Here is a 48,999-nt window from a genome sequence, read left to right on the forward strand (position 1 = left end):
GCGAAACGGGAGGCATGAAGAAAAATCAACCGACATTACTAACTGAAGGTTGTATCTAATACTGGGGGCAGGTCAGTTGTACTAAATAACTCATAGTGAGATTTGTATAACCTAACATATTCATTCGCATCAAAACTACACTTTGAACTGCTCCCGTTGATTGACACAGAGCAGAATGTTAACAACTTCCGCTGTTGGCACAAAGCGGGCCGTTTACTCTTCGGGTTTAAGGGGCAACCTTTTAAGAGCCTGTTCAATTTTCTCTGCGTCCTGCTCCACTATGGCTCTCTCATCAGGTGTGAGCGGCACTTCCTCAAGGTAACGTCTGACAGAGACTTTGCTTTCCAGTACCAGTCCGCGCGCGCTCTGTTTCAGCAAATTAAAATCGCAACCGATACAGGCCATCCGGTGCTGACAGCTGCTCCAAAAGGGGTTGGTGCAGTAGGAATCGCCCAAATCATAGTACGTCGCGGCGCCGGTCAGGCTGGCGGCTTCCGGATCGTGGTCGATCAGCACGCTGATCATGTGAGCAACCCTGTCAGCTTTTACGAACGAGGCAGCCAGCTGAGTCGGGCGGATGCGAAGATAGTGCATGGTGGACTGGGGCGTTGAGTGCCCGGTCCACTGCATCAGTTCGTACAGCGACATCCCCTGCGGAACGCTCGCCAGCGCGGTTACTGCTGAGGCCCGCCCCCGGTGACTGGTTATTGTGCCACCGCTGTCCTCGACGGGGACGCCGGCTCTTGCACACAGCATCGGTATCAGCGTGCGGTTTATGATAGCGCTGCAGGAGGGTTTCCCCCGGTATTGAAACAGAAACCGGACTTTCTCACTGGTCCGCTCATCGGCCAGCATGGCCTGTTCTGTCGGTCGTTCGGCCAGCCAGATATCGACATATTTTTTCACCACGGCCGCCACGGGTTTAACATAGGCTTTTGAAGTCTTCCCTGCGGGGATACGCAGGTAGCACAGGGTCCCGGGAGGTATGACGCTGCCGTCATCTTTCACAATTTCATCTGCCTGCGGCGTAATACAGCCTGTTGTGAGACGCAGTAGCTCGTTTTTCCTCAGCCCGGCATGGGTCCAGATAACGGCCATCGCCTGCAGCATGGCCAGCGGATAATGGATTTCAGTCAGCAGGTCTTCCTGACGCAGATTCAGGCTGGCCCAGATGAGCTTCAGCCAGACCGGGTCGTCGATAACCCATGGATTGACCCCGCGGCGGAACAGGGCAGTGTCGGGTGTCGAAAGGTGACGGGCAGGGCTGAAGTGAAGTCTTCCCCAGCCCCAGTTTTCATAATCAATCATAAAACGACGAAGAGCGTAAATGATTCCTGCGCGGGAGTGGGGCATCATAGGTTCGCCGGAACGCACCGACTTCCTGACACCTCTTTCCGTACCCAGCTGAAGCTCATCCACGTTCAACCGGCCTACTGCAGCGATGAAGCTGGCGCAGATTTCCAACGTCCAGTCTGCCGGTTCCCGCACCAGCGGATGCTCCCTTGCCAGCCAGAGGCCGCAGCGCAGAATAAAACTGTACTGGTTTTCACGGCTACGCGGTCTGAGTACAGATGTTTCCCGCCAGCGTCGACACCAGTGCACCCAGGCGGGATCTATTCCTTCGACTGGCTTTTCATACCACTTCGTATAGTTTCGCATCCTCATCGGAGCGCTGATAATGCCCAGCGCAGCGAGCCCGTGTGACACCCGGCCGACGTAACGGGATGTAGCGTTATCGATGCTGTTCTGTGCCTTCCAGAGCAGTTCAGGCTTAAACGTCTCAAGCCGTGGATCCCTGTTCATGATCATCAGTGTTGCCAGTAAGCCTGACAAGTGCTCCTTCTGGCTGCCCGAAGCATAACCCAGCGACGTCAGGGTATCGGTCAGCCTGTGCAGTTCCTGATAGTAAAAGGTCTGGCCGAAGATGGCGCAGGCATAGAGGGCGGGTTTACGGATATCAGGAAGGCTGAGCGGCTCATGCAGACCTCCCATATGCCAGGCAAAGTCGGTCATCAAGGGACGGCCTATACTGACTTCCAGACAAAGCGTCTGCCATCGTTCCTGCGACCAGCACCAGCAGGGCTGGCCGGATAAATGCATCTCACGCAGCAACCCTGCCATAACCAGACCGACGATTTTTTTGCTGCACCCGCTTGCGGCGGCAATATCTGTAAGCGGCCTGATTAGATCTGGAGCAGGATCCATCCTGAGGATTTTGGACCGGCGGTGAGAGCTGGCAAGCGCCGCCCGTTCAGCCGTGTTCAGTGAATTCCCAAGCCGGTACTTAGCGGGGTTGAAGGGACACCAGCTGTTCCCGATAGGTGTAATTTGTCCCATGCTATTTCTCCGGGCTGAAGATGAGGTTCGCCATTCTGATATCTGCCGTTTCTATCGCACCCGCCATCCTGGCGGCCAGGTCTTTTCCTGAAAGGTGGATATAAATCTGGGTAGTTCCTGGATCGCGGTGTCCCGCATAGCTAGCCAGCTCGTGCAGCTTCCAGCCCGCGCGGGCCAGATGTGTGAGACGCAGGTGCCGAAAGGTATGCGTTGATATGTCCGGTAGCCCTGACATCAGTGCCCAGTTCCGTACCGTTTTGCTCCAGGTCCAGAATGAAAGCGGCGCGCCCTGATTGCGGTCGGACTCAGAACGGAACAGGGCACCTCTGGCGATCCCTTCCCGTTTCATCTGCAAAAGATGGGCCGCCAGCACGGGCGCCACGGCCGGGCTGTAGCAGACGATGCGTTCACGCCGGCTCTTGGTGGTTTCTGCCCGGATACGGATAAGCCGGTGAGCAAAGTCGAGGTCGTCGACACGCAATGAGGTAATTTCAGATCGCCGCAGCGCACCGTAGTAGGTTAATGCCAGCATCAGGCGGTCACGAAGCGGGGATGAGGCAGCATGAAAAAGAAAAGCATGCCACTGCGCATCGTCAGGGATCCGTGGCAGTTTCACGACGCGGGGAACCAGCCCTCTGCCAGAACTCAGCATGCCAGGCGTACCGGAGCGGGGCAGCGGATTCACCAGACAGAGATCCTGGTACATCAGAAAGTCATACCAGAGACGGATCGCCGACAGGCGCAGCTGGAGTGTGGCGCTGGCCACGGGAAAGGGCATACCGGGTAACTGAGGGCTGATGTAGGCGGCCAGATCTTCAAACCGGGCCTTTTCAGGTTCAATTCTGTTCTGACTACAGAACGCAAAATAATGGCTGAGGGCATTGCGGTAGGCGGTGAGCGTGGCCTGCGCCCGGCCCAGATCGGATAACAGTTTAAGCCAGCGTTCAGCCAGCAACAGGCTGTGTTCATTCGGTGAAATCAGCATTGTGTTTACCTCTGACAGCAGTTCTGCTGATCAAAGTTTACTCAATCAATGTTGCATTCCACTTAACTTACTACAGGGCATAATTTGAACTAAACACATGAATTTGGACGGGATATCCTTCATTTTTTATCTGAAACCAGGGCGCGCCCATTTTTATTCCCAGCGCCTTAGCATCTGCGGAGCGTGCGATAACGCAGCCATCATTGTTACTGAGCACCACAACGGGTTTACCGCGCAGATCGGGTCGAAACAGCGATTCGCAGCTTGCGTAAAAGGAATTAACGTCTGCCAGGCCAAACATGGGCATGGTTACCTCCGGCGGGCACGCGTGCTGTTGAAGAACCAGGTTACGACGCCAAGCAGCTGCAGCTCTTCCGGATAAATAATTGAGTAGGCCGGATTCATGGGCAGCAGGGCGAGACGAGGATGCAGCTGCAGGCGTTTAACCGTGAATTCGCCGTTAACCTCAGCAATGACGATATCCCCGTGGGAAGCCTCCTCAGCCCGATCCACAACCATGACGTCACCGTCATAAAGGCCCAGCTCCTGCATGCTGCTGCCGCTGGCACGAACGAAAAATGTTGAGGCGCGCCGACGTATGCATAATTCATTCAGATCAAGCTCGGACTCAACGTAATCCTGAGCAGGGGAGGGGAAACCCGCCGCGCAGGTGTCCGCAAACAGCGGCACGCGAACGCGAGGCGTAAATATAGGTGGCCAGAGGAGTGTCAGGCCAGAGCTGTAGGTTGCGGGTTTCACGACAGCAGCTCTTTAAACGATGCCGTCTCAGCGGCAGAAAAAAACAAGGTACAACACATAAATCGCCCTCCAATAACACTGTTTATATGTACAGTATTAATGAGGCGTAATTCAATGACAAGTCTGTATCCATGTTGAATCGTCTCACTCTCGACAATGCCCCTGAAGAATAATGAGTTATTTTCAATATTCAGCTGGATAAAACGCTCAGCGCCAGAGACTGGCTGATTGGTTGCTAAGCGAACAGTTGCTCCTGCCACCTTGCTCCCCTGTCGTGCGTCAAACTGTCCACAGGGTTTGCGGATAGCTGTACACCCAAATTGTGGATAACCCCCCGCGTAGAGTGCAAGATGCAAAAATAGCAGCGGCAGCGGAGCCGTATGTCTCCTCAATGTTGGGCGCAATAAGGTCCAGTTCCTTTTCACTACATGATACTGACATCTGGCGTCGCCCTTCGGGCCGCGCTGCCATGCTTCGCACCAAGCCTAACGTCTCCTGTCCCAAGTCTTTCAGACCATCGGGTGGCTAATGCTGACGCAGAAAATTATGGCAACAGATTCAGGCTAAAAGCTTAATTTGCAATCGGTAACTGATCGTGAGGAGAGTGGGGTGTTTCCGGTTCATCTGCGCCTGACGCACTTGAAAAATCGCCGCGTCACGCTCGATATTCTCAGCCCGGGTGGCAAATTGCCTTTCTGTCACGGGCTTATCCCTGCAACGCTCGATCACACCGGTCTGTACATTCTGAATACCGAACGCTTCAAGCCGAAGGCCATTGGCCATCTGCTCACGCAGTAAGAAAAAATGGTATTTGCGGGTATCACGCCTCCGGAAATTGTGGCTGTAATGTGCAAAAGGGGAGGGCGATCATGAACACAACATCGTTGAAGACTTCAATAGCGCCAGGCATCTACCCGCAGTGGCAAAAGGTATGCAGCCTGTAAAATGTGACGCAAAGTTCTGTACATCCAATTGACGCAGCTGGCTTGAAATGAAATATGACAGCGCTTCTGTACCGACTACAGCATTACTGACTCTGCCAGACATTGTTTTGCAGTTTGGAACCGCAGCGCTGGAATTTTCCGTGAAGGCGATGCTGCACTGGGCAGAGGCGCAGGAAAAGCATATCTGCGAAGCAGAAAAAACGGCAGCTGTTAAAAAGCAGCGTACAGTACTAACAGCAATCTGTGAGATCAATGGGGAACAGGTCATCTCAGTATCGCTTTCATATTCATAAATCTCCAATTTAGCGGCTAAGCTCATAATTTTTTATAAATTTGACTAGCTCCATCTTTAATATATTTTCAGGTGTTATCCAGAGGTTGTTGGATTAAATTATTGTTATAGGGTTCAAGGGAAATATTTGGGCGGTAATTATTAAGAGTGGAGTGGGTTTTAGTACCCACCCACTAAGGGATTTTTAATTTTCTAGATTTATTATGATGTTGTTATAATGATTGAAGCTACCCAGTATAGGGTATTTTATTAGACATAGTGCATACAGAAAGATCATAAACAAGGATATTAATCCTGTTGCTAATGCCATTGGTAATTGCTCTCTTGATTCTGAGAATGAAAATGCTGCTTGAGAAAATATGATTGATAAGGTTATATATAAGGAAACTTGTAAGGCACCTTTGTTTCTTTTTTTACAGAATCTAGGTCGGCTAAGAGATAGAGTTGTTTTTGTAATTGAAGAGTTTATAACTGTCACTTCTTGATCTAAACAGTCAACTACTGTTCTGACAGAAGTTTCTTTTTTAATGTCTATGTCAGAGTTCTTCTTCAGGATATGTAGCATTAAAGAAGCAAGCTTGGTATCTCTCAATTTTGTCAATTCAAAAAGCACTTGTGACTTGAGTTTCTGCTTTGCAACTTCTTTAGTATCTGAAAATTGTCCATTGCTATCCTCTAGTGAGGATATTTCCTTGTAGACAGATATTCTTTCATTCGAAAATTTTTTTAACCTTCCATGAATTCCAAAGAAAAAGTTAACTGCTGCTATAAATATGGTGACAGTTAAAGTCAGAAAGGTGGCATTGCTTATGTTGTCCATTTTTTTCTCCTTTAAATTATTAACATGAATCCGGATTTCAACGTAAATATTAGATCTGTTTTGACATCGGTGCTGTAGTATTGATATCGTTCAAATGCACTACGTCGCCAACTGGCGACCCACCAATGGTCCAATAGCTTGAGAGGACCGCCTTCGGGCAGCTGCTTAAAACACTCCTGTAGCCTGAAAGGGAGAACACACCAGTGTGGTACATCTGCTCGCTCCTGGAAGCAGATATCGTCAATAATGCGCACCTACGACGCGACGATGGGGGTTTCTTAAACATACCAACGCAGGGCTTCTTTACGCCTCTTGCCCTCAGATAAAGCATCCACAACGATGCTTTACTTCACTTCCGTTATAAATTTTTCAGGGATACGCCCTGAGCTGCATACGACTTTTGCAATGACGCATAAGCCCATTTGGAACATTTGGGCGCTTGCGGAAGATGCATTAGGAGCATGAAGCTGCGCGGCGTCACTTTGGTTCGAGTGAAACGAGAACAAAGTGACGCGCGCAGCGCATAACGACCAAACCCACGCACAGTGCGGTTTTCAGCAGGCCGGTACAATCTGACGTGCACGTATTGCGTGTTTTCAGGTGCTCAACTGGCTATTTATCAACCATGACGCGACGTTAACGAACAACCCGTTAAGGGCGTTTTATTAGAAGGAGAATGATCGACTCGGTATCGATGGCGACATCAGGAAACTGGTGTACGGAGGCAGACTGACTAACGTCAGCACGGCGTAAGCCGCAAACAGGTCAGAGACCTGGGGAGCCTCGCAAGAACTCAACATTTCGCCGCCCCGATGCACAGATACCAGTCGAGACGCAGGAAGCGCAAAAGCAACCGTGTCATCGGGGAAGAGATGTACAGAGTCAGAGTCATACAGCTGTTGGTTTTGTGGGCCAACACCTGTGGATTCTGAAGGAGGTATACAGTGGCTGGAAAATTAAGTAAGCAGCTCGTGACGCTCGCACGTCAGGGCGGAGGAAGTTTTAAAACAGTTTCTGATCGTTCAAAGATTGCCAGCCGCTTTTCGGAGCGACTGGCAATCCTTAATATTCAGATTCGGGACGTAAGCCATATTAAGACCAAACATATCGAAAACTATATCCGAAGCCGTCAGGTTGAAAATATATCCTCCAGAACGTTGCAAAATGAAATGGCCGCATTACGTTCAATCCTTTTTCAGGGGGGACGTAACGTTCTGGCTAATCCTGCACATGAAAAACTGAGCAATCAGGCTCTGAATATTTCTGGTGCCAGCAGGGAAGGGACTAAAGTCGCCATTTCTGATGAACGTTTTAAAGAAATTATATCGACCGTATCAGAAAAAGATCGTGGGATCGCTTTAGGCATTCAGCTGGCAAGATATATCGGTCTCAGGGCAGAAGAAACTGTTCAGTCAGCAAAGTCACTCAATACGTGGCGAAAAAGTTTGCTTGCCGGTGAAAGTAATGTTCGCGTGGTATTCGGCTCTAAAGGAGGACGTCCCCGTGATGCAACGATATTTGAAAGAGACAGGGTTATCGCTTTATTAAATGAGGCCGTTCGTTATGTGTATGATAATAATGGTAAGTTAATCGACAAGCCAACGCTTCACCAGGCGCTTGACCGCTATCATAATGTATTACGTGAAAGTGGAATGACGGAAATACATGCGCCGCACAGTCTCAGGTACGCTTATTCTCAGGACGCCGTAAATCATTACCTTGAAAATGGAATGAGCCGAAAAGAGGCGGAGGCTTTAGTGTCGATGGATCTTGGACACGGTGACGGGCGCGGAGATTATGTTGCGCGTGTTTATAACCGCGTTGACGAAACCGGTTAATAAGGGGGGCTTGTAATTCTCTTCAAAGCGGCGCTATTATTAAAATGCTTCTTACGTTGTCTTCGGACAACCACTAATGGTCAGTGGCTTGAGATGACCGCCTTCGGGTAGCTGCATTAACACTCCTGTAGCCTGAAAGGGAGAACACATTAGTGTGGTACATCTGCTCGCCTTTGGAAGCAGATATCGTCAAACACGGCTCCTACTGCCTGGCGATGAAGGTTCATTCAACTATCCGGCTTCGGCCTTCGCTCTTCGGGGAAACATTCCCGACAGGGTAAATGTTTCTCTGTTCTTCAGGAGAAAATATGTCAATAACTCACTCGTTCCTGACTGAGCTGCGTATGCCTTTCGATATGGTTATTTCAGCTGCAACCCGAGTTGCGTCTGAATACCCTCATATCACGGCAGCACTCAGGAGAACATCGTGGCTGTCTTCACCTTCAGGTCATTATGAGTTCTGTTCCCGCGTCTGGTTCGACGATCATCGTTATCACGCCATTGTTATGGCAAGAACGGTGATTAACGGTCAGCCGGGTGATGAATTCATTTTCAGCCGGCACGGTAAGCACTTCACTTACAATGCTGCTGCGAAATCCGCTCAGCTTGCCGCGTCTGACTCTGCGACCTTCCGGGTATTCACTGCTCAGAAGTAACGGCACAGTCGCCTCAGCCATACATTCGCTTTGCGAATGCCCACCGGGAAACATCTTCCCGACTGGGCAGGTGTTTCCCCCACTAACCGGAGAAACACCATGCAAACCCTTTTATTACCATCTTCCTTTTCCATAAAAGGCCTTTTTTCTGCGGCTTCCGCTGCGGCTATATCCCTGTGGGATCGTGTCGCAGACGGCAACAGTAAAGATGAATGGATAACGAACCGCGCCGGCTCACTGAGCTTTAAGGTGCAAGTCCATCAGTTACCCTCAGGAAAATGGACGTCCGGCATACTTACCCGTTCCGGCACCTTTTACGGTAATCACCGTTTTGGTTCCCTGAAGCAACCGGTGGAAGTGTTTCGCTCCCACCGTCAGGCTCGCCGCTTTGCACTGAAGCTGGCGGATCAGATGGCAAGATTGCGTTTCGCATATCAGTGAGGAGAATGAAAGATGACTATTTCATCTAACGTAGCCGACCTGCTGCAGTTAGCGGAATTTGAAAGCGAAATGCTTACGGCCCTGGCTTACCAATCACTTGGTTTAGATGACCTTGATGAGGAGGTGCGGAACAACAATGAGCCACCGTATTATATGGCCGTTCAGTTCGTTGTTATTTATGGCCTCGAATTTGGCAGGGCACAGGGTCGATATCTAACTTCATGTTGTGCTGACATGGTCAGATCAATACGGGCTATGAGTGTCAGACTTGACCCGGATTTGCATAAACGTATTTCTTTCAGTGGTCATCACGACGGCCGTGGCGATCTTGAAATTGCGCGATTAGAGTCTTTCTAATCTGACTTTACCCTGTGGGGATTTATTCCCCATCAGGGGGATAAATCCCGTTTACATGAGGATTTATCATGACACCCATCTCCGTACCGCCTCAGCACGTCACCTATAACGTGAAGCAGATCGGATGGATATCCCCGAGCCAGTGGCACAGTTTTACCCTGGCAGTCACAGAAGCATTCTGGCTGCTGCCGGTACATCTTCGTCCATGTTCGCCCACGAATGGTATGCGTATGCAACGCGCGTCCATGATGTTCCCTTCTCTGGAGATATTTGCTTTCGCCGGAAAAGACGAAGGGAATTACGTATCCAGAGGCGTGATGTTGACTCAGGATTTAAGCGCCGGTTTGCGTATTGATACAGAGGGGCAACCCATCGATTTCTTCACACGAATAGTGCTGATCCTGCTGTATCAACATTGTGAGGGCTGTTACGAAATAACCTCATCAGCCGGCGGCGTCAGCTGGTCTCTACCTGTTCGATGGGCAATACGGCATGAGCTGATTTTAGATCATGCTGCGCCTCAGCCTTTCAGCACGCATGGGTTTATCACCGGCGCGGCTGATGAGTTGCTTATCAGAAGCGTGTCTGGCGGTGAACGATCTTTCACAACGGCAGACTGGGGTCTGGTTTCAGAGCTTGAGTTCACACTTGAGGCACTTAAAACCGACAAACGCTAACACCTCAACTTTAACCCATCGGGGATTTACGTCCCTGCGGGCGGTAAATCCCCTCTGAACTGGAGATTTACCATGACACAGACCTCAATTGATTCACTGGTCATTCCGGGCGTTTACCAGCTGGTCCAGGGGGCGTCCATAAAGGCGGAACAGTGGTCCCGATTTACCGAGGTGGTGAAAGAAGCCTTCTGGCTTCTTCCCGCTCAGCTCCGGCCATATAAGCCGCTGGGTTTTGAGATGAACCGTGCTTCTGAGCTGTTTGATGATGAAGGTTCGGTTACGTTCAACCATAAGGACAGTGCAGGCTACTGCTGCAATCCGTTCTACCTCAGGCAGACGCTTTCGGATAATTTTCAACCGTACCGTAAGGTTGAGAGTCAGCGATGCAGACAGGATTTATTCGTGCGCATCGTGCTGGTTCTTCTGCATAACATATGCCCCGGCGGCTATCACATAACCAGTTCCTGCCCGCAAAGCTGGCGTTTCGCACAGCGATGGCTGGCGTGGAACATGGATATGTTTACCAAAGCACCCGAAGACATTCCGGCATCTTTCGTGATACCTAGCGCGGTTGAACACCTGCTGCTGGTTAAAACGTCCGGACCCGGCAAGCAGGTCACCACTGAAGAGTGGGAAGCGATATCAGGTATTGAGCTCTGGCTTGCCCAACAGCACAACGACTGACGCATTTACCAACCCTCCCGGGATTTGCTCTCCGGAAGGAGGCAGGTCCCGCTGTTTCAGCAGGTGATCCTATGTTTACTTTCGACAGTAACGCGCTCGCGCAGCTGTTTCACGATACATACCATCAGACCATGTCGGTCAGGCTGGTTATCAGTTCGCAGGAAGGTTTGTTTCTGGAGTTTCAGAACGGCTTACCCGGTCAGCTCTTCTACCTTAGAGAGCGGATACATGCGCTTGAATACAGCGGTGGCAGTAGCGATCCGGGCGTGCAGGTCGAACTTAAATTTGGTCACATCTCTGAAGAATACGGGCTCACAGTTGATGACTCTGCCTTTTTCAGCGCGATGCCCGTTATTCCGGATCGCTGGCAGATGACCGTCAAGAAAGACACTGCCGATCAGTTTGGCGTCATCAGAAAACTGCTGAAGCAGGCCAGTGAAGTGGTCATTGCAACCGATGCCGATCGGGAAGGTGAGGTGATTGCACGTGAGTTGATGGAATACTGCCACTACAGCGGTGCCGTGCGCCGGCTGTGGCTTTCCGCGCTTGACGAAGCGAGCATTAAAACAGCGCTGAATGAAATGTTGCCGGGTGAAAAAACCGAAAAACTCTACCAGGCCGGTATCGGTCGTGCGCGGGCTGACTGGCTTATCGGGATGAATCTGACCCGGTTTTATACCGTGAAAGCCGGTGAAGCCGGCGTATCAGAGGTGTATTCCGTTGGACGAGTTCAGACGCCCACGCTCGCCATTGTGGTTAATCGGGATCATGAAATTGCCGGCTTTACGCCACAGCCGTGGTGGAAGGTCAGGGCACAGCTGGAAAAGGACGGAATTGCCTTTGAAGCCGAATGGGTTGCGGCGGGGCAATATTGCGACAGTGAAAATCGCTGCGTGAATCAGCAGGTTGCACAGGCTGTCGGGCAGCTCTGCCAGAAAGCCGGATCCGGCAGCGTGATTTCCGTTGAGAAAAAGCGCGATAAAACCCCGGCACCGCTCTGTTTTTCTCTTGGCGATCTTCAGGAGGCCTGCAACCGCAAATGGGGCTTTGGGGCTAATGAGGTCCTGTCTATCGCCCAGTCACTGTATGAAAAACACAAAACGACGACCTACCCACGTACCGACTGCGGCTATCTCCCGCTTTCGATGCGGGCGGAGACCAGCGCCGTGCTGGATGGGATACAGCGCTCGGACCCGACAATCAGCGCCGAGATTGCGCAACTTGATACTGCATTCAACTCGCGCGTCTGGAACGACAAAAAAATTACGGCGCACCATGCGATTATTCCCACGCGGCAGCCGTTCGAAATAGCAAAACTGAATGCAAAAGAGCTCAAAGTCTATTCGCTTATCCGGCTGCACTATCTGTCACAGTTTATGCCGCTGCAGGAAACCGATGTGACGGATGCCACCTTCAACATCGGCAATCAGCTTTTCCGCACGCGGGGGCGCGTGATGATCCACGCCGGCTGGAAATCACTCTTTACCGCAGAGCAGTTGGAGGAGGCTGACGGTGATAAAGCGTCGTCCGCGCAACTGCCTGCGCTTGAGCAGGGCGCTGCCTGCACGGTTACCGGTGCGGTCGTTAAAGATTATATGACCAAAGCGCCGCCGCACCATACCGAAGGCACGCTGATAGCGGCCATGAAAAACGCGGCAAGCCTGGTCACAGATCCCCAGCTAGGGAAAGTGCTGCGTGAGAATGCCGGGCTGGGGACGGAAGCGACGCGCAGCGGCGTGCTGGAAACGCTGTTTAAGCGGGGCTTCCTGGAGAGAAAGGGGAAGTTCATCCTGTCCACTCAGATGGCGCACGAGCTCATCGCCGCACTGCCTGAAACACTGACCAGCCCCGGCATGACGGCCCTCTGGGAGCAGGCGCTGGATGATATCGCCCAGGGGAAAAGTGAGCTCAGCTATTTTATGCAAAAGCAGTGCCAGTGGACCCGGCATCTTATCGAAAAAGGGCGGGCGACTGCCTTCAACGTCACGGCGCTGACCGGCCCTGTCTGCCCGATTTGCGGTGGCCCGACCCGGCTGTGCAAGAACAAACAGGGCAATTTCTGGGGCTGCATGAAGTATCCGGACTGTAAGGGGATCATTGGTGAGGCAAACCGTAAAAACCGTCGTCAGGCGGCGGGTAAAACCCGGGGGGCAGGCCGGGGTCGAAAAGCGCCGCCTTCCGCGCCGGCAAGTCTCAATCTGACGAGTCAGAAAGGTTGACAGCCGCGATTTTTGGCTTAAAAATGAACGGGCTTACCTGTCGTCTCTGACGACCACCAATGATTCCTGGCCTGAGAGAATCGCCTTCGGGTGGCTGAACATAACACTCCTGTAGCCTGCAAGGGAGAACACATCAGTGTGGTAAATCTGCTCGCCTTTGGAAGCAGATATCGTCAATTACGGCTCCTACTGCCTGGCGATGAAGGTTCATTCAACTATCAAGACAGTCAGAATTTAGCTGATTCTGACTCCCCGACGGGAATTCTTCTCCCGTCCGGGCAGAAGTTTTCTCCGTCGAACCTTTTTTGACCTCCATGGAGAAAACATCATGTCTGTAAACAACACTTCAAATGCCAGCAACACCGGTAAATCAAAAGACTACTTCAACCTGACCATCAACGGACTGGGCTATCTCAGCAACGTGCGGCAGGTCAATGCTCAGTCCGGCACCTTTATCAGCTGCGTGATCAACGCACTGTCAGGTCCGGCCGACAGCCCTTCTTACGTGCGTTTCGACGTCACGGTTGCCGGCAAAGAAGCCAGCAGTCTCATTAACCGCTGTCAGAAGGCGGTGGATGAAGACAAGAAAGTGCTGATTGGCTTTGTACTGAGTAACCCGTCAACCGACATTTTTCAGCTGAAAAATGGTGAGCACGCCGGTGAAAGTCGTGTCAGCCTGAAAGCCCGCCTGATTAAGGTGGACTGGATCAAGATAGGCCAGGACATGGTCTTCAAGACTGAACGCGCTGAACCCCATCCGACGCAGAATGCCGCCTCTCAGCAGCAAGCCTACGCTGAAAACTCATTCTGATTGTTCACCAAAGCCTGCTCTCTTCTGAGCAGGCCTTTCCCTGAAGGAGCATGCTTATGTCCTCTCGCGGCGTAAACAAAGTTATTCTGGTCGGCAATCTCGGACTGGATCCTGAAATCCGCTATATGCCTAACGGCGGCGCGGTCGCTAACCTTTCACTGGCAACGTCAGAGTCATGGCGCGATAAGCAAACCGGTGAAAACCGGGAAGTCACTGAATGGCATCGCGTAGTGCTGTTTGGCAAGCTTGCAGAACTTGCCGGTGAATACCTTCGCAAAGGTTCTCAGGTGTATATCGAGGGACAGCTGCGCACCCGCAAATGGCAGGACCAGAGCGGGCAGGACAAATACTCAACGGAAGTGGTTGTGAACGTGGGCGGCACCCTGCAGATGTTAGGGGGACGTCAACAGAACAGCGATCAACCACAACACAGCGGTGGCTGGGGCCAGCCACAGCAGCCGGCGTCACAGCCTTCCTCCGCTCCGCAGCCGAAAGGCGGCAGGGATCAGCGAAACCAAAAACGGGGATCGCAGCGTCACAGTGCTCCTCAATCCGCTCCGCAGCAGCCTGCGTCACAGTCGCAACCTGCAGGGGACTGGGATGATGACATACCGTTCCTCGGACACGGTTACGGTATCGCAAAACATGCCGCAGGCGCTCTCTGAACCGCTGCTGCCTCTTACTGCTGCAGTTAATTTCACCAAATCCCTTAAAGGTTACTGACGATGCCTGTCATACTTAGGCTGAACGGTTTTCGGTTCTTTTTCTATTCCAACGAAGGCAATCCGCGCGAACCTGCTCACATTCATGTGATAAAGGCCGGCACTGAAGCAAAGTTCTGGCTGGAACCTATTGTGAAACTGGCGCGTAATGACGGATTTGATTCCCGGACAGTAAAAGAACTGCTAATACTGATAAAGCTAAACCAACCCCTGCTTCTGGAGGCCTGGAATGACTATTTCAGCTAAGGAAGTTCGGTTCGATGACCGCATCATGTGGGTCGAACTGTCAGACGAGCGAATAATCGGTGTGCCGCTGTCCTGGTTTCCCCGACTTTGCAACGCGTCTGCCGAACAGCTGAATGACTATGAACTGTCTCCCCGTGGGATCCACTGGGACGCACTGGACGAAGATGTTTCGATTGATGGCCTGTTAAGCGGCCGTGGTGACATCACGCACCCGCCCCATCAGGTTGCCTGAAAGTGCTGATAAAAAACGCTGACTCCGGTCAGCGTTTTTTTTTGAAAACGCAAAAAGAGTTGTTGATAGAAGCCTGTTGAAGAGTTGCGCACAGTGATGCCTGTTCACACTGTACAGGAACTTTCCAGATGAAATTTAATGCCGTCTTTGCCGCTTTACCGCTTGCGCTGCTGACGGGGTGTATTCAGCAGCCCCAGAAGCTGCAGGAACGGGCACCTGCAGAACCGGTTGCCCCGGTCAGCGTCACCCGCAACGTCCAGACATCTGCTGATGATGTTTACGCGCGGACGCCCGAGGTGGTTCGCTACGATCGTTACCTGCTTGTCAGAACGGATCCTCAGGCCGTGCAACGCGACCCCCCTCTCACAGATTATTGATGTGCGTATTCCTTCCTCGGTTCAGCCAACCGTGGCCGATGCCATGCGTTATGCGCTGAAGCAGTCCGGCTACTCACTGTGTCAGACAGGACCGGCCAACGGCGTGCTGTATCGTCAGCCGCTGCCGGCCGTCCAGTTCCAGCTGGGTCCGATGCGTCTTCGCACCGCGCTGCAGGTGCTGGCGGGCCCCGCATGGGAGCTGGAAGTGGATGACGTGCAGCGCGTGGTCTGCCACAGCCTGCGTGCAGGCTATCAGTTGCCTGCTACACAGCTGCCGCCGCGCCCTGCCAGCGCATACGCGCCGGCTGCAGCTACGTCATCCGCCGCCAGTCCCTCTCAGGTCACTGGTCCCCGTCCCATTCAGGCGCAGCCTGCGCGCGGAGGGTGGCTGACAAAATGACGACAGAAACCTCCTTTCCTGATGAGAACGCTGATGACGTTATTCCGTCATCAGGTAGCCGTTTCAGCACCGTAAAGCATCACCTGCCTGCAATAGGACAGTTATCCGACCTGCAGTGAATGGTGGAGCAAGGCGGATACCGGACTGCAGGCCCGCGTCGTCGATCAGGCTGACCCGGGATTATGGACCCGTCTGTCAGCTGCCATGACCATGATCGGCGGCAATACGGCTGACTACAAAGAAGCGATTATCCGTCGTCTGGTCAGCCCGGAGAGTCTGACCGTGTCGCAGGGTGGACACGTTTACGCCGGCTATGGTGGCAATGCTGATTTTACGCTGGATAACTCCGTTGCCCGTGTGGCTGCGATAGGCGGCACCGCATTAGGCAGTCTGGCCGCATTCCCGGCCTTCGATGCCATGCGTCAGGCACTGCCCATGGTCCAGGCTGTGCTGCTCATGGCCATCGTGGTGATTCTGCCGCTTATTCTCGCCTTCTCCGCCTATGAGATTAAGACCGTCATAACGCTCTCGTTTGTGCTGTTTGCGCTGAACTTCCTGACACGCACAGCAGCTTTAACATGGCCGGATTCCAGAACAGTTCGGATGACCTGATCATGAATTTTGTCATGGCGACAATGTTTCTAATATTGCCGGCAGTGTGGATGGGGGCGCTTTCCTGGGCAGGCATCAGAATAGGCGGAACCCTTGATGGTGCGTTTAAAAGTGGTACATCACAGGTGCAAAAGAGTGGGGGAGAGGCAGTAGAAAAGGCGAAAAGTACTGTGAAGATTTAAATAAACCGACGATTAGCTCCATTTGAGTTAATCGTCGTCTTCATCCTTATCTAATCTTGCAGATGTCACAGTGATATCATCGGGTCCACTATAAAAACCATCCCCATTATTTCCACTTCTGAACTGGCCACCTGTTGAAGTGGAGTTGTTGGATGATGCTGATCTCATATCTTCTGAAGCATTTAATTGAATGTAACGGACCATATACACGAACGCAGCTGCTGCGATAATCACGGCACTAACTGCAAACCCAGCGATCAGAACTATGGCCAGAAGTAGTAGTGAAGAGAAGGGAACTAATGGTTTACCGATCACCACCGGAATCCCTTTACTCTCTGCCCATGCAGTAAAGCGAGAATCGGCATCACTATAGACGCTTGTCAGACGCTTCCAGACCGAAGCCGCTTTGATTCCGTGGTCGTAAGCTGATGAGCTCATATACACCTCAATCATTATTCATCTAAAGACCATACTAAATGTTCAAAAGAAATGCACATTAAGGCACAACAAGGACGGAATTAGTTACAGCATACATTATCTTCTCACTCAGGAGTGTAGCGAACCTCACCACCCAGCCCCCTCCATACGTACCTTCACTGCGGCCTTTGACATCTGAACTTCGCATCAATTAAAAACGCGCCCATATCCCCGCAGCAGCCCCGATTTCCCCCTGTAAAAGCCGCCGCCGCCCGGCCCGGAGGGCCGGTAAGTCGTTTAAGGCTTCGATATGAATGCTGTAACTACTTGGTTCTTCGTTGCTGGTAGTTTTAGCTGCGGGTTCTTTCTTTCGTCTGCGACCGTCTGACTTCAGTGCGCCTGAAAGGCCGCTGCTTAAACAGCGGTCAGACAGGGAGACGTCAGGACAGGAGTTGAATCACGTTCTGAATCATCCGAGGCTGGCTGAAGGCGGCGTATTCATTCTGCATCAAATAACATTCAGATGAGGCGCCTCTGCTCCATTGAGTGAAAGAGTCAAATGGATGGCCGCATTTCTTTCCGGGCCGACGACGTGGCGGGAATAAGATAAACACTCCGACTCTGAGAGAAAAGTTTACCGGCAAGGTAAACAACCCGGATTATCAGTGACCCAGCCAGTTCCGGGCTGTATGTATAGCGCCATTAGCCTTGTTCGCCTTTTCTGACATTGAAAAAAATCATAAGTGAACCAGGATTAAGTCATCAACAGAGGAGTCTGTACATGCCCTATAAATCCCGAAGTGCTCTTCCCGACAGTGTTACGCATGTCCTTCCTGCCCATGCGCAGGATATTTACCTGGCGGCTTTTAACAGTGCATGGGATGAGTATGAAAATAAGAACGACCGCAAGGGGGACAGTACCCGGGAGGAGGTTGCACATAAGGTTGCCTGGGCCGCGGTTAAGCATGGTTATGAAAAAGGCAGCGACAGCAAATGGCATAAAAAGAAATCCTGATCGCATTGCCTGATTCAGCCCAAAGCGTTGCCACACCTGCTGCGCAGGCGTATTTTCTGGCGTGCTGTGAAGAAAAGTGCCTTCATCGTTTCATGCCTCATAAAATCGTTTAGTCAGCGAGCATTGATTCACCATGATGCTTTTGTGACTGGCAGACCGCCATAAAGGAACATGAGGGCACTTTTACCTTTATTGATGCCATATGGAGCCTTAAGGGCACTGTCCTTCAATAAGCTCTCTCCCATCTTATGCAATTGCCCTGCCTCAATATCTGATGCACGTAGCAGGGAGAACATTCATCTACGTCAGTTTTCACAATCAACTGAATAAGCCAGCACGGTGGAATTCATCACGGGCCCACCTTTCTCGCTGCGCTTATCGCCCCTGTTTTGCATGATCGCTGATTTTCATCTGCATAACGGCACCGTCTGGCTTGTGTTTTAAGCTATCGCAACCAGACTTGATGGGTTAACCAAGCCACAAACGCATAGCGTTTTCACAGCAAGGAGAGACAGATGGGTAAGAAAATAGCGGTCCTTATTACCGATGAATTCGAGGACTCAGAATTCACCTCACCCGCTGATGCCTATGCTAAAGCAGGGCACGAGGTGGTGACCATTGAGATGCAAGCGGGGAAAACGGTTAAAGGTAAGCAAGGTAAAGCGGTAGTCAAAATCGACAGGGATATTGATCACGTCAGCCCTGCAGAGTTTGACGCACTACTTTTACCTGGCGGCCACTCACCTGACTCACTGCGCGGTGACGATCGTTTTGTAAATTTCACCAAAGAGTTTGTCGCCAGCGGGAAACCTGTATTCGCCATTTGTCATGGGCCTCAGTTGCTTATCAGTGCCAACGGCGTGCGCGGACGCAAAATGACCTGCGTGAAAGCGATCGCCATTGATCTGCGTAATGCCGGGGCGGACTTTTATGATAAAGACGTCGTTGTCGATGACGATAAACTGGTCACCAGCCGTACGCCGGAGGACCTGCCTGCGTTTAACCGGGAAGCGCTGCGAATTCTCAATGAGGGATGAGTTTTATGTGTCCTGGACCGACGGCCGCTAGACATGGCGGCTCCTCCTTACCCTGTATAGGGACAATTTCGGTATCTCCCGCGCGTATAAGGCTTATATAGTTTCTCACTTCAGCATTTTTCAAGCACTTAGCCTGTTATGGCACCCTCAATGACTTCATCTTCGGTAAACATGCCCCCAAATGGCTGACCCATTGCCGCCATTTTTCCCATCGCGTCCCTGAGACTTGGGTAGGAAATATCATGCCTCTCCAGGGTCCATTAACGAATATTTTGCTGCTGGAGAGTCTCCTCGATTAGCTCCTCAATGCGGGCATTCTAATAAACGGAACTAATTCCGGGTGGATGCAACCGGCGTTCGGCGTTTCTTCCGCTCACGCCGACCGGATCCGCGTCAGTTCGTTAATGCTATACAATGCCGCTTTCTAGACCACGTCTTCACTGCTTAAAAACCATTTCTGATAAGTGGCGGCTGACGGTCTTCAGCTTTAGCAAAATACCATATGACTGCGGGACTGCTAGACTTTCAACCTGGAAGCAGACAGGGGATTATTCCAATCCCGTAACCGAAAACGTTAAGGATACTATGTCACAGCCCGTTCCGATTCTGACACCCGGCGATCAGGTGGTCATTTACGATGGCGTTTGTAAACTGTGCAATGCTTGGGTCCGTTTTTTACTGTCTCATCGCCTGCCCCCGTTCGTCAGGTTCGCCCCGGTTCAGAGCCGGGAGGGGAGAGTATTGCTGGAGCATATTGGTATGTCAGCAGACAGCATCCATACCATTGTCCTTTTCAATGGGCAGCAATACTGGATACGCTCTGAGGCCATCTTCCGCATTATGCGCTTTCTGCCATGGCCCTGGCGGCTTCTGGCATTACTGCGCTTTCTGCCCCTGGCGGTCACCGACTCGCTCTACAATTCAGTTGCCCGTAACCGTTATCGCATATTTGGTCGTTACGATACCCTGCGTTCCCTGGAGTCTGACCATCCCGACCGCTTTTTAAACCAGTGAACATTTCTGCCGATGCTCCGCCAGCCAGCATCAAGCTGGCGGAGTAGGGCTCAGTGGAGCTCGGGAAGCCCTTCCAGCAGCTTATCCAGCGTAACCGGGTAATCCCGGACACGGACGCCGGTGGCATTATAGATGGCATTGACGATCGCGGCGCTGACCCCACACAGGCCCAGCTCACCCACACCCTTCGCTTTCATGGGTGAGGAAACCGGATCGTCATCATCAAGAAAAATGACCTCCTGCTCCGGTATATCCGCATGCACCGGGACTTCATAACCGGCCATATCGTGGTTAACAAAAAAGCCCTGCTTTTCGTCCACGGCAAGCTCTTCCATCAGTGCGGCCCCCAGTCCCATTGTCATGGCGCCAATCACCTGACTGCGCGCTGTTTTGGGGTTCAGAATGCGCCCGGCCGCACAGACCGCCAGCATCCGCCTTACGCGCACTTCTCCTGTGAAGCTGTCTACCACCACTTCAACAAAATGTCCTGCAAACGTTGACTGCTGGAATCGCTGGTCAAGGTCACCAAATTCAATGCTGTCCTCTGCGGTAAGCGGACCGCCGGCGGCTGCCGCGGCCAGTGCGGCGCGGCGATCTCCCTGTATGACCTGCCCGTCTGAGAACACCACGTTATCGCCTTCAAACCCCAGCCTGTCAGCCACGTCTGCGCGAAGTTTCACACAGGCAGCATAGACACCGGCCGTTGAGGTGTTTGCGCCCCACTGGCCGCCAGATCCTGCGGATTCCGGAAAATCCGAGTCACCCAGCCTGACCGTGACCTGCGCAAGGCTGACACCCATCATCTCTGCTGCCGTCTGAGCAAGGATGGTGTAGCTGCCGGTGCCGATGTCCGTCATGTCAGTCTCAACCGTCACATGCCCGGTTTCATCCAGATGGACGCGCGCTCCGGAGGTCGCCACCATGTTATTACGAAAACCGGTGGCCATCCCCATGCCCACCAGCCACCGGCCCTCACGTACCTGCGCAGGCTGAGGTGTCCTCTTATGCCATCCGAACCGTTCAGCGCCTGTATTCAGGCATTCCACCAGCTGACGGCGGGAAAAGAAGCGCTCCGGGTGAGCCGGGTCAACCTGCGTATCGTTACGTATGCGAAAGGCGACGGGATCCATTCCCGTTTTTTCCGCCATTTCATCTATGGCAATTTCCAGCGCCATCAGTCCGGGAGCCTCTCCCGGGGCGCGCATCGCATTACCTTCAGGTAAATCAAGTTGGGTCAGGCGCAGTCCCGTATGACGGTTGGCACCGGTATAAAGCAGCTCCGACTGCTGGACGGCGGTTTCGGGGGTACCGCCGGGAAGATTGCCTGACCAGCTGTTGTGTGAAATAGCCGTGATCAGTCCGCTGCTGTCAGCACCGATCCGGATGTGCTGAACAGTGGCAGGCCGGTGCGTGGTGTTGTTCGGGATGACGGGTCTGGGCAGCATGACCTTTACCGGTCGGGAGGTCACGCGCGCACCCAGTGCCGCCAGCAGCGCGTCGCTGCGCAGAAAGAGCTTGCCCCCGAATCCGCCGCCGATATAGGGAGACACAATTCGAATCTTCTCAATCGGCATGTTGAGCGTTTCTGCGAGGTCGGTACGACACCAGTCAATCATCTGATTGGAAGTCCACAGCGTGAGCCTGTCATCTTCCCAGACTGCCATGGAGGCATGAGGCTCCATGGCCATATGGCTCTGGTCGGGCGTTGTATACACGGTGTCAATCGTCACGCTTGCCTCAGCGTAAGCCTGGTCAAAGTCGCCAATGTTTTTGTCAGGCTCATCTGGCATCGGTGTATCGACGTTCTCCTTCTCAGCGGCCAGGCTGTAGTGGCCCGGCGCCGCCTGGTAATCCACTTTCACGCTGTAAGCCGCCTCACGTGCCTGTTCAAAGGTTTCCGCGATGACAACGGCGATGGCCTGGTGGTAGTGCTCAATTTTGTCAACCGCCAGCAGCGTTGCCGCATTTCGATCCGCTTTGCCCAGCGCTTCAACATCGCGTCCGGTAATGACGGCAAGTACGCCTGGCGCGTTACGAACCGATTCAATTCTGATGGCGGTTATCGTGCCTTTCGCTGTCGGTGCAGCAACAATAAAACCATAAGCCAGGCCAGGAACGTTTTCATGCCACTCATAGGCGTATGTTGCGCTGCCCGTCGTTTTAAGTGGCCCGTCTACGCGGTCAAGCGGCTGCCCGACATACCGGAGGTTATCTATGGGGTTGGTTCCCGCAGGTGTCTCAAACTTCATGGTTCAGTCCCCTTGCTTCCGCCAGTACCGAAGCCAGCGTGCGTTTCGCCAGCACCAGTTTGAAGCGGTTATCTTCAGTGGGCAGGGCAGCGCTGAAGAGCCGATCGAATACCGGCTGAAAGCCATTTTGTATTTCAGCATCGGCCTCATCGCTGCGCCACGGCTTGTGGGCTACGCCGCCCATTGCCACGCGACCAGACCCGTCTGGCCGGATGATGGCGGCCACCGACACCAGTGCAAACGCGTACGATGCCCGGTCCCGCACTTTGCGGTACAGGTGAACACCATCCACAGGCGGAGGCAGTACCACGCTGACAATCAGCTCCCCCGGCTGCAGCACGGTTTCAATATGCGGCGTGCTGCCGGGGGAGGGATAAAGATCGCTCATCTCGATACGACGTACGTTGCCGTCAGCGCTGACGGTTTCAATTTCCGCCCCGAGCAGCTGCATCGCCACGGCCATATCGCTGGGATGGGTTGCGATACAGTCATCGCTTCCACCCACGACCGCGTGCTGCCTGCTGTAACCCTGAATGGCCGCACAGCCGGTGCCGGGTGCACGTTTATTACAGGGCTGGTTCACGTCATAGAAATAGGGGCAGCGCGTACGCTGGAGAAGGTTTCCGGCCGTTGTCGCCTGATTGCGAAGCTGCCCGGAGGCACCGGCCAGCAGCGCTCTCGACAGAACGGCGTAATCCCTGCGAATACGGATGTCTGCGGCGAGGTCCGTGTTGCGAACCAGCGCCCCGATGCGCAGCCCTCCCTCAGGGAGAGCTTCAATCTGATCGAGCTCCAGAGCGTTCACATCAATCAGATGCCCGGGCGTCTCAATTCCCAGCTTCATCAGATCCAGAAGATTGGTGCCGCCAGCAATAAACCGGCAACCGGGATGCTGCTGCGCGCTCAGCGCGGCTTCCGCAGGCGTGCTGACGCGTTCATAGGTAAAGGCTTTCATGATCCCTTCCTCCCCGCGTACTCCTGAAGAGCAGCAATAATATTGGCGTAGGCCCCGCAGCGGCAGATATTGCCGCTCATCCTTTCACGCAGTTCTGCTTCATTTACCTCAGAGCGGGAGGCCAGATCCTGCGTGACGTGACTTGGCACACCCGCTTCAATTTCACTGAGCATCGCAACCGAGGAACATATCTGGCCCGGCGTGCAGTAGCCGCACTGGTAGCCATCATGCCGGATGAAAGCAGACTGCAGAGGATGAAGATTGTCTGGCGTGCCCAGCCCCTCAATGGTGGTGATCTCTGCTTCCTGCTGCATTACGGCAAGCGTAAGGCAGGCGTTGATGCGTCTGTCGTTTGCAATGACAGTGCAGGCGCCACACTGGCCGTGATCGCATCCTTTCTTGGTACCGGTGAGCTTCAGATGCTCCCGCAGCGCATCAAGTAACGTGGTGCGCATATCGACCTCAAGCTCATGATGTGTGCCATTCACATTCAACGTGATATGAGCGTAGTGCGGAGTCGCTATCTCGTTTTCGTTAATGCTGACGGATTGAGATGAAAGCTCAGTTGGCCGGGAAAGTTGCGTTGGACTGGATTCGTGCGGATTCTGGTCGGGAGGATTGCTCATGACATGTCTCCGGTTAAACGAACGGATGCTCACAAAAAAGATATTCAGTTTGTAAGGTTTTTAATCATGTTTAAGCATAGACGCCCTGTGGCGGAACATATTTGGGTCCTACAGCGCGACGCAAAAGTGGAGGTGCCCAATCTGCATATATGCCGTTCACGTTTTGAAGGTTATTGCCAGGAAATGACCTGCTGTGTTTCTGGGATATGATTTGCTCGCCCGACGGTGGATGTCTTACACCTGCATTTATCTCTCTGACTGAAAAACTGATGAGGTTAGCCATGTCCGTCTGGACTGCAGTGAACATCGGGTTCGGAGATCCGGGGAATTTGCCGGTTACCTGTCTTTATCTGATAAAAATCTCGCAGAGCGGGATGAAAAAGCCCTCACGCAATAATAAACCCAGCAACTGGCTTACCGTCACGGTGATCGCAATCGCTGTGGCATGCATATCATGGCTGAATGTGAACGCGATATCTCATTTGATCCGAGCCATAAAATTTTTGCACTGGTTTACGCCCGTAGCGTGAAATTCAGGGCTGGAGAGGTTACGATCCAGGTCAGGCTGGCTTCAGGTTACCTGCACGTTGAAGGCACGCGGACTGATTAATAATGATATGGCTCCGATTACTGATGAATACCTCAAACCTTTATGTCGATCACCTGGCATGGTGTGGACTGATTGCGCTGAATTTGGCTCGCCATGCCGGAACAGTCAGTTCCGCCGCGCAGGAAAACCTCTTTTTATGCCGGTGGCTGGCAACAGCTGAGAAGAAGCGCCTTTTCCGGCGCGAACTGGCAAATGATATCCGCTGGCTTCTCAAAGAAGGCAGGGAGAAAGGGCTTCGGGCCGACCTCCCGGGAAAACTTGAATATCTCTGGCGGGCGAGCACCGGTGACTTACTGACGCAAAATGACCTGTTCCGTCTTCAGCATATATTGCATGCGATCACCCTCACCGGGATTAATTACGGCATTCTGACCGAAACAGAATGGGAAGGCCGCCACGCGATCAAACTGAACCCGAAAGTTCCTGGGCTGTATGTCAGAAAAAGCGATCTGCAAACCGGTTTCGATGATGAGGGATGTCAGTTAAAACCGATTGCCGTGCGCATCACAGCCGATCTTTCCGGAGTCGATGCTCTGCTATCGCGTGCGGGATGGAAACGTAATGCAGACCTCAAAGATCCCTTACTGCATAACCTTACGAGCAATATTCAGAAAGCCTGAGGTTTACTCAGGCTACCCAATTTTATTTTTAACCCTGACGTTTTTGAAAACTCCGCGTTAAGCCAGTCGCCGCATCGATTCGCATTTTCTGGCAGGAAATCACCATTCAGTATGCCAGGGTCGATGCCGTTTTCACGGTTTATCCGCAATCCCACAAAGTGTATCGAACGCCAAGACTCTTGCGGTACACCACGAGTCTGATACGCACTTCACCGGGTTCGGCCAGCGTGTACCGTGCGTCGGGCAAGCATCAGAAAAAATCTGTAAATGTGAACCCTGACAGGAAATCCTTCCAGAGTTGGCCATACTTCTTAGTATCAAGTTCTGAAAATGGATTGCGCAGCAGCAGCCCGTGAATTAACTGAGGAAACTGACATGAACGAAGATCGTATCAGCGGAAACTGGAAGCAGTTCAAAGGAAAAGTTAAAGAGCAGTGGGGCAAGCTTACCGATGACGACATGGACGTGGCGGAAGGAAAGCGTGACCAGCTGGTTGGCCGTATCCAGGAACGTTACGGTTACGGTAAGGAACAGGCTGAAAAAGAGCTGAAGGACTGGGAAGACTCCAACCACTTTAAGTGGTAGCTCCTTAGGCCAAATCAGAAAACCGGCTCTGTGCCGGTTTTTTTACGAGAAGGGATCGCTGACTCCTTCAGCCAGTGTGTGAAATACGGAAAGGGTCGCGTCGGCCGGTGTAGAAATGGAAAGGAATTCATTCTTTCTGAAATCCCTCTCATCAGCTCTTTTTAACAAGTCTAAATAACCGCTCAGAAGTTCTGTTTTCATACCATCCATTCGACATTAACGCTGACGAGTATGGAACTCTGCGTTCAGCCAGTAGGCAAAGGTCGTGATCCTGCTGGCGAACGCGACTATGTCACCCCGTGGGCGATAACTGATGGCCAGCAAGAAGTCCATCTCTTCAGCCAGTGCCGGATAACGTGCATTAAATTTTTCACAGTGCTCTTCGAGCGAAACGGGCCAGTCCTTATCGCTTTCTTCCCGGAGTATATTTGTAGCCCGAATGGCTTTGCGTGCTGCAGCCCGCTGAAGCGCATGCCTTTCTGATGGCTCGAGAGAGGGCTTCATGCGGGATACATAGCTATTCAGCACTGATAAGAAATCGCCGTTAACGGCAACCGCAATGTCCTTTGAGGGCCTGAAGGATTCAAACCGTTCGCGCAGGTCTTTACCATAGACGCAGACGCAGTGGTGCTTCAGCCAGTAGCCCCAGAGATTCTTATTCGCAGGCAGCAATACCGCATCCAGCGTACCCGGGTCGATATCGATTTTACTGACGACAGTATGGGCCATTTCAAGGCTGGATTTGACCTCCACCAATTTACGGGCGGTTTCACCATCCAGTTCCTGGGTGAAAATCACGGTAAGATCGAGATCTGAGTGGTTTTCTGTTGCCCGGCCTACGGCAACACTGCCATATACGTAAATGCTGTGGACCAGGTCCGGCGCCGCAGCGGTAAGGCGTTTTACGCTGTCAGCAACAAGCTGCGAGAAGGCGGGCTGGACTTCCCTGAACTCAGGCTGGCAGATGAATCCGTTTTTATCGACGGCCATTACATTTTCTTCATGTCGGGCTTGAGGCTGCCGGATATACCCCGTCAGCACTAAGGTAAAACTATTCTACCAGCAGCCCGAACAGACTTCAGGTCAGATGCGCAGCGTTCAATACTCTTGTGACGCTTAGACCTGAAAAAGCGTATCCCATCCAATGTGATAATCAGACACTCTCAGGGCTTAACACTGAGACAGCGATGCGCAGTCGGTGTCAGATGACCACAGACCTCGTCAGGAAACCGGGTCTGATACCGGCGACATGCATTACATTGCGGCCGGGTTCAGCGCCCATATCCACAAATCCAGCGCATGCCCTGAGGGTTCACCTTCAGTAGGCAACAGCGATGCTATCGCAGGCCCTGGAAGACATCACTAACGATCGCGAGGATATCCGCACTACCTGTCATGTTCCCGACAAACTTTGATGAAGACACGCGTATGGGTGACAGCATTCATGAGGCATTATCGATCCTGCTTCTGGAGTTACGTGCTCTGGCGTCTGCCGTAATATGGCAAAGAACGGGGGAAAGGAGCTTCTAACAAAAAGATATTTTTACTGAGCTCTCTGTTATTAAAGCATCCTTTAATAAGCCATGGCATAATTTAAAAGTATTTTAATAACGTTAATGGCAGTGAAAGGATTTTTTATGAAACGTGCATCCGGGCACCTCATTACAACGACCAGCTATGAAGAGACAGTCAGTGCATTTATGCCGGCCCCCTTACCACCCACGGCGCCAGAACTTGATCCTGCGTCTTTCACTGAGCTGAATGAAAAGGCGGAAAAGTCACTGGCCCGGCTTTCTGGCATGTCAGGGCTGGTTTCGTCAAGCGAGTGGCTCGTCTACAGTGCTATTCGCAAGGAAGCTCTGCTGACTTCACAGCTGGAGGGTACTCAGGCAACCCTGACAGATATTTTTGATGAAGAAGCCGGACTGGCCGTCACGAATGTTGACGACGTTGAAGAGGTCACAAACTACCTGCGAGCCTATAAATTCGTTCACGATGAAATGAATTCTCCGTCGGGGCTGCCCGTTTGCGTCCGCCTGCTAAAGAATGCTCATGAGGTGCTCTTATCTGGCGCCCGGGGTGCCGCAAAACAGCCTGGGGAGGTAAGAACGACGCAGAACTGGATCGGCGGCACAAGGCCGGGCAACGCATCTTATGTTCCGCCGCCTCCTGAGAACGTCGGGGACTTACTGTCTGATCTGGAGAAGTTCATCCATGCGCCCGATCATTCTCTTCCGCCTCTTGTCCGGATAGCACTTGTGCACGCTCAGTTTGAAACCATCCACCCGTTTCTGGACGGTAACGGACGTATCGGACGCCTGTTAATCGCGATGTTGCTGGAAGAATGGAAACTGCTTAATGAACCATTGCTGTATGTTTCAGGCTATCTGAAGCAGCATCAGAGGTACTACTATCAGTGCCTTACCGAGATACGTTCCAGCGGTAACTGGGAGCAGTGGATTGCTTTTTTCCTGGAAGCCGTGACTATCTCCGCTGAAGAAGCACAGCAGGGCATCATCAGAATTGCGACCCTCTTTGCGGATGACAGAAAAAAGATCCTGTCTCTAAAATCCACATCGGTACACAGTATACGTTTGTTTGAATTTTTACCGACGATGCCGAAGCTGACTGTTGACCGGGCCGTTGAACTGCTGGAGGTGACGTACCCGACAGCCAATACTGCGGTGAAAAGTCTGGTTGAGGCGGGCGTACTGGTTGAAACGTCCGGCAGGCCACGACACCGGAGTTACGAGTACAGGCGGTATGTCGAACTTTTACGGGAATAACAGGATTAATTGCCCGACATGACCCGCTTTCAGGCGAATTATCCATCGTCTTCCATCAGCGAAACCATAGCTCCCTTATGCGCCTCGACCATGCGGATATACCGCATCACCGTCTGGGTCTGGGTCCAGGTCCCTTCCTGCATGATCTGTGCTATTGAGACGCCTTTTCTGGCCATATCCTGCGCGGCGCCGACGCGTGCACTGTGGCCACTCCAGCTGGCATAGCGCCCTTTGTTGGTTTTAGGCCGCGATTGTTCACCTGCATGATGCCTAGCCCGGCGCCAGATATCTTCCAGACACGGGGCACTCATCGGCTCAGTTGCAATCGCGGTGATCTTATTTGACCGGTGAACAGGGCAGAACAGCACGGCGTCGGGTTCGCCTGCAATGCCCGCTGCATTTATCCACTCCATCAGGCGTTCAGATGAACGTACGCTGAGCGCCTTGACGATGCCACCCGACTGGAGGATGGTTTTCGTCCAGGCCACGTCGAGGATGATGCGCCCGTCGGCCGCGCGTGAGATGTCACGCACCCGCAGGCGGGATAATTCACTCATGCGCAGCAACGTGCCGTAGGCCACGTGCATAAAGGCGAGGTCACGCAGGTGCTGAAGCCTGGGCGAATTGTTCCAGGCTGCATCCAGACGGTTCAGGTCAGGCCGGCAGAAAGGTACCGCCTGGCCGGTGCGCTCTCCAGAGACGATGGCCGTACGGTTTATCTTCTTTCTGGCGCGCACAACGTCGGGTGAAACCGTGGGAGGGATCAGTCCGGCGTTACGGTGTAACATCGCAATCAGCGCGGCGTGCACCGATATGGTTGAGGTCGCCCGGCCAATAGCCTGGAGATGGAAGAGATAGTCCTGCATGTCCTCCGGCGACATGGGCAGGAACGAACGCCGGTTTTCCTGCGACCAGCGCCAGCAGATCCGCATTACGCTCAGCAGCTGCCGCCACGTGTTGGGCGAAAAAGCCTCGCGGTGCCGTACGAACGCGGCCAGCTTCGCGGTAAGATCGTCATCGGCGCCGCCGCTGAGGGCCACACCGGTAAAGCCGGAGAGATCTTTCATAGTTGCTCAGTTTTAGCCCGTTTATCAGACGGCAGCGCTACGTAAATTCTGAGGAAAGAGCAGGGGAGATGCCCGTCAGATTTTACGTAGCGCTGCCGGCGTTTTAACCACCTGCGCTCAGGTCCCCGGTCAGCAGTACGGCGTCTAGGTCTCGCCGTTGCGTATAAATGGCCGGAAAGGTCAGGATCCGGCCCGGATCCGCATGATACAGGGGTTTTGTGCGTTTGTCTGGCCTTATATAACTTTTATTATATAAGGTTAGAAACTTTAAGAGGGTAGTTCGAGTTAATCATATTACCGGTTAGCAACTTAAAAGAGGTCAGGAGGATAGGCTAAGAAAAGAGGGGTCCAAAACATTACAAGCATAACGTTTTAGGAAAATTCTTATTAAAAAAGTTGACCATTAAATGTTCAAGACGTAAAAATATGATTTTCTGAAGGAAAGGAACATCTCATGAAAATCTCCGATTTAATCGAACAAATGCCCTCTAAACGTAGAACTTTAAAAGATTTAGCTACTTATATTAAAACAAAATCTGGTAACAGTCCTAATTACTCTATGTTTTTAGGTGCAGGAGCATCGGTAACATCAGGTATAAGCTCTGGAACTCAATTAGTTGAAGAATGGAGAAAGGAGATTTATGAATTATCGTCTTCATGCACTTTCACTGATGTAAGAACTGCTAGGCAATATCTAATCGAAAAAGAGTCATCATGGTATGATCCAACAAATGAGTACTCCTCATTATTTCAGAAAAAATTTGACCTCCCTTCTCAGAGACGAAGATTTGTAGAGAAACAAGTAGACTCAAAACTACCATCAATAGGGTATTCATATTTAGTCAGTTTATTTCAAAGTGCATATCTAGATACTGTTTTTACAACAAACTTTGATGATCTAATCAATGAGGCTTTTTATCAATTTTCACGCGAACGTCCTACATTATGCGCCCATGACTCTTCTATAAAAGGGGTCTCAGTCAACTCTTCGCGCCCCAAAATAATAAAAGTTCATGGCGATTATTTATTCGACAGTATTAAAAGCACTTTAAATGAGACCGAATCACTCGAAATAAACACTCGTGAGAAATTAATTGAATTCACGAAAAAGTATGGCATGATATTCATTGGTTACGCTGGAAACGATAGATCTATCATTGATGTAATAAACTACTTGTTACGACAGGATGAGTTTTTAGGAAATGGAATATATTGGTGCATAAGAAAAGATGATGAAATAAACCCTGATCTCCATAAAATTTTAAAAAGAGAAAGAGTCTACTACGTTGAAATTGACGGATTTGACGAAGCATTAGCGGAACTACATTACTGTATTATAGGCGAGGGTTTATCATTAGAATCAAATTTCAAATCAACAAAACGTGAGAGTATGCTTGCTAACTTTATAGAAGACTCTTATAAACTTTCACAAAACACTTACATTTGCCAAGACATTGACAAGCTTAAAAATCATACTAATAGATTGGACATTTCTAATCTTATAAATGAGCTATCTAGTGAAAACTATGTAAATAGCACTGGTTTTACCGAGGTGGATTTCCGAAATCTTCTTTCACTAGATATGTTGTTGAAGAATAAAAAGTTTGATGAAGCTGAAAAAGAAGCAATTAAATCGCTATCGTTATGCAGTTCTGATGATTTGAAAAACTCATATTTATCGAGATTAATAGCAATTTATCACCAACAAGAGAAGTTTGATCTGGCATTAGAGCAAGCCGAAATCATTATTGAAATGGATGAGTATAGTGTAAAAAATAATTTGAGGAAGCTTTCACTTTTACGTGATTCTATTAAAAAGATGGAATTCATTACCATTCTATTAGATAAATTCAAATATAGCTGTGACATTAAAAATCAATTTGTAATCGAAAGTTTGAATCATAGATCTTCTAAGAACTTCAAAAGCGATGTCAATCTTGACAATCTAATGAAGAAGTTGGAAATGAGCTTGAATATAAACCCAAGCTTGGAAAACATGGCGTGGGAGTTAACACAAAGGACTTTGGAGGCAATAAAGCACACTAATGATAATAGCAAAGAATATAAAGATGAACTTTGTAAGTTAATTGATAGAATGGGGCAAAAGAATCCGCACCACATTAATACTCTTGAAATGAGGATGAAAGCCTGTATTAATGATGCAGACATAGACAAGGCTATCGAACTACTCAAAGAACTTGATGATATATATAAGATTTCTTCGAATAAGAAAAGAGAAAGCTTATTCGAACTAATGATTAGCATAAATAGAAAGTTGCCGTCATTCAGAAATAGAGATAAAGCCTTAGAATGTAGTAAAGATCTCTTAGAAAAATACAATGATAAATTTGAAAAAACTGAAAGTGCTCTACCTCATTTATTTAGAGCTGAATATTATGTAACATATGATCGTGATCTGAGAATGGCTAAAGAGTCAATCATTAAAGCGATGGAACACGATGACGTTTGCAATTGGGCACAGTCTTGTTTAGATATTTTGATGTATGAGACCCCTGACCTAAACAATGGCGAAAAGTTGCTTGAAAAATGCAAGCCTGATATAAAAGATTCAAGCTACTATCTTATGAAGTCTCAGATACACATTGAGATGAAAGACTTTGAAGAAGCAAACAAACTCATTGAAAAGTCATTATCATCTGGGCTTAATTATGATGATTATTTAATTAATAAATCATATATTTATCTTCATGAAGACGCCAACCAAAAGGTATTAAATCTACTTTCTAATGAAATCTCTGAATTAGCTCCGGGGTCTGGCAAGGAGGCCCTAATTGTGAATAAAGAACTCGCAAACAAAAGGATTACTGGAAAGATAAACAAAATAGATGTGCAAAATGTAGTGGGTCGTGACAAAAAAGGGCCAGCTAGTGTCGCAGCGCACATATTACTCGATGAAGAGATTCCTGCAAGACGACTTCTCGATGAAATAATAAACAACGACTTCTCTTATTATTATACATTTATGAGATGGCCTGTCATTCCTAATAAATATTTAGATAAATATTCATCAAGTTGTTTCGTGTCAGACAAAATGACAGCTTAAAGGTAGTTATTCCTGAACAAAGCCCTACTAATGGGGCTTTGTTATTTAGGCTGATACCGCTGTTGCATCATAAGTAATGTGACATCATGACGATAGGGCAGCATAACTGTGCGATTAAATGTTTCAGGCTCTGCTTAATTTAACATAATTATGATGTTGTGTATTTTTATGCGTTATGTGCCTTGCGAGCATGTTATTCCTTAACGGATAGTAGCGTGTACGTCCCCAATCAATTTCTGCAGCCAGTTTCAAGCCCCTCAAGTTGATAGCAATTTATTGCCTCAAGAGGGATGTTCAGACGCTGATTTATGAAAAGATCGTTTATCACCGTGCGCAATTTAATTAAGAGGATTTAAAGATTTCTCCCTTATTGATTCAAGTTAACCTTTGCAATCATTAAAATAAATTTTCATTTAGAAACACCTCAATACATTATTATCCCTTCAAATGACACATTACGCCACTAATCATTGCCTTTCCAGGCAACAGCGCGAAAATAACTCAAATTAGAAGTTTTAAATTTTTTTCTAAGCTACATGGGAACCTTCTGATTGATTAGATGTTATTCTTCATCCCGCTTGCTTACACAAAATTTACAATCAGTTTAATTAACGAATCTTACGACAATGCCTAATACATGGATGTGGGTGGCGCTGAGTGCCGCACTTATTTCTGCCAGTACTCTTGCTGCGCCATTAACGCCGGGCGACCGCGATTATATTGAGAATCAGCAGCAACAGCGCCTGCAGCAGGACCAGAACCAGCGCGACGCGCTTTGGAACGCAGCCAGCCCCCAGACCGCTCCGGTCGCGGGTTCAGGCGCATCCGGCCCGTGCTTCCCCGTCCATCATATCGTTATCCGCAATGCGTCTTTACTCTCACAGAGCCAGCAGCAGAATATCACTGCGTCCTATATTGACCGCTGCCTGAACTTAACGGAAATTAATTCTCTGGCCCACGCCATTTCAGGCTGGTATATGCAGCGCGGCTATATTACCAGCCGCGCGTTTTTAACCGAACAGGATTTATCTTCCGGCGAACTGGTTATTCCGGTGCTGGAAGGGAAGCTCGACGAAATACGCCTCGACGGTCAGCACCCGCGCGCGCTGTTAATGGCGTTTCCCGGCCTGGAAGGGAAGATACTTAACCTGCGCGATATTGAGCAAGGCATGGAGCAGATTAACCGCGTGCGCTCGACGCCGGTGCAGATTGAAATTCTGCCATCTCCCAAAGCCGGTTATTCCGTAGTGAACCTTAAGGCAAAACCGCAGTTTCCGCTCAGCGCCTCGCTGGGCTTTGATAACAGTGGACAGAAGAGTACCGGCACCGGCCAGCTGAACGCCTCGCTCACCGGCAACAACCTGCTGGGCCTCGCCGACCGCTGGTTTATCAGCGGCGCGCGCAGCAGCGCCTTCAGCCAGTGGCGCGACGCGCAGAGCCTGCAGGCGGGCGTCAGCGTGCCGTACGGCTACGGCCTGCTCGACTACAGCTACAGCTGGAGCAGCTACCACAGCAGCTTCATCAACAATGATTTCACCTGGCTCAGTAACGGTGACAACGTCGCGCACCGCCTGAACGGATCCTGGGTGCTGTTCCGCAACGGGGACATCAAAACCGGCGTGCAGCTCGGCCTGAACCACTACACCAGCCACAACTTCCTCAATAACACGCTGCTCACCAGCAGCAGCCGCAAAATCACCAGCCTGCAGTTTGGCCTCAACCACACGCAGAAAATCTTCGGCGGCGTGGCCACGCTCAACCCGGCCTTCAGCCGCGGCATGCCGTGGTTTGATGCCGAAAGCGACGCGGACAAAACCGGCGACCTGCCGAAAGCGCAGTTCCGCAAGTGGAGCCTTAGCGGCAGCTTCCAGCGTCCGCTGACGAATAACCTGTGGTGGCTGAGCAGCGTGTACGCCCAGTGGTCGCCGGACCGGCTGTACGGCAGCGAGCGCCTGACGCTCGGCGGCGAAAGCTCGGTGCGCGGTTTCAAGGAGCAGTACCTCTCCGGTGACGCCGGGGGCTACCTGCGCAACGAGCTGGACTACAGCCTGTTCACGCTGCCGGTCATTGGCGAGGTCAGCGCGCTGGCCGCCGTCGACGGCGGCTGGCTGAAGAGCGACGCGCAGAACCGCGAGTCCACCGGCACGCTGTGGGGCAGCGCGGTGGGTATCAGCACCCGCAGCCGCTATTTCTACACCCAGTACACCGTCGGCATTCCGCTCAGCTATCCCGGCCACCTTCAGCCGGATCACGTCAGCATTTACGCCCGCGTCGGGCTGGTTTTCTAAGAGGCAAAGATTATGGACGATCGTCAACCCGTTTCCCTCGCCCGTCGCGCGCTGAGCTACCTCATCTGTTACCTAGTGGCGGTGCAGCCCATGCTGCCGGTCGTCGCCGCACAAATCACACCGGTGACGCCCGGCACGAAGCTGGATGCGGCGGGCAACGGCGTGCCGGTGGTCAACATCGCCACGCCGAACGCAGCCGGCGTCTCGCACAACCAGTACCAGCAATACAACGTCGGCCAGGAAGGGCTGATCCTCAACAATGCCACCGGCCAGCTCAATCAAACACAGCTCGGCGGCCTGATCCAGAACAATCCCAACCTTAAAGCCGGGCACGAAGCGCAGGCGATCATTAACGAAGTGACGGGCGCGAACCGCTCGCAGCTGCAGGGCTATACCGAGGTGGCCGGCAAAGCGGCCAACGTGATGGTGGCAAACCCTTACGGCATCACCTGTAACGGCTGCGGCTTTATCAACACGCCGAACGTCACGCTGACCACCGGGAAGCCGCAGCTGGATGCAAACGGCAACCTCTCTTCGCTGGAAGTCACGAAGGGCTCGGTCACCGTTGAAGGTAAGGGGCTGGATGGCAGCAGCGCCGACGCGGTGTCGATCGTCGCGCGCGCCACCGAGATCAACGCCGGGATCCATGCGAAAGATCTGTCCGTCACCGTGGGGGCCAACCGCGTGGGCGCGGACGGTTCAGTCACACCGATAGCCGGCGAGGGCGCGGCGCCGTCGGTGGCGGTGGATACCGGTGCGCTGGGCGGCATGTACGCCAACCGTATTCACCTGGTGTCGAGCGAAAAAGGCGTAGGGGTCAACCTCGGCAACCTTGCCGCAAAGCAGGGTGACATTCAGCTGGATGCGAACGGTAAACTGACGCTCAGTAACAGCCTGAGCAGCGGCACGCTGACGGCGAATGGCGCGTCGGTTGCGCTGAAAGGTGATAACAAAGCCACCGGGCAGATCACCGTCAGCGCACAGCAGGATGCGACGCTGGGTAAAGGCTCCCTGATCAGCGATGACCGCATCAGCATGCAGTCCGGTGGCAAAACACAAATCAATGGTACATCCCTGACTACAGGCAAGGACCTGGTACTGCAGAGTAAAAGCCTTGATATTGATGGCGGAGGTCAGATTGATGCCAGCGGTAATATTGCACTGACCACCAGCGGTAACGTGATCAGTTCGGGAGAAGTGACTGCGGGTAATTCTCTGAGCATCAATGCCACTAATCTGACCAATAATGGCAGTCTGGCCGGGAAGAAAACGCTCACAGCAAAAGCTTCAAACCTGCAGAATACCGGGAAGATGGTGGGAACCACCCTGACTATCACCGGTGATATGTTCGACAACAGCGGAACCCTACTTGCGGGCGATCGCGGCGAAATTATCACCGGTCAGCTGACGCAGACTGGGACGGTGAATGCGCAGGGGGATATGAACATCCTGGCGAACGGAGCAGTCGCTAATCAAAACAGCATCAGCGGCAATCACTCCCTCACAATCAACAGCCTTTCTCTTGATAACTCCGGCACACTCAATTCGCCTGAGTTGTCGCTTATGTCCTCGCACATCACGAACCATGGACTGATTCAGGGCGAAAAGTCCCTCATACTGAACAGCTCAGGACTCGATAATCTGGCGGGTGCCTCGCTGACAACCTCCGGCGATTTCTCGCTGAATATCCCACAAGTGTTCAATGCCGGGCTTATCACCATTGATGCTGCGCTGGATATCACGGCTGATCAGTTAACCAACAGCGGCGAAATAAACGCACAGTCAATCAACAGCCATCTTCGCTCACTGGAAAACGCATCAGGCCATCTGCTGGCAAAAGACGCCCTGGTACTGTCGGGCAGTGATATTCATAACAGCGGCGTGCTGGATGCAGGCGAACTCTCACTGAATTCGGATTCTCTTGATAATCAGGGTACGCTGCAAGCCGACACACGCCTCAGCGTCGGGGCAAACCACATCACTAACGCCGGCACCCTGACCAGCGGAAATGAACTCAGCATTCTGGGAGACATATTAAGCAATAGCGGGAGCCTGAACGGCCAGGCGCTGACGCTTAACCTTCGTCAGGAGATGGAAAACAGTTCATCCGGGCGGCTGGTCTCGGACAACTCCCTGACATTTAATGCACCGGTGCTGAAAAATTTTGGCTTGTTTGCCGCAAGCGATCTTTACCTGACAGCAGATACGCTCACCAACAGTGGCACCCTCCAGGGTACCCAGTCAGCGGCCCTGGCAGGAATGTCATTCAGTAACTTACAGAATGGACAGGTGCTCAGCGGCGGACAACTGAGGTTGCAGCACTCTGCCCTGAGTAACGCAGGTCTGATTCAGGGAGACGCGCTGAGCGTCACCGCAGACAACTGGGACAATGCAGGAAATACACTGGCTCAGTCTTTGCTGAAAGCCACCGTAACGGGTTCAGTGACGAACCAGGGGAATATTCTTGGTCAGCAATCTGTCACGCTACAGTCCGCATCAGCAGTAAACAGCGGAAATCTGCTGGCCAGAGTGCTGACTCTGCGTAGCGACCTGCAAAACAGTGGCCTTATACAGGCGAGCAGCGATCTGAACTGGCAGGGTGAGTCATTCACGAACACTGATTCAGGCACAACCCTGGCAGGCAATACACTCAGCCTTAAAGGGACATCGCTTGAGAATGAAGGGACGCTGCAAGGAAATGATGTTGCGCTGAGCGCGAACAGCCTGACCAATGCAGGAGAAATTCAGGCCCAAGAGGACCTGACTGCCGCTTTAACGGGCAAGCTGGACAGTACGGGCACCCTCGTCAGCCTGGGTGTGATGACGGTAAACGCCGATCAGGTAGATACTCAGGGTAAGCTTGCGGCAGGCAACCTGACCCTCTCAGCCGGATCGCTCTCTAACAACGGCATTCTTCAGGGCAATGATGCGCTGACCCTCACGACGCCCAATCTTATCAACAACAATCTGGGGCAGATCATTACCCAGAGCGATCTCAGCCTATCACCCGACCGTCTGGAAAACGATGGCGCCATCCAGGCCGATGGTGCGTTCACACTCAGTGGAAACGACCTGCTCAACAACGGCTCGATAGAGGCAGACTCGCTGAAGTTCAGGCTGTCCCATTCCCTCGATAACCGGGGTTCGCTCTTTGCAAGCCATCAGGCTGACCTCTCAGGCGTGCAGTTAATCAATGCAGGTGATGTAGCATCAGATGCGCTGACCTTGGCGGGCACTGCGTTTACCAATAGCGGACGCATTCAGGCCCAGGCCGCAGCTGACATGAGTGTGGACACTATAACGAACAGCGCGGGGGGGAAATTGCTGTCCGGAGAGGGTATGTCCCTTAACGTCAGCAGCCTGCATAATGACGGGGTGGTACAGGGCGGGTCCCTGAATATGACCTCCGACAGCGTATCCAACCAGGGCACCCTGTACGGGCTTAACGGACTGACAGGTCGGTTCAGTACTGAGTTGCTTAACAGCGGCACTGTACAGAGCAACGGTGCGCTGGATCTGACGGCTGAAAGCATGACAAACAGCGGTCGCATCGCCGGCACGACTCTGTCCATAACGGGATCCGAACTGAGCAACTCGGGTTTATGGCAGGGCGAAAAAGGCCTGTCGCTGACGGCTGACACGCTGAATACTCTTGAGGGATCGCGAACCCTCAGTGGCGGTGCGCTCTCTCTTCTGACAGGACAACTGACGACCGCTGGCAGGTGGCAGAGCACGCAGGCGGATATCACAGCCGATGACTGGCAAAACGCCGGAACGTTCCTGAGCCTCGGCAGCCTGACAGGCAGCATCAGCCATTCTCTGACGTCTTCCGGCGACATCAGCAGCCAGGAAGCACTCTCCATTTCCGCAGAGACGCTTAAAAATCAGGGCCAGATCCTCAGCGCAGCTGACGTCACGTTGAACGGTCAGGCCCTGGATAATCAGGGGATTTTGCAGGGGCAGACCCTCGAGCTGCATCAGACGAGCGTGAACAACGCCGGCACACTGACGGGCGTAAACGGCCTGACGATGGGCAGCAGCACGCTTCCGCTGATGAGAGCACGCGTGGCCGCTGTCTCTCCGCCAAAAGAGCTGATCAACACGGGTTCTCTGTTGACTGATGGTACGTTAACGCTGGGCGCCGACAGTATCACGAACAGTGGCAGCCTGCAGGGGCATGACGTCACCGTAGATGCCCGTCAGCTGAATAATAGCGGCACGCTGAAAAGTGCAGACAGCCTGCAGGTCGTGCTCTCCGGTTCCCTCACGTCACAAGCGGGCAGCAAAATCATCGCGCTGGGCAGTGCGCTCCTTCAGGCTCCTGTTCTCCAGAATCAGGGAGAATGGTCGGCAAAATCACTCATTATCCAGGGCGATACCCTGACGAATGCGGGCACGGTGAGCGGCGTTAACAGCCTCAATCTGGCACTGAGCGGGGATGCGCTGCAGCAGGCCGGGGGAGCACTGCTGACCGGCGGCGAGTTGTTAGTCAACGCCGCTGATATTCGTAATGACGGGAATATGCAGGGTAACACCCTCAGTCTGACAGCAGGCAATCTGACCAACAATGGTCTGCTTCAGGGAGACAGCGACGCCTCGCTGAAACTGACACGGCAGGTAATCAATAACGCCAGCGGTCGGATTATCAGCGGTAGGACCCTGAAGGCGATTACCCCGTCGCTCATGAATTACGGTCTGATTCAGTCTGCATCCGACAGCAACCTGACGTCCCAGGCTCAGATAAGGAATGACGGGCGACTCCTCTCAGGTGCGACGCTGACGGCGAATGCAACACAGTATACCGGCTCCGGACTGGTTCAGGCGTCTACGCTTCTGTTTCAGGTCGCGAATGCAACAAACAGCGGCACTCTCCTGGCAGACAACGGCACGCTTTCCGGTACGTCGATGATCAATCAGGGTACCGCACAGGCCGGAGACCTGGCCGTAAATTATGACCAGCTGAACAATACCGGCACGGTTCTGGGCACTAACCGGCTCAACGTGAAGGCTAGTCAGGTCATACAGAATACCTCGGGAAAACTCTTCAGCGGTGGCGATCTCCAGCTGACCAGTGGGGGCGTGGATGCTTCCGGCCAGCTTGTGGCGATGAAGAACCTGACGTTGCAGCTGAGCAATGCGTTCACGGGCAAGGCGGCTATCGCCGCAGGCAATGCCCTCAACATCAGCAGCCAGGGGGCTATAGATAATCAGAACACGATGCAGGGCAATGCCGTCACGCTCAGTGCAGGATCGCAGCTGACGAACAGTGGGCAGATTTCTATCGGGAACGGCAGCAGCTCGCTCTCCGGCAGCAGTGTGTTGATGAATGGCTCGGGCTCACTGCAGGCTGGCGGTGACGTTGCGGTGACAAGCCTCGGGGACATCACGCTGAACGGGTTTGCAGGAACCCTGAGCAACCTTACACTCAGCGCACCGGGCACAATTGTGAATACCGCGCTGCTCTACGCGGCAAACAATCTGGCACTTTACGCCAATATCATCTCTAACCAGCGCGGTGACATGCTGGCAGGCAACAATCTGCAGCTGCAGCGTGATACTGCAGGCAATGCAAACAGTCAGGTGATCAATACATCTGGCTCTATTGAGACGCAAAATGGCGATATCACCATTAAAACCGGGCATCTGCTGAATACTCGGGATGGACTGAGCGTACAGCAGAGCACCTCACAGAACGACAGTATTGCAGGACTCGGGAACACCACGCTCAAGCTTCCGTATTATCAGATGGCTGACGGAACCTGGGGCTACTACTCAAAGACCGGGATACATCAGACTGGTCCCTGCAACGGACACGGCGGCTGTAGTTATAACAAAGTCACCAACTATTATTACGCACCGTTTGCCGACTACGTCACGCAGAAATTCGCCACCTCACAGACCAGCGTCAGCGTGGTGGTAAATGGTGGCGCAGCCCGTATTTCAGCGGGTCGCAACCTGACACTGCAGGCGGGGACACTGGAGAATCAGGCAAGTAATATTCTGGCCAACCAGGACATTTCACTGTCAGGTTCTCAGCTGAACAATCAGAGCTGGCAGGCAGGCACCAGTTATGACTACCTGCTCTACAAATATGCCTATGAGGGGAATGACGGGACACCACCTGTCGCCACCATGGATGCCTCAACCGTGGTGCCCACTCAGCCCAAAGTCAACACCGTGTTCTTTAAGCTTACCGGCCATGAGACGGATTTCACGCCAGGCGAACTGTATCGCTCGGTCATTCAGGCGGGGGGAAACATCACCGCGAGCTTTACCAGTGACATCAGTAACGCGACCACCAGCGCGAATGCAGGACGCGTCAGCAACACCATCGCCACGCCTTCACTCAACAGGCTCAACGCCCGGGGAATTGGGAGTGAAACGCAGAAACAGGGACTGGCAGATTTTACGCCTGTCGCAGTCGATTCACCGGCATGGCGTGACCAGCTCCAGGATGCTTTACAACAGGTCAACGGTGGAGACGCACTGGATAGTGGCGCTAAGAGCAGAGAATCGGTTTCTGCCGTCACGGTAAACCATACTGCCCCCACAGACCTCGGCAAGCTCACGTCACTGAATGGTCCCGGGATCAGTAGCACCGCACTGAAACAGACCAAAACAGGTCAACCCGTGGCCTATCAACGCCACAGCGTGGATACCAGCGCCTATCCGGTCCCGTCAGGTAATAACGGCTACTTTGTGGTTTCGGATGATAAAAACAGCCCTTACCTGATTACGCTCACCCCCAAATTAGATGGGCTGGGCAAGCTTGATCCTGCGCTTTTTGGTGATCTGAATACGTTACTGGGCAACCAGCCCGCTGTTGCCCCTCAGGAGACGCGTAGCCAGTACACTGACGTCAGTCAGTTTCTGGGCTCATCATATCTTCTTGGCAGACTGAATCTTAATCCGGATCAGGATTATCGCTTTCTGGGCGATGCGGCGTTTGATACTCGCTACGTCAGCAATGCCATTCTGAACGAAATCGGCAGCCGCTACTTAAACGGCGTGGGATCCGATCTTCAGCAGATGCAGGTGCTGATGGATAATGCCGCTGCCGCTCAGAAGTCACTGGGCCTTCAGTTTGGGGTATCGCTGTCAGCTGATCAGGTTGCAGGACTGGATCACAGCATCCTCTGGTGGGAAAGCACCACGATAAACGGCGAGCAGGTCATGGTACCGAAGCTCTACCTTGTGCCTGATGATGTCACAATTAACAACGGCAGCGTGATTGCGGCAAACAACGTTGACATGCAGGGCGGCACTGTCAGCAATGACGGCAGCACCCTGCAGGCGGACAATGCTCTTACCCTCAGCAGTCAGAACAGCGTTGCCAACCTTAATCAAGCGCTGATCAAAGCAGGCGGCAACCTCAGTCTCAGCGCTTCAGGCGACATCAGCAACGTCAGTTCGACAATCAGCGGCAAGGCCGTGGCGCTGGAAAGCATTGATGGCAGTATCAGCAGCATCACTCAGGCCGATCAGTTCAGCCTCGATACGGGCGGCAAGTCTGGCCGGGTGTCACTGCAACAAACCAGTCTGGGTAATACAGCTTCGATCTCAGCAGATAACTCACTGTCGTTAAATGCAGGGAAAGATATCACTCTGTCAGGTTCTAGGCTGACAGCCGGTAATGATTTGCTGATGAACTCATGGGGCAACATCGCCGCCAATGCAAACCAGGTAAATAACAGCTCTTCTTCTACCGGCTTTAGAGGGCAGACAAACACCACCAGCAGTGTTGTTGACTCCCAGGGCAGCATCATTGATGCAGGCGGCAATCTGAATATTCAGGCAGGTAAAGACCTCTCCCTGACGGCCAGTAACGTGCATTCCGGTGCGGATACGACACTTGCGGCGGGCCATGACCTTGACCTGAACAGCATGGCAACCCTTGATAACAACAGTAGGGGTACCAAGGAATCGCATGCATCCGGGTCCGACCGTACAAGCATTTCCAGCGGCGGCAATCTGACGCTGACAGCCGGACAGGATATTACCAGCCAGGCGGCAGCGCTAGCGTCGGAAGGCGATTCCGCACTGAAAGCAGGCCGCAATATTAACCTGAACGCCGCAGAGTCACGTACCGGTAACAGCGAGCATGGCAGTAAGAAAACTATTATCAACGAAACCGTGCGCCAGCAAGGCACCGAAATGGTCAGCGGCGGCAGCACCACGCTGCTGGCAGGCAATGACATAACCAGTCAGGCGGCGACCGTCACAGCCAACAAAGATCTGGCGCTGCAGGCCGGACACGACGTCAACATCACCACGGCGACAGAGAGCGATTACGCCTACCGGGAAGAAACCAAAACCAAAAAAGGGCTGTTCAGCAAAAAGACCACTCACACCATCATCGAAGACAGTTCCACCACAGAGAAGGCATCAAGCCTGAGTGGTGACCATGTTTCAATTGTGGCAGGTCACGACCTGGCAGTGAGCGGCTCTTCAGTCGTGGGTGAAAGTGACGTCGGCCTGAAAGCGGGTAACGATCTCAGCCTCTCCGCTGCCACCGAAACCCAGAGCAGCTATCGCCTTAGCGAAACCAAGAAGAGCGGTATGTTCAGCGGTGGGGGCATTGGCGTCACATTTGGCAGCGCTTCAACCCGTCAGCAATTGCGTCAAAATGGCACCACCCAAAGCCAAAGTGCCAGCGCAGTGGGCAGCACGGGAGGCAACGTCAATCTGTTGGCTGGTCATAATGCGCGCGTTGCAGGTTCAGATGTTATCGCTAAGGAAGATATTAATCTTGTTGGTGGATCAGTTTCTATTGATCCCGGTAACGATACGCTCAGCCGCCGTCAGGTGTATGAACAAAAGCAAAGTGGACTGACTCTCCGTCTTACCAGCCCGATCACGGATGCTCTGTTAAACATGAGTGACCAGATGAAAGGGGTGAGCGAAGCCGGTGATGATCGTCTGAAAGCGCTTTACGCCGTTAAAGCGATGGAAAGCGGCTGGGCGATGTCGCAAAACGGCACGGTAGGATCGGCTCAGGCACTGGCAAACGGTAATATGCAGCAGGCCGGAATTCAAATTCAGCTCAGTGTCGGTGCCAGCAAAAGCAGTTCATCTTCTGAATACAAGGCGAACACAAGCAGCGGAAGCTCTCTTAACGGAGGCGGGTATGTTGCGGTGGTTGCAACGGGTGCGCAGGGTTCAAACGGCGATCTGAATGTGACCGGCAGCGGTATTACTGGCAAGAACATCACTCTGGCGGCAAAGCACGATCTTAACCTGCAGGCGGCAGCTAATAACCAGCAGCAAACCAGCGCGAACAAATCTTCAGGCTGGAGTGGCGGCGTACATATCTCCTTAGGCAAGGAAACCGGCATTGGCGTACAGGCCAGTGGATTTATGGCCAGTGGTAACGAGGACGGCAGCAGCACCGATTATGTCAACAGCCGTATTAATGCTCATGACACCCTTACGTTAAGCAGTGGCAACGATACGCTGCTTTCCGGTGCACAGGCGTTGGGTAACAGAATCAATGCCGATGTTGGCCATGATTTGACGATCTCCAGTCTTCAGGATACCGATAGCTATCACAGCAAGCAGCAGAGTGCCAGTGGCGGCTTCAGTTTCACATTTGGCAGTATGACGGGCTCCATCGGTTTGAGTCTCAGCCAGAGTAAGGTCAACAGTGAATATGCCAGTGTTGGTGACCAGAGCGGCCTTTTCGCGGGTGATGGAGGGTATGACGTAAATGTCGGACACCACACTCAACTCAATGGTTCAGTGCTTGCGTCCACAGCCAATGCCACCAACAACGCTCTTTCAACGGGTACCCTGGGCTGGGACAACATCGATAATCACGCTGAATACAGTGCGAGTAGCTCATCGTTTGGATTCAGCGCAGGCAACACGGGTGGCAAGATGTCTGGCATGGCGCTGCCAACCTCTGCCAATGCGCATGAGAGCGCCTCCGGAGTAACTCGTTCAGCAGTTTCAGACGGCTCAATAACAATCCGCAACACCGATGGCCAAACGCAACAAGTCACGGATTTGAGTCGTGATACTGATAACGCTAACGGACATATCGATAAGATTTTCGATAAGGACAAAGTCGCTCGGCAGATGGCGTTTGCTCAGGGTGTTCAGCAACTGGCAGGTCAGATTGCCAATGACGTTACCAGTTACAAGCTTACCGAGGCTAAGAAGGAAGCCGGCGATAAGCTCCTGAAATCGCATCCAGAATATGCCGATCTTCCTGCGGATAAGTTCAATGCACTTATCGAGAATGATGCAGATTATAAAGCAGCATCCGATAAATGGGGAACTGGTGGAAGTTACTCAATGGCGGCGTCGGCCGTATCCGCATTGCTTGGTGGTCTGGGGGTGAATAACCTCTCGGCAGCGGCAAGTGGAGCGATGGCGCCTTACGTTGCCAATGCTATTAAACAAGCCACGACAACAGTGGTTGACGGCAGACAGCAAACAGACCTGGTTGCAAACACCATGGCCCACGCTCTGGCTGGTGCCGTACTGGCAAAACTGGCAGGTAACAGCGAGGCGGCAGGTGCAGTAGGAGCAGCCGGTGGAGAGCTCACCGCTCGGGCCATCATTGCTGTGATGTACCCTGGTAAAGATGGAAATGAATTAACCCAGGATCAAAAGGAAACGGTAAGTGCGCTAAGTCAGCTGGCCGCTGGTCTGGCGGGCGGTATCGTATCAGATTCATCCAGCGGAGCTGTAAGTGGTGCTGGGTTAGGTAAGAACGCAGTTGAAAATAATACACTTGGGTCAATGAATAGCCACCCATTTGAGGAGGAACAGGAAGAACATGCGCGAGAAATGGGTGATAGGTCAATCCATCTATTAACTCCAAACCCAGGGCTGGAACCGAAACGAGACGAACAAGGTAACCCTATTACTTATGCTCCCGGTGCATTCGTACCTATAAGGCCTACAAGCTTGCCAACAGGTTATAGCTCAACTTCGTCTGGTGAAATTGTCGGCCCTAAAGGAGGGGTGTATTCAAACACTGGCAAGTCAGATTCAAATGGAAACACAATTTACAGCAACAGCGGCGGTTACTATGTGTTCGATGGAAATACGAAAGTATCTGTAGAATCACCTAACGCTTCTAATCAAATAAGGAACAATTATAATCAAGGTAAGGCATTCGAAGACGAGGTGTACAATAAGTATGCATCTGGTCAGCCGGAATCGGCGCGCGAGATTACAATTAAAACAGATAGTGGCACGAACGTCAGGGTCGACATATTGACAAAGGATGGGAATGGCGGAATTTCCTGCATCGAATGTAAGTCTTCTCCAACTGCACCACTAACGCAAAATCAAAAATTGGGTTATCCTGAAATTGAGAATAATGGTGGTACCATTGTTGGTGCAGGCAAACCTGGTTTTGAGGGGGGGACAAAAATTCCGCCAACTCAAGTTATCATTGTTAGGCCAGAAGATAAAAAGGAGTAATCTATGTCTATTGAGGAAAAAGATAAGGTTGATTTCATCAACACTTCGAGTGAAGATAATGACCTTGTATTACTAGGCATTACGGATCATTTACCTTGGAAAAAAAACGTCACTGAACATTTATTGCTACTCCAGGATAAAATAAATAATTACATTAACTTTGTCTTAAGTGGACAAATGATTGAATCCTTTCCGGCCGCAAAGGGTAAAAATAAAGTTTGCATTCAGGTTTTCTTTAAATTCCCTCCACCTAAAGAAGCTCATATTTTCATATCTGAATTCAAGGCAGCATTAAAAGAACACAAAGTAGACTTAATTGCTAATTACAACCCTTAGTCGTGATACAGGATTCAATGACTTGTCAAATATCCACAAGGTTGGGATTTAGGTTGCAGTAAAAAAATCCCGAAAGCTTTACCGCAGCGAAAACACAACGACGCGTCATCACTCGAATAACCCCGGCGGAGATTATCGCCGGGAGAGAAACAAAAAGAGGGCATCCGATGAAGATTTACCTCTACGGGCATCAATGCATGGAAAGCAGCATCGTGGCCGTAATTATTCGCTGTAGTTCCCTTTTCTGCTGAGTAAAATCGGACAATGTTGAGACGTGGCGTTTAGCGAAGCGGTAAAACGTATGGATCGATCGACGCGGTGGTGGCTGGCGCGCCATATCTGCCAGGTTCGCCCGGTTACACCTTAAACGTAAATGACGGCAATAACCTGACACTCACCAGCCTGACAACTATCAGAGTGCAAGCGTCGGCGATCAGTCCCTGCTGTTTGCCAGGGGGCGTGGCTATGACACCTTCTCCGATAACCATACCAGCTGAACGGGGCGGTGATGGCCTCAAGCGCGGAGGCGGCGAACAATACTGATGCCTTTGAAGAGCTTTATAATACGGCAGGTGCGCTTCCATTCGTCGTCATTATGAGCGACATCGCTTCCGAAACTAAGCGTTCCGCCTTGGCAGCAGGACCCCTCACAGTGCGTGATGTGCAGAATCAGACGCAGGGTGTTCGTTGGGTTAGATTTAAGCTGTGATTTTTGTGGTAGGTAGGTGACGACATCGGGAGATCCGGGGAATTTAAGAGATCATTGACCCCAACTTAGGTAGGGTAAGCCATCGTATGTTTGTGTCAGGCGAAAAAGTTAATGGAGTTCCAACTAAACCATGAACAATAGCAAATTGAATTCATTGAAAAAACTCCAATGGCTTGATTGGGGAACACTTTGCATAGGCGTAAAAGGCCTTCCAGGCGTATCAATTGACCCTGCAGACATTAGCGATTATGCATGCAATAAAATCAACGAAGTTGATGAAGAAAATGACGTTTTTATTTCTGTAGCCGAACTTGCCTATTGTAATGAGATTTCTGATGAAACCTTAAAACATCTTGAGCGACTTGCAGAGTGGGACAATATAGACATACATCTGTCGGCAAGAAAGTGGAGACTAGTTTCATTTATGAGGCTTTTGGAAAATTTGAATGATGACTACATTTATGCACTATTAGATTTGAATAGTTTCTGGAATCAATGGGAAGGCACCGATACACCAGATGTTGTCCAAGGAGTAGGGAACAACATGAATCCATCTGAATTTTACAGCATGGCTAATTTCAAAGAAGTAATGCTAAAAAACAAAAAATGGATTGATGATGAAACCAATGCAATTAAAAAAGCTATGAAGCAGCCTTAATTGAACGCAAAATAGGCTTAGTTGCTCATAGCAACCCTTAGACGTGATAATGAATTTGGTGACTTGTCAAAAAACCACAAGGTAAGGATTGTTGCACGCATACATTTATCGGCGTACTGGTGCCATGGAGAGGGGCCTTATTGTTTTAGGTATTCAGGATGAAAGACATATATACCGCCGTAATTATGTTTTCATTTTCCAATATATTATTTAACATAATAAGTATTTTGCGCACCTATGCATCACATTGATTTTAATAACTTTATACAATCACTACTTGCAGCGATGGGATGTGGCTTTGCCCATTAACATACTCTCTAATGGAGTAATTAATCGTCATCCTCGCTACATTCTGTGCAGCGGTCTTCAATTTCCCATCCACCACACTCACAAGGTAACATATCTACGAATCCCCCTTCCTTACTGTAATAACACTTGTGCCACAAGCACACACCAGCTTCACGCGAAGAATCGTAAACAATACCTGCACCACCGCACTCTGGACATTCATGATAGTCCCAACTTTTAAGCTCGTTCAGCCCATATCCGCAGCAGCTGCAGCTTGTTCGTATGGGAAAATTTTCTCCCTCATAAATGATAAAATGTGACCAACTTTCACATGCCGGGCACATGGCGTGGTGATATTCGCCATGAATGGTCGTATTTAGGAACGCAGTTTCGAAAGCAATAATCCTCTGGCGCAGCTCAGAGTTCCATGAATTATCTTCCTCGTCGTACTGAATAACGAGAAACGCTGGCCGGTAAACCAGTTCGTATAATGAGCGCAACTGCAGCTTCAGCATCCCCGGGTCAATCTCAATAGCAAAGTGCTGCAATCGGTTACGCTCAATGGCTACTGTGACCTGCTCCCCGTTGATTAATACACCGCGATGTTAGTAATGTCTTCATAAGCCACATGAGGACATCCCCATGAAG

Annotated in this window: 36 protein-coding genes and 3 pseudogenes; 26 read left to right on the forward strand and 13 right to left on the reverse strand. The window is 51.6% G+C overall.

Annotated elements, in window-relative coordinates:
* Positions 1-213 precede the first annotated feature (213 nt).
* From ACCW76_RS19455 to ACCW76_RS19475, 5 genes and pseudogenes are all read right to left on the reverse strand, one after another.
* Positions 214-2,337: a tyrosine-type recombinase/integrase gene (locus ACCW76_RS19455; RefSeq protein WP_436339823.1), complete on the reverse strand. Its 2,124-nt coding sequence runs from the start codon at positions 2,335-2,337 to the stop codon at positions 214-216.
* Between the two features lies 1 nt (position 2,338).
* Entirely contained in the window at positions 2,339-3,322 is a 984-nt protein-coding gene (locus ACCW76_RS19460) for a tyrosine-type recombinase/integrase (protein WP_436339824.1), read from the reverse strand.
* A gap of 73 nt (positions 3,323-3,395) precedes the next feature.
* Positions 3,396-3,623, reverse strand: a pseudogene (locus tag ACCW76_RS19465) (DNA polymerase V subunit UmuC); the annotation flags it as partial.
* Positions 3,624-3,631: 8 nt separating this feature from the next.
* On the reverse strand, positions 3,632-4,081 hold the full coding sequence (gene umuD, locus ACCW76_RS19470; protein WP_436339825.1) for a translesion error-prone DNA polymerase V autoproteolytic subunit: 450 nt from the start codon (positions 4,079-4,081) through the stop codon (positions 3,632-3,634).
* A complete protein-coding gene (locus tag ACCW76_RS19475; RefSeq protein WP_436339827.1) occupies positions 4,078-4,341 on the reverse strand; it encodes a hypothetical protein in 264 nt (87 codons plus the stop codon). Before ACCW76_RS19475 ends, umuD begins: the two co-directional genes overlap by 4 nt.
* A 316-nt stretch (positions 4,342-4,657) precedes the next feature.
* Here ACCW76_RS19475 and ACCW76_RS19480 point away from each other — a divergent pair, with 316 nt between their 5' ends.
* The gene (locus ACCW76_RS19480; RefSeq protein ID WP_436339829.1) at positions 4,658-4,879 is read left to right on the forward strand and encodes a conjugation system SOS inhibitor PsiB family protein; all 222 of its coding nucleotides are present in this window, start codon (positions 4,658-4,660) and stop codon (positions 4,877-4,879) included.
* 193 nt (positions 4,880-5,072) lie between these two features.
* Positions 5,073-5,318 (forward strand): hypothetical protein, encoded by a 246-nt coding sequence (locus ACCW76_RS19485; RefSeq protein ID WP_436339831.1) that lies wholly within the window; start codon positions 5,073-5,075, stop codon positions 5,316-5,318.
* Positions 5,319-5,501: 183 nt separating this feature from the next.
* Here the strand turns inward: ACCW76_RS19485 and ACCW76_RS19490 are convergent, their stop codons facing one another.
* On the reverse strand, positions 5,502-6,137 hold the full coding sequence (locus tag ACCW76_RS19490; protein WP_436339832.1) for a hypothetical protein: 636 nt from the start codon (positions 6,135-6,137) through the stop codon (positions 5,502-5,504).
* A gap of 944 nt (positions 6,138-7,081) precedes the next feature.
* Between ACCW76_RS19490 and ACCW76_RS19495 the strand changes: the two genes are divergently transcribed.
* The 13 genes and pseudogenes from ACCW76_RS19495 to ACCW76_RS19555 form a co-directional block, all read left to right on the forward strand.
* Positions 7,082-7,975, forward strand: coding sequence for an integrase domain-containing protein (locus ACCW76_RS19495; RefSeq protein ID WP_436339833.1), 894 nt, complete (start codon positions 7,082-7,084; stop codon positions 7,973-7,975).
* Between the two features lie 308 nt (positions 7,976-8,283).
* Complete coding sequence (locus tag ACCW76_RS19500; protein WP_436339834.1) at positions 8,284-8,631, forward strand: hypothetical protein; 348 nt, start codon at positions 8,284-8,286, stop codon at positions 8,629-8,631.
* A gap of 99 nt (positions 8,632-8,730) precedes the next feature.
* Positions 8,731-9,072 carry a hypothetical protein gene (locus ACCW76_RS19505; RefSeq protein WP_436339835.1) on the forward strand — a complete coding sequence of 114 codons (342 nt, stop codon included), beginning with the start codon at positions 8,731-8,733 and terminating at the stop codon, positions 9,070-9,072.
* A 12-nt stretch (positions 9,073-9,084) separates the two neighbouring features.
* Positions 9,085-9,429: a hypothetical protein gene (locus ACCW76_RS19510; RefSeq protein ID WP_436339836.1), complete on the forward strand. Its 345-nt coding sequence runs from the start codon at positions 9,085-9,087 to the stop codon at positions 9,427-9,429.
* 68 nt (positions 9,430-9,497) lie between these two features.
* Positions 9,498-10,106: a hypothetical protein gene (locus ACCW76_RS19515; protein ID WP_436339837.1), complete on the forward strand. Its 609-nt coding sequence runs from the start codon at positions 9,498-9,500 to the stop codon at positions 10,104-10,106.
* A 72-nt stretch (positions 10,107-10,178) separates the two neighbouring features.
* Positions 10,179-10,790, forward strand: a complete 612-nt coding sequence (locus ACCW76_RS19520) for a hypothetical protein (protein WP_436339838.1) — start codon at positions 10,179-10,181, stop codon at positions 10,788-10,790.
* A 71-nt stretch (positions 10,791-10,861) separates the two neighbouring features.
* Entirely contained in the window at positions 10,862-13,009 is a 2,148-nt protein-coding gene (locus ACCW76_RS19525) for a DNA topoisomerase III (RefSeq protein WP_436339840.1), read from the forward strand.
* Between the two features lie 328 nt (positions 13,010-13,337).
* Positions 13,338-13,820 carry an STY4534 family ICE replication protein gene (locus ACCW76_RS19530; protein ID WP_400459755.1) on the forward strand — a complete coding sequence of 161 codons (483 nt, stop codon included), beginning with the start codon at positions 13,338-13,340 and terminating at the stop codon, positions 13,818-13,820.
* 56 nt (positions 13,821-13,876) lie between these two features.
* Positions 13,877-14,485 (forward strand): single-stranded DNA-binding protein, encoded by a 609-nt coding sequence (locus tag ACCW76_RS19535; RefSeq protein WP_436339841.1) that lies wholly within the window; start codon positions 13,877-13,879, stop codon positions 14,483-14,485.
* 60 nt (positions 14,486-14,545) lie between these two features.
* Entirely contained in the window at positions 14,546-14,788 is a 243-nt protein-coding gene (locus ACCW76_RS19540) for a DUF4160 domain-containing protein (protein WP_436339842.1), read from the forward strand.
* The gene (locus ACCW76_RS19545; RefSeq protein WP_224934840.1) at positions 14,772-15,020 is read left to right on the forward strand and encodes a DUF2442 domain-containing protein; all 249 of its coding nucleotides are present in this window, start codon (positions 14,772-14,774) and stop codon (positions 15,018-15,020) included. Before ACCW76_RS19540 ends, ACCW76_RS19545 begins: the two co-directional genes overlap by 17 nt.
* Positions 15,021-15,148: 128 nt before the next feature.
* Positions 15,149-15,797, forward strand: a pseudogene (locus ACCW76_RS19550) (pilus assembly protein PilL).
* A gap of 102 nt (positions 15,798-15,899) precedes the next feature.
* Positions 15,900-16,591 (forward strand): annotated as a pseudogene (locus ACCW76_RS19555) (conjugal transfer protein TraG N-terminal domain-containing protein); the annotation flags it as partial.
* A 27-nt stretch (positions 16,592-16,618) separates the two neighbouring features.
* On the opposite strand, the gene ACCW76_RS19560 reads toward ACCW76_RS19555, so the two are convergent.
* Positions 16,619-17,029 (reverse strand): hypothetical protein, encoded by a 411-nt coding sequence (locus tag ACCW76_RS19560; protein ID WP_436339843.1) that lies wholly within the window; start codon positions 17,027-17,029, stop codon positions 16,619-16,621.
* Between the two features lie 760 nt (positions 17,030-17,789).
* Here ACCW76_RS19560 and chaB point away from each other — a divergent pair.
* From chaB to ACCW76_RS19575, 3 genes are all read left to right on the forward strand, one after another.
* Positions 17,790-18,023: a putative cation transport regulator ChaB gene (chaB, locus tag ACCW76_RS19565; RefSeq protein WP_436339844.1), complete on the forward strand. Its 234-nt coding sequence runs from the start codon at positions 17,790-17,792 to the stop codon at positions 18,021-18,023.
* 515 nt (positions 18,024-18,538) lie between these two features.
* Positions 18,539-19,060 (forward strand): type 1 glutamine amidotransferase domain-containing protein, encoded by a 522-nt coding sequence (locus tag ACCW76_RS19570; protein WP_182057556.1) that lies wholly within the window; start codon positions 18,539-18,541, stop codon positions 19,058-19,060.
* A 585-nt stretch (positions 19,061-19,645) separates the two neighbouring features.
* Complete coding sequence (locus ACCW76_RS19575; protein ID WP_182057555.1) at positions 19,646-20,074, forward strand: thiol-disulfide oxidoreductase DCC family protein; 429 nt, start codon at positions 19,646-19,648, stop codon at positions 20,072-20,074.
* 50 nt (positions 20,075-20,124) lie between these two features.
* Here ACCW76_RS19575 and paoC read toward each other — a convergent pair whose 3' ends face one another.
* From paoC to paoA, 3 genes are read right to left on the reverse strand one after another with little or no spacing between them, the layout of a single operon-like run.
* A complete protein-coding gene (paoC, locus tag ACCW76_RS19580) occupies positions 20,125-22,323 on the reverse strand; it encodes an aldehyde oxidoreductase molybdenum-binding subunit PaoC (RefSeq protein ID WP_436339846.1) in 2,199 nt (732 codons plus the stop codon).
* Positions 22,313-23,278, reverse strand: a complete 966-nt coding sequence (locus tag ACCW76_RS19585; RefSeq protein ID WP_436339848.1) for an FAD binding domain-containing protein — start codon at positions 23,276-23,278, stop codon at positions 22,313-22,315. Before ACCW76_RS19585 ends, paoC begins: the two co-directional genes overlap by 11 nt.
* Positions 23,275-23,904, reverse strand: a complete 630-nt coding sequence (gene paoA / locus ACCW76_RS19590; protein WP_436339850.1) for an aldehyde dehydrogenase iron-sulfur subunit PaoA — start codon at positions 23,902-23,904, stop codon at positions 23,275-23,277. Before paoA ends, ACCW76_RS19585 begins: the two co-directional genes overlap by 4 nt.
* Positions 23,905-24,537: 633 nt before the next feature.
* Here paoA and ACCW76_RS19595 point away from each other — a divergent pair.
* Both ACCW76_RS19595 and ACCW76_RS19600 read left to right on the forward strand, forming a co-directional pair.
* Positions 24,538-25,134: a DUF2913 family protein gene (locus ACCW76_RS19595; RefSeq protein WP_436339852.1), complete on the forward strand. Its 597-nt coding sequence runs from the start codon at positions 24,538-24,540 to the stop codon at positions 25,132-25,134.
* A gap of 375 nt (positions 25,135-25,509) precedes the next feature.
* Positions 25,510-25,719 carry a CsbD family protein gene (locus ACCW76_RS19600; protein WP_182059097.1) on the forward strand — a complete coding sequence of 70 codons (210 nt, stop codon included), beginning with the start codon at positions 25,510-25,512 and terminating at the stop codon, positions 25,717-25,719.
* Positions 25,720-25,935: 216 nt separating this feature from the next.
* Here ACCW76_RS19600 and ACCW76_RS19605 read toward each other — a convergent pair whose 3' ends face one another.
* Positions 25,936-26,709: a nucleotidyltransferase domain-containing protein gene (locus ACCW76_RS19605; protein ID WP_436339854.1), complete on the reverse strand. Its 774-nt coding sequence runs from the start codon at positions 26,707-26,709 to the stop codon at positions 25,936-25,938.
* 647 nt (positions 26,710-27,356) lie between these two features.
* Between ACCW76_RS19605 and ACCW76_RS19610 the strand changes: the two genes are divergently transcribed.
* Positions 27,357-28,505 carry a Fic family protein gene (locus ACCW76_RS19610; protein WP_436339855.1) on the forward strand — a complete coding sequence of 383 codons (1,149 nt, stop codon included), beginning with the start codon at positions 27,357-27,359 and terminating at the stop codon, positions 28,503-28,505.
* Between the two features lie 38 nt (positions 28,506-28,543).
* Here the strand turns inward: ACCW76_RS19610 and ACCW76_RS19615 are convergent, their stop codons facing one another.
* Positions 28,544-29,572 carry a tyrosine-type recombinase/integrase gene (locus ACCW76_RS19615; protein WP_436339856.1) on the reverse strand — a complete coding sequence of 343 codons (1,029 nt, stop codon included), beginning with the start codon at positions 29,570-29,572 and terminating at the stop codon, positions 28,544-28,546.
* 454 nt (positions 29,573-30,026) lie between these two features.
* Between ACCW76_RS19615 and ACCW76_RS19620 the strand changes: the two genes are divergently transcribed.
* The 5 genes from ACCW76_RS19620 to ACCW76_RS19640 all read left to right on the forward strand — a co-directional run bounded on the left by ACCW76_RS19620 (position 30,027) and on the right by ACCW76_RS19640 (position 48,063).
* On the forward strand, positions 30,027-32,636 hold the full coding sequence (locus ACCW76_RS19620; protein WP_436339857.1) for an SIR2 family protein: 2,610 nt from the start codon (positions 30,027-30,029) through the stop codon (positions 32,634-32,636).
* 626 nt (positions 32,637-33,262) lie between these two features.
* Complete coding sequence (locus ACCW76_RS19625) at positions 33,263-34,924, forward strand: ShlB/FhaC/HecB family hemolysin secretion/activation protein (RefSeq protein ID WP_436339858.1); 1,662 nt, start codon at positions 33,263-33,265, stop codon at positions 34,922-34,924.
* 12 nt (positions 34,925-34,936) lie between these two features.
* On the forward strand, positions 34,937-46,360 hold the full coding sequence (locus tag ACCW76_RS19630; protein ID WP_436339860.1) for a hemagglutinin repeat-containing protein: 11,424 nt from the start codon (positions 34,937-34,939) through the stop codon (positions 46,358-46,360).
* Between the two features lie 3 nt (positions 46,361-46,363).
* Positions 46,364-46,696 carry a DUF6572 domain-containing protein gene (locus ACCW76_RS19635; RefSeq protein ID WP_436339861.1) on the forward strand — a complete coding sequence of 111 codons (333 nt, stop codon included), beginning with the start codon at positions 46,364-46,366 and terminating at the stop codon, positions 46,694-46,696.
* 839 nt (positions 46,697-47,535) lie between these two features.
* Entirely contained in the window at positions 47,536-48,063 is a 528-nt protein-coding gene (locus ACCW76_RS19640) for a DUF2247 family protein (protein WP_436339862.1), read from the forward strand.
* A 329-nt stretch (positions 48,064-48,392) separates the two neighbouring features.
* Here ACCW76_RS19640 and ACCW76_RS19645 read toward each other — a convergent pair whose 3' ends face one another.
* On the reverse strand, positions 48,393-48,866 hold the full coding sequence (locus ACCW76_RS19645) for a hypothetical protein (RefSeq protein ID WP_436339864.1): 474 nt from the start codon (positions 48,864-48,866) through the stop codon (positions 48,393-48,395).
* Positions 48,867-48,999: the final 133 nt, after the last annotated feature.

Origin of the sequence: Pantoea sp. C8B4 (genome assembly GCF_051336905.1) — a bacterium.
GTDB classification, from domain to species: domain Bacteria; phylum Pseudomonadota; class Gammaproteobacteria; order Enterobacterales; family Enterobacteriaceae; genus Pantoea; species Pantoea rwandensis_B.

Bases quoted from the DNA above. Each gene is read 5' to 3' on its own strand.
- ACCW76_RS19455 (WP_436339823.1), bottom strand. From the start codon at position 2,337: ATGGGACAAATTACACCTATCGGGAACAGCTGGTGTCCCTTCAACCCC.
- ACCW76_RS19460 (WP_436339824.1), bottom strand. From the start codon at position 3,322: ATGCTGATTTCACCGAATGAACACAGCCTGTTGCTGGCTGAACGCTGG.
- ACCW76_RS19485 (WP_436339831.1), top strand. From the start codon at position 5,073: ATGAAATATGACAGCGCTTCTGTACCGACTACAGCATTACTGACTCTG.
- ACCW76_RS19490 (WP_436339832.1), bottom strand. From the start codon at position 6,137: ATGGACAACATAAGCAATGCCACCTTTCTGACTTTAACTGTCACCATA.
- ACCW76_RS19500 (WP_436339834.1), top strand. From the start codon at position 8,284: ATGTCAATAACTCACTCGTTCCTGACTGAGCTGCGTATGCCTTTCGAT.
- ACCW76_RS19505 (WP_436339835.1), top strand. From the start codon at position 8,731: ATGCAAACCCTTTTATTACCATCTTCCTTTTCCATAAAAGGCCTTTTT.
- ACCW76_RS19510 (WP_436339836.1), top strand. From the start codon at position 9,085: ATGACTATTTCATCTAACGTAGCCGACCTGCTGCAGTTAGCGGAATTT.
- ACCW76_RS19515 (WP_436339837.1), top strand. From the start codon at position 9,498: ATGACACCCATCTCCGTACCGCCTCAGCACGTCACCTATAACGTGAAG.
- ACCW76_RS19520 (WP_436339838.1), top strand. From the start codon at position 10,179: ATGACACAGACCTCAATTGATTCACTGGTCATTCCGGGCGTTTACCAG.
- ACCW76_RS19525 (WP_436339840.1), top strand. From the start codon at position 10,862: ATGTTTACTTTCGACAGTAACGCGCTCGCGCAGCTGTTTCACGATACA.
- ACCW76_RS19530 (WP_400459755.1), top strand. From the start codon at position 13,338: ATGTCTGTAAACAACACTTCAAATGCCAGCAACACCGGTAAATCAAAA.
- ACCW76_RS19535 (WP_436339841.1), top strand. From the start codon at position 13,877: ATGTCCTCTCGCGGCGTAAACAAAGTTATTCTGGTCGGCAATCTCGGA.
- ACCW76_RS19540 (WP_436339842.1), top strand. From the start codon at position 14,546: ATGCCTGTCATACTTAGGCTGAACGGTTTTCGGTTCTTTTTCTATTCC.
- ACCW76_RS19545 (WP_224934840.1), top strand. From the start codon at position 14,772: ATGACTATTTCAGCTAAGGAAGTTCGGTTCGATGACCGCATCATGTGG.
- ACCW76_RS19560 (WP_436339843.1), bottom strand. From the start codon at position 17,029: ATGAGCTCATCAGCTTACGACCACGGAATCAAAGCGGCTTCGGTCTGG.
- chaB (WP_436339844.1), top strand. From the start codon at position 17,790: ATGCCCTATAAATCCCGAAGTGCTCTTCCCGACAGTGTTACGCATGTC.
- ACCW76_RS19570 (WP_182057556.1), top strand. From the start codon at position 18,539: ATGGGTAAGAAAATAGCGGTCCTTATTACCGATGAATTCGAGGACTCA.
- ACCW76_RS19575 (WP_182057555.1), top strand. From the start codon at position 19,646: ATGTCACAGCCCGTTCCGATTCTGACACCCGGCGATCAGGTGGTCATT.
- paoC (WP_436339846.1), bottom strand. From the start codon at position 22,323: ATGAAGTTTGAGACACCTGCGGGAACCAACCCCATAGATAACCTCCGG.
- ACCW76_RS19585 (WP_436339848.1), bottom strand. From the start codon at position 23,278: ATGAAAGCCTTTACCTATGAACGCGTCAGCACGCCTGCGGAAGCCGCG.
- paoA (WP_436339850.1), bottom strand. From the start codon at position 23,904: ATGAGCAATCCTCCCGACCAGAATCCGCACGAATCCAGTCCAACGCAA.
- ACCW76_RS19595 (WP_436339852.1), top strand. From the start codon at position 24,538: ATGAATACCTCAAACCTTTATGTCGATCACCTGGCATGGTGTGGACTG.
- ACCW76_RS19600 (WP_182059097.1), top strand. From the start codon at position 25,510: ATGAACGAAGATCGTATCAGCGGAAACTGGAAGCAGTTCAAAGGAAAA.
- ACCW76_RS19605 (WP_436339854.1), bottom strand. From the start codon at position 26,709: ATGGCCGTCGATAAAAACGGATTCATCTGCCAGCCTGAGTTCAGGGAA.
- ACCW76_RS19610 (WP_436339855.1), top strand. From the start codon at position 27,357: ATGAAACGTGCATCCGGGCACCTCATTACAACGACCAGCTATGAAGAG.
- ACCW76_RS19615 (WP_436339856.1), bottom strand. From the start codon at position 29,572: ATGAAAGATCTCTCCGGCTTTACCGGTGTGGCCCTCAGCGGCGGCGCC.
- ACCW76_RS19620 (WP_436339857.1), top strand. From the start codon at position 30,027: ATGAAAATCTCCGATTTAATCGAACAAATGCCCTCTAAACGTAGAACT.
- ACCW76_RS19625 (WP_436339858.1), top strand. From the start codon at position 33,263: ATGCCTAATACATGGATGTGGGTGGCGCTGAGTGCCGCACTTATTTCT.
- ACCW76_RS19630 (WP_436339860.1), top strand. From the start codon at position 34,937: ATGGACGATCGTCAACCCGTTTCCCTCGCCCGTCGCGCGCTGAGCTAC.
- ACCW76_RS19635 (WP_436339861.1), top strand. From the start codon at position 46,364: ATGTCTATTGAGGAAAAAGATAAGGTTGATTTCATCAACACTTCGAGT.
- ACCW76_RS19640 (WP_436339862.1), top strand. From the start codon at position 47,536: ATGAACAATAGCAAATTGAATTCATTGAAAAAACTCCAATGGCTTGAT.
- ACCW76_RS19645 (WP_436339864.1), bottom strand. From the start codon at position 48,866: ATGCTGAAGCTGCAGTTGCGCTCATTATACGAACTGGTTTACCGGCCA.